This window comes from Streptacidiphilus fuscans (assembly GCF_015690355.1).
Lineage (GTDB): Bacteria > Actinomycetota > Actinomycetes > Streptomycetales > Streptomycetaceae > Streptacidiphilus > Streptacidiphilus fuscans.
Genome location: NZ_JADPRT010000017.1, coordinates 1 through 57,671, shown reverse-complemented (window position 1 = coordinate 57,671; position 57,671 = coordinate 1). Strand labels below are relative to the sequence as shown.

Sequence of the window (57,671 nt, the reverse complement as noted above, 5' to 3'; positions counted from 1 at the left end):
AGTTGGCCGCGTTCGTGCATGGCGCGCAGGCCGCCCCGGATGCCGCTCTCCCAGCGCAGGAACGCGCCCGAGACCGCCACACGGGCCTTCGCGTCGGTCTCGGCAAGCTCGCCGCCCAGTGAGCCGATCGGGCAGCCGCCACGGCACTCCAGATCGCGCTGGTGCTGGACGAGGAAGGCGCACCAGGTGCGCAGGCCCTCGATGCTGTCCAGCCGGGCGAGCATGGGTTCCTGGCCCCCGACGACCGTCTCGTTCTGGTACTCGATCACGGCCAGGATCAGCGCCTGCTTGTCGGCGAAGTAGTGGTACAGCTGCGAACTGCTGGCCTGGGCCGCGGACTTGACGTCCTCCATGGTCGTGCCGGCGACACCGTTGTCGAACATCAGCTTGGCGGCGGCGGAGACGATGCGCAGGCGGGTCTGCTCGCCCTTGCGGGTCAGCTTCGCCGGTCGTTGTTCGGTGTGCGTGCGCATGCGCGTGGTCATGGGGCCAGCGTACCTCTTTTTGGATTGGACATTCCATTTTTTGCGGCGAATAGTGGATTGGGCAAGCCAGTCCGGGGCCGAGCGGGGTCCTGGAGACGCACATCCTGTGGAGGTTTGTCATGGAACTCACCGACAGGGTCGCCCTGGTGACCGGATCGACAAGCGGCATCGGCCGCGCAGTCGCGCAGGCCCTGGCGGCCCGCGGTGCCCACGTCCTGGTGTCGGGCCGCGACGAGGAACGCGGCGCCAAGACCGTGGCCGCGATCCGCGCCGACGGCGGCCGGGCGGACTTCCTGCCTGCCGATCTGCGCGACGCCGACTCGGCGCGCGACCTGGCCCGCCGCGCCGTCGAGACCGGCGGTCGGGTCGACATCCTGGTCAACAACGCCGGGATCGGCGTGTTCGGCCCCACCGAGGCCGTCAGCGAGGCGGAGTTCGACGCCGCCTATGCGGTGAACGTCAAGGCCCCCTTCTTCCTGGTGGCCGGGCTGGCTCCGGGGATGGCCGAGCGGGGCGGGGGCGCGATCGTCAGCGTGACCACGATGGTGGCCGGCTTCGGCCAGGCGGGCATGGCGCTCTACGGCTCCAGCAAGGCCGCCGTGGCACTGCTGACCAAGGCGTGGGCGGCGGAGTTCGGCCCGCACGGCGTGCGCGTGAACGCCGTCTCCCCGGGCCCGACGCGCACCGAGGGCACCGCGCCCATGGGCGACGCGCTGGACCAGCTCGCGTCCCAGGCTCCGGCCGGTCGGGTCGCGGACCCCCGCGAGATCGCCGAGGCCGTCGCCTACCTGGTCGGCGACGGGGCTGGCTTCGTCCAGGGCGTCGTGCTGCCCGTCGACGGCGGACGCACGGCCGTCTGACGCCGGCACGGCATGCCGCCCCGGCGGGGCCACCGCCCCGTCACCATCCGCCGCACCCACCGTTCGAAGCCCTACCCACATCACCCCTGACCCGAAGGACGTCCCGGAACATGACCACGACCGACTCCACCGTCGCCGCGCAGATCGACGCCATGCACCAGCAGTCCACCGGCCAGTTGCCCGCCGAGGTCCAGGCCGCCTTCCAGGACGAGCAGCAGCAGTTGGGCACCGCCGGACTGCCCACGGGCCTGGCCCCGGTCGGGTCGGCGATGCCGGACGGCGAACTGCTGGACGTCCACGGCGAGCCGACCACCCTCACCCGGGCCCGGGCCGGCCGACCGGCCGTGATCGTCTTCTACCGCGGGGCCTGGTGCCCGTACTGCAACATCGCCCTGCGCGCCTACCAGGAGCAACTCCTGCCGACCCTCGCCGCCCGTGGCGTCGAGCTGGTCGCGATCAGCCCGCAGACCCCCGACGGCTCGCTGACCATGCAGCAGACCAAGGAGCTGACCTTCACCGTGCTGTCCGACCCCGGCAACCAGATCGCCGACCGGCTCGGCATCCTGACCGCCCCCACCGAGCGCGCACGCGAGGCCCAGGTATCGCTGGGCCTCGACCTCGCCACCGTCAACGCCGACCACACTGCGGCACTCCCGATGCCGACCGTCGCCGTCATCGACGCCGCGGGCACCATCCGCTGGATCGACGTCCACCCCAACTACGCCACCCGCACCGAGCCTTCCGACATCCTGGCCGCGCTCACCACCCTCGACTGACAACATGGCGCTGGCGCTCCGTCAAAGACGGTGCGACGGACGCGGATTCCCGAGGTGATTCCGGGCATCTGAGCCATCTCGGGAGGAAACAAGGGCGCCGCAACCTCGCTCGGGGGCGGAGCGACGCCGGGCGTCGGGACCGCAACCGGACTGGGATCCCCCCAGGTGCCAACGGGGCTGACGGGACCGGTACCTTTGGCGCACTCAGGTCGCCGCCATGGACGCGACCGGCGCGCAAGGGGGTCCGCCCATGTCTGCTTCACGAATAGTCCGCAACCGTCTGCTGGTTCGGGCGGCCGGCACCCTCGGGGCCGTCGCCATCGGCCTGGGCGTGACGGTCGCGCCCGCCGCCGCGAGCACTCCGCACCACGGCGGCGGGCCCGGCAACGCCGCCCCCGACGCGCCGGTCGACCACTCGGTCGACAACCCGGCCGACGACACGGCGGTGGCGAAGGCCCAGGCCGCCGCCAACGCCGCCGCCGACGGCGGCCGGCACGTCCAGCCGCGGGCCCTGCCCAAGTCCGGTGCGGCGCCCGCCGGTCAGAGTGACTGGGGGACCACGCCGACCATCCCGGCCCCGACCGGTCCCTACCAGGTCGGCACGGTCAACCTGCACCTCGTCGACCAGACCCGCTACGACCCCTGGGTGCCGACGTACCCCCGACGTGAGCTGATGGTGCAGCTCTGGTACCCGGCCACCCAGACCTCCGGGCACGCGCTCGCGCCGTGGCTCCAGTCCGAGGCCGCCGACAGCTTCCTGAACAGCTGGAACGTCTGGCCCGGCTCGATGAACGTCCCCACCACCGCCGGACACATGGGCGCGCCGGTGGACCCCAAGGCCGGCAAGCTGCCGGTGCTGCTCTACTCGACCGGCCTCCACTCCGACCGCTCGCAGGGCACCGCCCTCGCCGAGGACATGGCCAGCCGCGGCTACCTGGTCGTCATGATCGACAGCACCCATGAGGCCGACGAGGTGCAGTTCCCCGGCCCCCGACTGGAGACGGCCACCGCCGCCAGCTCCAACTACACGCTCACCGTCCGCTCCGCCGACGCCAAGTTCGTCGTCAACGAGCTCGCCCTGATCGCCGGCGGCAAGGACCCCGACGTCGACGGCGCGGCACTCCCGGCGGGGCTGGCCGGCAATGTGGACATGTCGCGCATCGGCATGTTCGGCTGGTCGTACGGCGGCCCGACGGTCCTGGACTCGATGACGCTCGACCCGCGCATCGCCGCCGGGGCGGACCTCGACGGCGAGCTCTACGGTCCGCAGGACGCACAGAACCTGAACCGCCCGTTCCTCCTCTTCGGCGCGTCGTACCACGACCGCAACGAGGACAGCAGCTGGGCCAGCATCTGGTCACACCTGACCGGTCCTCGCTACGAGCTGAAGCTGGCCGGCACCGAGCACCTGTCGTTCAGCGACTACGAGACCCTGTTCTCGCAGGCGGGCGAGCAGATGGGCCTGACGTCCGACCAGGTCCAGCAGGACATCGGCACGCTGGCCCCGAACCGGGCCATCTACATCATGCGCACCTACCTGGCCGCCTACTTCGACACGGTGCTGCACATCAAGAGCAACCCGCTGATGAGCGGTCCGTCGAAGAGCTTCCCCGAGGTCTCGTTCATCCGCTGAGCCATGCCGGTTGCCCCCGGCACGACCGAACCCGACCCGGCGCAATGCGCCGGGTCGTCGCGGTTCTCCGAGTCCTTCGCGACCGGCCGGGTGACGAGCGGGGGCGCGGCGCTCGCCCCTCGTATCGAGCTGCCTACTCGGCGAGGCGGTGAAGCCAGTCGCGCAGTAGCGCCGTCTCGGTGTCGCGCAAGGGGATTGCCGCGCCGTCTTCGAGGGTCAGCGCGGCATCGAGGGCGAGCGCTCGGGACGGCAGATCCGTGGCGGTTGCGGCGGGCGGGTCGGTGGTGACGGACCCGATGACGATCTCCCGCAGCCGGGTCGAGGTCGACAGATCGCGGTGCGGTGATTGCTCGCCGATCAGCGCCAAGGTGGCGCCGGTTGTCGCGGCGTGGACCAGGTGGGTCGCCTCCTCGACCGGCACCCGAAGGCGCGCGTCGGCGGCGGCCCGGTCCAGCAGGCTCACCAGCAGGGCGTGCGCCTCGTCGGCGGCCGGGGGCTTGTGGCCGGGGCGGGCCGTTCCGTACATGAGCAGGTAGAACGCGGGGTGCCGCAGGCCGAAGTCGACGTGCAGGTCCCAGCCCCGGTGGAGATCGGCCACCGGGTCCTGGGACCCGGACAGTGCCTCGCGCTTCTCGGCCAGGTACATCTCGAACCCGTAGGCGGCCAGCTCGGCGAGCAGTCCGTCCTTGTCCCCGAACATCCGGTACAGCGCAGGCGCTGTGATTCCCGCCGCGGCGGCGACGGCCCGCGTGGACACCGCCTCGCTGCCGCCCTCCTCCAGCAGCTCGGCCGCGACCTGCAGAACCCGGTGCCTGGCGGCGCGCCTGTCCTCATCCATGGAACAACGATACGCCCTCTTGCGTATCGCTGCGGTATCAGTGTTACGCTCAATCCCGGATCACCGATCAAGGCAGCCTTTGCCGCCCGAGCGGACCGTCAGTCCGTCGCACGTACTGGCATAAGACGACGCCGCGTCAGCATTCGTCGGCGTCATGAGAGGAAGCACCATGTCCGACATCTCGATCGCCATCGCCTCGTACTCCGGCTACGGCCACACGGCGCAGATCGCCGCGGCCGTGGCCGACGGCGCGCACTCCCTATCCGGGACGGAGGTCCACCGCGTGGACGTCGCCTCCCTCAGTGATGCGGACTGGGAGGTGCTGGACGGTGCCGACGCAATCGTCTTCGGTTCGCCCACCTACATGGGCACCGCCTCCGGTGCCTTCCACGCCTTCGCCGAGGCGACCAGCAAGCGATGGATGACCCGTGCGTGGAGCGACAAGCTCGCCGCGGGATTCACCAACTCCGGTTCCATGAGCGGCGACAAGATGCACACCTTGCAGTACTTCGCGCTGCTGGCCGCCCAGCACGGGATGCTCTGGGTGAGCCTCGGCCTGCTGCCGGGCTGGAACACCACGACCTCCGGCCCCGAGGACGACAACCGGCTCGGCTTCTACCTCGGCGCCGGTGCGCAGAGCTTCAACGACACCGCCGCCGTCCACGACGCCGACCTGAGCACCGCGCGCCACCTCGGCCGCCGCGTCGCCGAGCAGACCCGCATCCACCGGGACGGCCTGGCCGCCCGGCGGTGACGCATCACCTGTGTCCCTCATCCGGGTCGGCTGGTCCCGATGCTCGGAAGCTCTCCGCGAGTTGGTCCGGTGCTGCCTGCCTCCACGAGTCCACAAGGACGTCGTACAGCTCGGCCACGTCCTCCAGAGCGCCGAGCCGCACGCGCACCCAGGCGGACGACGCCTCATGCGGTGGCACCCAGAACTTCTCCGGCTCCGCGGCGATCAACTCCGCCCGGTCATGCTTCGGGCACCGCACGGCGAATGACGTCTGATCGTCCGGGACCGTGACGAACATCCTCCCGGCGACGCGGAACGTCGGCATGCTCCACGCCTCCTTCTCCACGGTCTCGGGGAGGGACAGCGCGATACGACGGACGTCATCGGCATCTACCACGGTCAACACCCTAGCCGGGACACCGGCCGAGTGGCGGGCCTGGTTCAGCGGGCTGGGCACGGCCCTGGTGGACGTCGGCAACGCGGTCGTTTCCTCGCGCCCCGGTGAAGAGCGCTCAACGCCGTGTGTAGGGGGCCACGAAGGAAGCGGTGGCGTGCGCTGCGTTCCGCAGACTCTGAAGCGTCTGGCTCGGAGTCGTGTGCTGGCCGAAGGAGGCCGGCAATGCGTCGGCGAGCGCGTACAGCGTCAGTTCGTACCGGTGGGTCTGCCCGGCGGGCGGGCACGGTCCGTCGTAGGTCGCTTCGCCGAGGTCGTTCATGAGTTCCCGAGCGCCGAGTGTCAGGGTGTGCGCCGGTGATCCGGAGGTGGTCGCCGGGAGGCCGACCTGGAGCCAGTGGACCTTGTGGTTGTTCAGGTCGACCATGGACAGGGCGAGTTGGGCTGTTCCGGCAGGGACACCGTGGAAGGTCAGTCCGGGCGAGTAGTCGTGGGGGCTGTCGCAGGTCATGAGGGGAACGAAGGCGCCCGCCGGGTCAAAACCCTGGCCCCTGCCCAGAGCGAAAGGGCCCGTCGGAGTGGCGGTCGTGCGCGAGTACACCACGGCAGGGGCTGATGGCGAGGAGGTCTGCCCGGCCGACGACGAACACGCGGTAATCGCCAGGAGCGCGGTTGCGGAAACCACGCCCAGGGAAAGGAGTCGACTGTTCATTATGGAACCGTATTCCGTGCGGCAGACCGTCAATGTCCGTATCGGCTTACGGAATTCTGACGTGGGGGATTTGCCGATCCGGCACCTGGTCGAGCGGAACCCGGCCACTCGAACATTCCTGCTGCAGTACAGGGCGCATGACGGCATGACGGGATCGACAAAATCGGGAGAAGCAGCCTTTCCGGCGAGAGTATTTTCGCCAGTTCGCGGCGCTGGCGGCACGCGCGGTGGTTAGTGGGACGGTGCCACCTGCGGCGGCTGGTGGGACGGCTGGTGGGACGGCGGAGGCGGGGGCGCGACCTCGGGTGGACGCGGGGGCCTGGGGCTGACGACGAGCGCGTAGGGGTGGTCGGTCAGGTTCTCAGGATCGCGGCTGACCTGAGGGTCGAGCGTGATGTCGAGTGTGGTTCCCCGCTCGGCCAGCGCGCTGTTCAGCGCGTCAGCGATCGCTCGGGCACGCTGCGTGGCCAGGGAGAGGGAGCGGCCGTAGTGGGGCACGCCGTTGTGGTGGACGGCGGCGGAGGCGGTCACGGTGACCGAGGGCGGGGGCTCTCCGTGCTGGGACCGCTGTGCGGTGAGGTTGGCCAGTTGGGCCGCGGTGTCGTGGAGAGCGGTCAGCTGGTCCGGCGGGAGTTCGCGGCCGTCGCCCGAGGAGAAGCGGATGACGACGGGTTCGTCGTCGCCGGAACGGACCTCCGGCTGCCGAGCCGGCTGCTGTGCCGGCTCCGTCGGTGCCGACTGCGGCGTCTGCGGCGTCTGTGTCGGCTCGGTCGGTGCTGGCTGCGGTGTCCGCGGCGTCGGTGCCGGTTCCGTCAGCGTCGGTTCCGTCCGGGCCGGCGTCGGCGTCGGCTGCGGGTCGGTCGGCGCGGTCGGGCGGGGCTCTGTGGGCACCGGCGCTGACGTCCGGGGGTCGGCCAGTGGTGGCGGTGGGGCCGGGGTGTGGTCCGGCGACTCCGGGCGGGGGAGGGCCGTGGGCGTGGGCGTGGGGGTGTCGGCCGCGTGTTCGGCGGGCGGGGTGAGGTCGACGGCGGTGTCGGTGGGCTTGGCGGCCCAGTAGTAGAGGTGGCCGTCGGTCGGGACGGGGGCCCCGTACGGGCCGTTGGCGTCGGTCTTCTGCACCGAGACGCGGACCGGCTGACGCATCAGTGCCTGCGGGCCCTTGAGTTCGGCCTTGCCCGGGTCGTCGCCAGGGGTGAGGCCGTGCGGCAGGGCGGCCGGCGGCTGCGGGACGGACGGCTGGCCGGGCGCGCGGGTGACCGGGGCGCTGCGGTCGGAGGCGCCCTCCCCGGTCAGCTTGGGCCCGTTGAACGGGAGGGTGACCACCGGCTTGTTGGTGGTCAGCGAGAAGTTCGCCAGTCCGGCACTGAACGAGTGGGTGCTGGTGGCGCTGGTGCCGGAGGCGTCCTCCGTGGTCACCGTGATCTCGTCCTCGCCGTTCGGCCGGGCGCCCACCTCGGTCGCCGGACCGGTCGGGGTGACCGAGACCTGCAGCTTGGTGGTGCCGTCCGCGCCGAGAGTGACTGTCTCGTAGTGGCCGCCGCCCGCCTTCGCCTGCTGGAGCACGCTCGGCAGCGACTGCGCGGAGAAGACCTGCCGCACCCCGAGCCGTTGGGGCAGTGGGTGCAACTGCTCGTCCTGGACGTCGCCGCCCAGGGTGTCCCCGTTCAGGCGCGGGTCGGAGACGAAGGAGTTGACGACGCGGTGACCCAGGTCGGTCAGCGACTTCGGCAGCACCGCGTGCGCGCCGGTGCTCACCGCGCCGCCGATCCAGCTCGCGCCCGTGCCGAGCACCGAGCTGGTGGTCTCGCCCGCCTTGCCGAGCAGGCTGTCGCTCCAGGGGCGGGTGGCGTTGAGGGTCGCACCGGCGTTGTCGAGCAGCGTGCCCGCGTGGTCGAAGCCCACCACGTCGTGGCCGGAGTCGAGTTGCTGCTGCCAGTGCTCGGCGCCCGTCGGGGCGACCGGGCCGAGCGGAATGCCGCCCGGCAGGCCCGGACCGGGCTCCGCCACGGGCGGTGTCGGGTCGGGGTGGAGCCTGTCGAGGGGAGCGGCGTCGACGGGGCGCGTCATCGACTCCGGCACCCAGGCCGTCACCCGGCCCGGGTGCGGGACGGTCCCCGGGCCCTTGGGCAGGTTGACGAAGCGCCCGTACTCGGTGCGTTGGGTGACCACGACCCGGAAGTCCATGCCGTTGCTGAAGCCGAGGCCGGGCCCGTACTTGCCGGTCTTCTGCTCGGTCTTGGCGGTGACGCCGGACTCGGCGCCGCTGGTGCGGCCTGCCTCACCGCCCGCGCTGGGACCGTAGTTGGCGTTGCTGAGGTGGTCCACCGCGCGCGGCGTGCGCAGCGAGGCGCTGGCGTTGACGTCCGCCCCGGCCGACCAGCTCGCACCGGAGTTGCCCTTGGCGGTCCGAGAGGAGGTGACCGTGCGGGTGGTGTCGGACTCCGAGCGCTGCCCGTCGTCCTGCCAGTGCGCCTCGCGCGGAACGCCCTGCACCAGCACCTCGGTGACGGTCCGTCCGGCGCGGGTCTCCTCCACGTGGTAGTCGTGGATGCCCTTGCCGACCAGGTCGGCGTAGTGGGCCGAGAGGTTGTCCGGGGAGAAGGTGTTGGCGAACGGCAGTGCCCGGACCGGCACTTCGCCCTCGGGCTGCGGGCCGCGCAGCTGGGCGTCGATCTCGTGGAGGATGCCGTCGGTGTGCTGGAAGTGCACGGTCGCGCCGGTCGGCAGCCCGGCGTCGAGCAGCGTGGCATGCCGCTGCGGGGGAGGCGTCGGGCCCTGGGTGACCAGGCGCTGCACGTCCTCGTCGGAGAGCAGCACGAGCACCCGGTGATCGCTCTGCTGCGGTTGCCCGTGATGGGTCCGGCCCGCCGCGTCCACCACCCGGCCGGTCGTGGTGACGCGGGCGTCGGCCTCGTAGACGTGCCAGGTGCCCTTGGGGGTCGTGGTCTTGTGGGAGGTGGTGACCTGCGACTTCACGGAGTCGTTGCCGTCGCGGCCGACCGAGGCCTTTCCCTTGAAGCCGCCGCGCACCTGGTACGTGGACTCGTGCAGGCCCTGCGGGTTCTCCGGGTAGCGGACGAAGTCCGGTCCGAGGCCGCCCTTGACGCCGCCGCTCCACTTGTCGGTGACCGTGGTGGCGGAGCCGGACTTGGTCTCCACGCTCAGCTTGCCCTCGCCCGGCAACGTCTCGCGGTAGGTGAGGTTCGAGAGCACGGTCCGGGTCGAGAGCCCCACGGCGTCCCGGTTGCGGCCCGAACCGACGTGCTCGACCCCGCTGTTGGACCAGGAGTTGTGCGAGGACGAGACCTGGCCGCGCAGTTGGTCCGGCCCGGTCAGCGAGTCGAGCGCCTTGGCCAGATCCGGCGGGCGGCTGTCCCCCTTGGCCTCGAAGGCGCTGCCGAGTGCGGCCTGGGCCTGCTGCCGGAAGGTGTCCGGGTCGCCGACGTCGGTCACCAGGTGCGCGGGCGGCAGTTCGGTGATCGGCAGATGCGCGGGCGGCGGGGTTTCCGGGGTCGCGGGCGGGCGCACCTCGGCGACGAGCGGACGCCCGTCGGGGACCGGGAGGCGGCTGGTCTGGGCGGTGCCGCCCTCGGGGCCGATCCGCACGTCGTAGCGGACGGGGTAGCTGAAGGAGTCGGCCGGGGATTCCAGGGTGAACTCGCGCTTGACCTCGGACTCGGCGCCGGTGGCGAGCTGGTGCGTGCGGGAGTAGGAGCCGTCGGCGCTCGCGTTGAGGAAGGCCCGGCCGGTGTCCGGCGGATTCATCGAGCTGCGCAGGTTCCCGGCGACGGAGACGGTGTGCTTGCCGCCGTGTCCGATCTGCTTGTCCGCGCCGGTCTTGAGACCGAGGCTGCTCTTGGACGTCGAGGTGGCGGAGCCGAGGTGCGTCGCCCCGGTCTGGTCCAGATGCGCCTGGAGCGTGACCTCGTAGCTGCGGCTTGGGAAGCCGGGCAGGTGGGAGGTGTCCAGGCTGATCTTGTACGTGCCGTCGAGCAGTTTGCCCCCGCCGCCGCGCAGGGCGGAGGGGGAGAGCTGCTGGTGCAGGGTCCGCAGGTTCGCAACGGCCTGCGGCGTGACGCGGTGGGATCCGCCGCCGACGGGAGCGGCGGCGTCGTGGGGCGGCGGGAGCAGCCCCGGGGCCTGCTGGTGCGCCTGGGTCAGGATGTGCTGCTCCAACTCGGCGGAGCCGGGCACGTCCAGGAACGAGGTCCGCTGGGCCGTCTGCGGCGTGCGCAGGTCCGTGGCGGAGGGGGGCGGCGGAGCCTGCTCGTGCGCCGGGTCCGGCGCGGGGACGGCCGCCGGGTCGGGAGCCTGGTCGAGCGCCTGGCCGTGGGCGGGACCGTGAGCGGGACCGTGGGCCGGGTTCGCTGCCGGGTCGGCGAGTGTGTGGGCGGCAGGGTCGGTAGGCGTGTGCGCGGCGGGGTGGGCCGTCGGCGGGGTCGGGACCAGGCGCAGGGCCTCCCCGGCGATCGGGTGCTCCATGGTGATGGCGACGTGTTCGGGGTGAGGTTCGGGCTGCGGCAGCGGGTCGCGCAGGCCGACGGTCTCGCTGCGGGTGGCGCGCAGGCCGTCCGTGCCCGGCGCGAGGTGGTTCTTGATCACCTCGACCTGGAAGTGCACACGCGTGGCCACCAGGTCCGACGTCCCGGCTCGCTCGTGGCTGCTCTGCGTGGTCAGGCTGCTGCTCAGCTTGGACTGGTGGGCCGTCGTGGCGGAGTAGTTGTAACCGGCCGTGCCGGTCAGCCACTTGGTCTCGTGGTCCTGGTCCGACGCCCAGACCTCGCCGCTCGCGCCGCCGCTCGCGCCCAGTGCCCGGGAGCTGTTGTTGCCCCTGCTCCCTGAGTGCTCCGTGGTGGACTTCGCCCCGAGGCTGGTCTTGTGCTCCACCGTGTCGACGACCGAGGAGTCCTGCGGATGCAGGGTGAGCCGGAGGTAGCCAGTGCGGCCGTCGGAGAAGGTCATCGGCGGTGAGTCCAGCCCCCAACTCGACGCGTGCTCGAAGCCGTTGACGACGTTCTTGGAGTCCAGGAAGTCGAGGATCGGCCGGTGCGCGAGTCCGTCGGGGCGCTGCTCCTCCGGCAGGTGCTGGAAGACCGCGTCCCGGATGCCGCCCAGGCCGGTGACGGTGAGCGGTCGGCCGCTCGGGTGGGCGCCTGGGGTCGGATCCCAGCCGTTCCAGGTGCGCGGAGCGGCAGCAGGGTTGGGAGTGGCAGCGGGGTTGGCGCGCGGGATGTCGGCCTTGACCTCGCCCGTGATCGGCGGCGCGTCGCCGGGGTGGGGGAGGGGAGTCCCGTGGTCGTCCACCACCCGGACGTGGTAGGTGAAGGTGGAGCTGTGGTTGTCGGTCGCGCCCGTGAGCGTGACCTTGTTCGGGGCCTCGGTGGCGGACTTGACGGTGGTGTTCGCGGCGTGGCTGACACCGCCGACGCTCACCGAGCCGGTGACCAGCGCGTTGAGATGCGGGTTGACCGGGATGCTGCCGGAGGGACCGAGGTCGAGTCCGGTCTCGGTCGAGGTGGTGTCGACCTTGCGCGGCTCGGGCGCGTAGGAGTCGGCGGAAGACGCCTCGATGTCCGCGCCCCCGTCCTTGGCCGTGCCGGGCGTGCCCTGCCAGGGGGTGGGTGTGGCCTCGATCTGCACCTCGTACGGCTTGCCGTCGACGGTGACCGGGAAGTGCCAGCCGCCGTCGACCATCTGCGCGTGCTGCGTACGGAAGTTGGCCGGGTCGAGCTGGACGTTGAGGCGCTGCTGCACCTGCTGCTCGTCGCGGTGGCCGCCGAGGATGTCCCCGATCCGGTCGCGGACCGCCCCCGGGCCGGGATCGGCGGTGATCTTCAACCCGGCGAGGGACCGCTGGTAGCGCGGAGCGGCGACGGGAGGCGTGGGGTCCTCCGGCGGGGCGGGGGCCTCCGGCGCGGCCGGAGTCTCAGGCGGCGCGGGGTGCTCGGGGGTCGCGGGGCGCGACTCCACGGGGGGAGGGGGCTCGACGGGCGCCGGGTGAGTCTCGGCAGGCGGGATCTCGACGGGGTGGGTGGGCTCGACGGTTTGAGCCTCCGCCGGGTGGGTTTCGACGGGTTGAGGCTCCGTCAGGTGAGTCTGGGCAGGCTGGGGGTGGGGCTGCTGCTCGCCGTGCGCGGTCGGTTGCGGCTGCGACTCCGGCTCGGGCTGCGGCTCGGGCTGGGGCGTTTCGGTGCGGTTCGGGTCGGAGACCGGGTCCACCCAGGCGTGCTGGCGCAGCACCGGCGGGGTCTGGTTCCGGACTTCTTGCCAACTCGGCTGCGGCAGCTGCTGCGGCGTGTTCGGGCCCGCAACCTCGTGCGCCCCCTCAGGTGCCGCCTCTGGCGCAACCTCGGGCGACGGCTGGTTCGTCGGCTGGTTCGTCGGCGCCTTGGGGGCGACGTCGCCGGTTGCGGCGGGGGGCCGGGACCAGGCGAGTTGGGTGCCGTTCACGTCCCCGGGCTGGAAGCGGACAAGCGGTTCGCCGTCCGGTTCGGCGTGGGAGGTGACGATCTTCTCGTAGATGCCCTGGCTGAACGGCGAGCGTGGTTCCGGCCAGTACATGTGGGCGCCGTGGGCGACCGCCATGTTGTTGGCGATCATGTCGTCGACGGTGTGCTGGTAGGTGTTGGGAGTGAGCGGGTGCCCGCCAGGGGTGCTGATGTCGAAGATGTCGTGGTCGCCGGTGATGGCGGTGAGGTTGCCCTCGGCGTTGTAACCCTTGACCAGTCCGTCCTGGACGTGGAACTTGTTCTGGTCGGCGAGTTTCTGCATCTTCGGGGCGAGTTGCTCGAACTCGTTGGTGCGCTGGTGGTAGCGCTGGTTGAGCTGGTTCCAGGAGGTGTCGTCCATCCCCGGCGGGCGCTCGGTGGGCAGAGTGGGCTTGAAGTAGCCGACGAGTCCCTGGTGGTCCGGGTTGGCGCCGAGGTGGGTGTCCAGGGCGTTGATGGTCTTGGCCTTGATGTCCATGGGCTTGGGCAGCATGCCTTGTTCGAGCCACTTCACGGACTCGGGGTTGGTCGGCCGGACGTCGATGACCAGGTTCTTCTGCTGCGCGATCTGCTGGAACTTGGTGTAGTTGCCCTTCGGCATCCCGTAGAGCTTGCTCGCGTCGTCCGCCGTGACCAGGTCCGGCGGCAGCACCGGCGCCTTGGGGGCCACCGCGTCGGGCCTGGTGGCGGGTGTGGGCGTGGCGTGCGGAAGGCCGTCCGTCGCGCCGTTCCTGACCAGGGACTCCACCATCTGGTCGACCGAGTGGCCGCCCTGGAAGATGGTGTACATGTCGTCCGGGACGATCGGCCGGAAGCCCTGCTCCAGCAGCAGCTTGGGCAGCACGATCTGCACGTTGGTCCGCAGGTTGCCGTCCTCGAACGGGTGGATCACGTGCAGCGCCCGGATCGTGCTCGCGATCGAGCCGAGCTTCCCGTGGCTGTCGATGCCGGGTTGGCCGACCGTGTCGTAGTGGTGCTGGAAGACGCTGTCGACCAGGCCGGGGGCCTCGCCCCGGCCGTAGTTGGTGGACAGGGCGTGGTTCTTGAACATGACGTTGGTCAGGATCGTGACCGGTTTCGGGCCGGTCAGCTTCTTCGACCAGTCGTGCGTGGTGAGGTCGTAGACCAGCGGCCGGCCGTCCACGGTCTCGTGGAACATGTCGGCGGAGAGCGCCATGCCGCGCAGCGGGAAGTGCGTCGGCCGACCGCCGGACCAGTCGATCTTCCTGCCCAGGTTGCTGACGGCAAGGTCGTGGATGGTCTGGTAGGAGTCCGCGGTGAGGGGCGTGTGCGCGGCCTTCGGGTCGCCGAGGAACTGCTGGTAGGCGGAGACCATGCCCTGCTGGTAGCCCGGTGACCGGTCGTTGTCGTAGAAGGAGCCGGGGTCGTCAGGGAAGCGTTCGAGCGCGGTCTCGTGGTTCTTGGGGTCGATGTAGAGCTTCCACCACTGGTCCTGCGGAACGTGGTCGTGGAGCGAGGCGGATGCGGTGGGGTCCGGCATGCGCGGCGTGACCTCGTCACTGCCGGGAACGTGGCCGGGAACGTGCCCGCCGGTCGTTTCGCCGGAGTGCGCGGGAGCGTGAGTGCCGCCTCCGGTGAGGGCGTTGAGCAGCTGGAGATGGCGGTCGCCGAGACCGCCCAGCGGCAGGCCGTGCTCGGAGGGGCTGTGGTAGTCGCCGAGCAGGCTGCCGGGGACGTGCGCGCGGTTCGGGTTCGAGGCGTCGCGGTACTCGTCACGCAGGCCGATCTGGTGCCCGATCTCGTGGGCGTAGGAGATGGGGGACGCGTGCGGCGGCCAGTTGCGCTGATCCATCCCGTGGTCCTGGCCGACCACGTTGACGGTGAGATGCGGCTGCTCGTGCGGGGCGGCCGGCTCCACCGTGACGTGGAGTTGGCTGCCGTTCGGCAGGCGGTAGCCGGGCCGGTTGAAGTACTGCTCGACGCCCTGCTGGGCCCGCGCGAAGGTGTCCGCGTAGTCGGCCGGATCGCCGCCCTCGAAGGCGACGCGGACCGTCAGGTCGGTGTAGTGCGTGCCGTCGTGGGAGAAGTCGCGCTGGTCGAATCCGGAGCGGACGACGAAGCGCGGGGTGCGGTCCAGCTTCATCCGCGGCGGCGGGGTGCGTGGCGGCGGGGCAGTCGGCGGCTCGGCGGGCGGGGGCGTCTCTCCATGGGAGTCCTGGGAGGCCGCCGTCGGCCGTTCGGCCGGTGGGGGTACCGGGGCCGGGAGCTCCTGCGGGACCGGCACGGTGTGCTGCTCGGCGGCGACGACGTCGGGGTGCTCGCTGGCGGGGGTGCTGGACGGCTCGGTAGTAGTGGGCAGTTCGGTGGTGTGCGGTTCGGAGGTGGCGGCGTGCGGGACAGGGGTGCTGCCGCCGCCGTTGCTGCCGGCCTCGGTGGCGGGTGGCGGAGTCGCCCGCTCGGTGCTGATGGCCGGAGGCGCGGAGGCAGGCCGCACGATGGGGTCGCTCGGGGCGCTGACCTCGGTGGGCCGCGCGATGGGGTCGCTCGGGGTGCTGACCTCGGTGGGGCGATTCACCGGCTCGGCCGGGGCCGGGTTGCTGGGAGCGGTGGCCACCGGCTCCGTCGGGGTGGGCGTCGTCGGGGCGGCCTCGTGCGGGGGCGCGGACACCTCGGCGGCGGGCGGGGGAGCCTGTCCGACGTGCAGGTCCGAGGTGGAGGTGACGGGCGGCACCTGCTCCGTGTGCGGCGCGTCGGTGGTCGTCGCGACCGGCGGCGCGGCGGTGTGCGGCGTGGGCGCCTCGGTCGGCGGGGTGACGACCGGCTGCGGGGCGCGCGGGGACACCTCGACGGGGGCGGGCACGGACGTCGTGGTGGGCGTCGTCGTGGTCCGCGTTTCGGGAGCGGGCTGTCCGACGGTGGCGGCCGCAGGCGTCACGCCCTCGGGCGGTGCGGGGGTGCTGAGGGTGGTCTCGAAGCCCGGCAGGCCGCCGCCGGACTCGTGCACGGCAGGCGCGTTGTCGACAGCGGGGGACTCGACGACGTGCGGGGACGTCTGAGGGGGACTCACCTCGACATGGCCGGCCGTCCCCACGGTGGTCGTGACGGCGTTCGGGATGCTCGTGTTGCTGTGTGTGTCCGCGCCCGCCCCGGTCTCGTGCGGCACCTCGGACTCCTCCGGGGAGCCCGATCCCGAACCCGATCCGGCTCCCGAGTCGGTCGTCACCGTCGACGGACGGGCGATGGGCTCCTCGGGCGGCGCGACGGCCGTGTCGTCGCTCGGCAGGTGCAGGTCGATCGCGGTGGGGACATGGATCTCCGGGGTGTGCTCCTCCGGCACGTGCGGCTCCCCGCCGCCCTTGTGGCCGCCGCCGCCCAGCATGGCGCCGATCGCGCCGCCGCCGAAGATCTCCCCGTAGTCGTTGCTGCCGCCGAAGATACCGCTGAGCGCGGCGGCGCTGGCCACGCCGGTGACGCCGCCGATGACGCCCTTGCCGATGATGTTCGAGGCGAACTTGGGCGCGAAGTGGCCCGCACCCTCCCCGATGATCCCGCCGATCGCGCCGGAGATGGCACCGCTCTCCACCGCGGAGAGGGTGCTCTGCCAGTCCCAGTGCGTCCGGTCGCCCTTGAGCAGCTGGATGGCCTGGATCAGCGCGTCCATGCCGACCATGAAGCCGATGCCGCTGGCGATCGAGGTGAGCAGCCGCCGCAGGATCATCAGCACCGCGACGCGCGCGGCCGTGATCGCGGCCGGGATCGCCTCCGGGGCCCACCACGACAGGTCGACGATCTCCACGGCGAGCCAAGCCAGTTGGGCCAGGATCATGTACTTCGCGTACTCGACCTGGACCCCGGTCTCCTTGCCGAGCGTGCCCATCTGCCCGGCGGCCGTGGCCATGTCGGGCAGGTTGGTCTGCAACTGCTGCACGAACGAACCGAACTCGGTGGCCACCGAGCCGCCGACGTTCGAGAGGACGCCCTGTGTCGCCGGGCCGATCTCCTCGCCGATGTCGACCAGCTTCTGTGCTGCCTCGTCCCAGGCCTCGCCGAGCGCCCGCAGGCCGTCCTCGTCGCCCTTGGGCCAGTGCTGTCCGACGGCCAGCGAGGCCACCCAGGAGAGCCAGGACGGGAGTTCGATGCTCATGGCTGCTGGGGCTTCCTAGGGCTTCTCGGTCGTGGGGTGCGTGGGGGTGTGGTCGGAGCTGCCGTTGCCACTGCCGGTGTCCAGCGTCCGGGCGGCGGCGATGTTCTCCTCTTCCAGGATCCGGTAGTTCTTCGCCATCGTGTCGATGCCGTCGCCGGTGCTGTCCAGGACCTCGCCGGTCTGACTGATGCCGTCCAGGATCTGCTGGTGCGGGTTCTCGTACGACTCCAGGAACTGCTGGCCGGTCTCGTCGTCGCCCCACGGCTGCCCGAGCGAGCCGAGCTTCGCCTCCAGCTCGGTCCCGATGCCCTTGAACCGCGCCGCCAGCTCCCGCAGGTACGGCAGTTGGTTCTGCAGGCCCTCGGTGTTGACCTCGAACGATTCGTTACCCACGGAGTCCTCCGGTGGGTCGGCCGTTGGCGAGGTAGTCGCTCACGGAGTCGGGCATGCCGGGGGTGTCAGGGAGCAGCGTGCCGGGGTCGACCTTGCCCTCGACGAGATCGGCGACGCGGACGCCCGGCGGGAGCGACAGGTCGGTCAACTCGGCGACCTTCGTCATGGCGTCCGCGCGCGCCTCGGCGAAGGCCGCCATCAGCGCCTCCGCGAGCTCCTTGGGCGCCATCCGGTGGTAGGCGCCGGTGGGGAACTCCACGGCCGTGAGCTCGCCCTGGGCCGTCACCGTCACCTTGACGGCTTGCCGGGGAGCGCTGCCGGTCCCGGTGACCTCGTTGATCCTGCGCCGGGTCTCCGAGGCTTCGGCGCGCTGCTTCTGATACAGGGTCAGCATGTCCTCGATGCCCTGGTCGTACGGGGTGGTCATGGTGGCTCCTCGTCAGATGATCGCGTCGAAGTCGTCGTCAGCGGCGACGCCCCAGGTGTCGCTCGCCTGGACCAGCAGGTCGGCGGCGCCCCGGCCGGACTTCTCCTCGGCCGGCTCCTCGGCGTCCGCCTCGGGCGCGGGCTCCTCTTCGAAGTCGCCGACGGCGCAAGCGGGTTCGGCGCTGCTGCGGTAGACCACCGGGCTCGCCTCCGTACTGGTCGTCACGATGCTCCGGTTGGGCCGCCAGGTGGCGAACCGCGGTTCCTCCTCGGCGGGTTGGGCCGAGCTGGCCGCCGGGGACGAGGTGCCCCACGCACCCTCCGCCTCCGCGCTGTATCCGGTGGCGCGCACGTCCCGATCCTCCTGGACGGGCACGGACCCCAGAAGCGGCACGAACGCCGCCCCGGCGGTGTCCCACCCGGTGGCGTTCCCGCCACGGAGGACGGTCGGCACCGGGCCGGGCGACGCGGCGGGCTCGGCCAACTCGACCTCGGCGAAGTCGGCCTCCTCACCCTCACCCGCGTCCGCCGCCCATGCCTCTTCACGCGAGGGCACGCCCGCCGCCGGGTGGTGGCTTCCGGGTTCGGCGGCGGGCCGGCCCCCGGCCGGGGAGGTGGGCGGTGTGGCGCTCGTGCCGGCGGGGTGAAGGCCGGGAGGCGTGGCCGGTGTGGGCGCTTGGCCCGCGGTCTGCGGTGCCCCTGCGATCGGCTGATCCACGGCATGGATCGCGGGCAGCACGGCCGCCTCGCCCACGGCGGGTGAGGCGGGGTTCGCGCCGTGGGTGGTGGTCTGCTCGCCCGCCTGAGCGGCCTGAGCAGCCTGAGCGGCCTGAGTGGCCGGGGCCTGTCGGCTGCCGGGGCCCGCTGTCACGGAACTCGCGACCGCTTCGCCCACCACCGCGACCAGTTCTGCGGCTGCCGTGGCGGCCGACCACTCGGTGGCACCGGCCGCCGCTGTGGCCTCGCCCGAGGCCGATACCGCGGCACCGCGTTCCTGCGGCTGTAGCTGCGGGGTCGGGGTCTGCCCCGCCGTCGCGGGCGGCTCGGCTGACGTCTCGGCGGCGACGGCACTCGCGACGGCCACGGCCGCTGCGGCTGCGCCGACAGCGAGGGCGAGGCCCTCGCCGCCCGCGGCCGTTGCCTGGACCTCCGGCTCGGTCGCGGCGGGGTCGCCGCTCCACGGGTCGGCGCTCGGGTCGAGCAGGCCGGAGGCGTCGCTGCGCTCGCCGTTCCGCTCGCCTGCCGCCGCGCCCGCCGCGCCGCCCATGCCCGGCAGGAAGGGCATCCCCTCGCCCTCCGCAGCCGTCTCGCCCGAGGCCACCTCCTCCGCAGCCGCGCCCGGCTCGCCCGTCGTGACGGCCCGCTCGGTCGGCAGGCCGAGGCCCTCGCCGCCTGCGGCGGTGCCGAGATGGCCGCCGACCTCGCTGCCGAGGCCGGTCTCGCCGGCCCAGGGTTCGGCGCTGGAGGCGAGCAGGCCCGAGGCGTCGCTGCGTTCGCCGTTGTGACCGCTCGCGGCCTGACCTGCGCCGCCGCCCATGCCAGGCATGTAGGGCATGCCCTCGCCTGGCGTGGCGTCAGTTCCGGTCCCTGCGCCCTGGCCGGAGAGGGCCGTCGCGCCGGGGAGCGTGTCCGCGCCGAGTCCGGGCGCGTGCTCCGTGGGGAGGGAGAGACCCTCGCCGCCCGCAGCGGTGCCGAGGTGACCGCCGATGTCCCCGCCGACGTTCGTGGCGCCCGCCCAGGGCTTGCCGCTCGCGTCCAACAGGCCCGAGGCGTCGCTGCGTTCGCCGTTGTGGCCCGCGGCCTGGCCTGCGCCGCCGCCCATGCCGGGCATGTAGGGCATGCCCTCGCCGAGGCCGCCCGCAGCGCCCACACCGGGCTCGGCCGTTCCGGTGCCGCTGCCGGGCAGACCGGACTCCAACGAGGTGCTGCCCGGGAACCGTTCGTCGGCCCCGAGCCCCCCGGTCCCGATGCCGTCGCCGGTGGAGAGCTTGCCCGGCTTGGCGGCGCCCAGGCTGCCGACGCCACCGACCCCCGTCTCGCCGGGGAACGCCGAGCTCTTGAACGCCGACTTCTCGGCCGGGAGGCTCCCCGCGCCGCCCGTACCGAGATTTCCGGCCCGGGGCAGCAGGGACGCGGCGCTCAGCCCGAGCGGGTCGAGGCCGTTGCCGAGGCCGCCGGTACCGCCGGTGCCCAGGCCCCCGCTGTACGCGCTCGGGTTGAGCGCGCGGTCGAGTGCGCTCGGATTGAGGGCGCTGATCCCGGGACCGGTGCCCAGACCGGTGCCGAGTCCGGACGGGTCGAGACCGCTGCCGAGCCCGCTGCCGAGGCCGGACGGGTTGAGGCCGGACGGGTCGAGGGACTTGAGGTTCGCACCGGGGCCCAGTGGGTTCGCGCCGGGGCCTAGTGGGTTGGCGCTGAGGTCCATCGGGGTGAGCGGCGCCGCCGTGTCGGCGGTGCGCAGACCGCTGAGGTCGGGGTTGACCGGGGCGGGCATGGTGTCGGTGAAGGCGGGCTGGTCGGGCCCGTTGCCCGTGGTCGGGGGAGGAGTGTTGCCCAGCGGCGAGTTGATCGGCCCCGGGGAGCGGACCGAGTCGATGGTGACCTGGTACTCGCCCGCCAGGCTCTTGAGCACGGCGCGCATGTCCTCGTTCATCCACTCGACCAGCTGCGGGCGCTGGCTGATCGGGATGAGGCCGTTGGACATGGGCGTGACGCCGCTCTTGATGGCCTCGTTGGCGTAGTAGGTGTCGATCTCGGAGATCAGGTTCTGCGCGTTGACCAGGTTGACGGCGTTGTTGGCCAGTTGCTGGGGGACGGAGTCCACGCCGGAGGTGCCACCGGACAGGGCGGCCGCCGTCGAGGTGACCTGCTTGGAGAAGGTCTCCATCATGGTGAGGAACGAGTCGGCGGCGTCACCCTTCCACGGGCCGTTGTCCCCGGCCAGCGCCTTGGCCTGGTCGGTGAACGCCTGGGCGACGCCGCTCAGCACCTGCTGCACCTGGAAGAAGATGTCCGCGGCGTCCTGCAACGACTGCGGATCGGAGACGGACTTCGCGTGCGAGGAGTTGGCGGAGCTGTCCACCCCGGCCGACATCCCGTTGATGGCGGCCTCGATCTGCTTCCAGTCCCAGTTGTCGTAGTCCTGGACGGAGCCCGGGTCCGAACTGGGGTCGCCGAAGACCGTGCCGTCGCCGCCCTGGGTGAACCCGCCGCTGTTGTAGTCGCCCGACCCCATCGTCCCCACCCGCTCATCCGATTCGAAACGCCGCGCGCCCGCGCCGCGCTGTCACCCCGCGCCGTCACCCGCCGCCCGTGCCCTCGCCGCCGCGGTCAGCGGCGAGGGCACGGGCGGGAGCTCAACTGCTGTTGCCTCCGCTGGGCGGAGCACCGGGGGTGCCCCCGGCGTCCGTGATCAGCGAGGTGAAGTCGCCGTCCGTCGACTGGAACGCGTTCTGCAGGTCGGTCGCGCTCGCCGAGTTGGCGTCCTCGATGGTCTTGTACTTCGCGCTGAGCTGCCGCACTCCGGCGCTCAGGTCGCTCAGCCCCTGGCTGAGGTCACCGAGCACCTTGACGAACTGCTCCTTCAGACCGGCGTCGGCGTTGGGTCCGGTGACGTCGATCCGCATCTTGTTGGCGTGGTAGAAGTCCCCGGGTTCCACCGAGACCCCCTCCAGCGCCGTCTGGGCCTTGCGGACCGGGTCGACCAACTGGTCGATGTTGTCCGCGAAGAGGTCCAGGGACGGCGTGTCCACCGTCGTTCCCTTGCCGCCGTCGCCCCCCGAGGGGACCGGCGGCGGCGTGAACGGCTGCGGGTTCGAGTAGGAGCCGTGCCCGTTGGGCACGGAGGTGCCGTTGCCGTACTGCTTCGGCTGGTACGGCGGCGGCTTCGGGTGAGACCGCGGGTTGTTGATCGGGGCGCCGGGCATGCGTCACGCCCAGAGCTGAACGCCTTGGCGCTCACCGTTGGCGTAGTACTCGTTGATCTGGCCCAGCATCTGGATCGCGGCGGCGACCTTGCTGGTCATGTCGGCGGCGGCGGTGTCCCACTGCGCCTTGACCTGCGTGTAGGTGGCCTGCGCGTCGCTGGTCCACTCGGCCAGGTTGATCTTCGACTGGCTGTCGAGGTCGGCGAGCGTCTGGTTCAGCTGCTGGGTGATGGAGTTCATCTCGCCGACGATGTAGTCGACCTGCTCCATCTGCACGGTGTACGTGGTCATGCTGGGGCTCTCCTTCGAGTGGTCGGCACAACGGTCCCGGGGACCGGCGCACGTGAGTGGTCGTCAGTCGGGCCTACAGGCCCGGCAGCCCGCCGTAGTTGCCCGCGCCGATGGTCTGCGCCACCTGCTGTGCCACCTGCTCGGTGTCGGCGTGGGTGTTGGCGTAGACGTTGGTGTTCTGCGCCAGCTTCTCCAGCATGGTGCTCAGGGCGTTGTTGACCGAGCGGAAGTCCTCCAGCCACTGCGTCATGGCCTGGTTGAAGATGGTGGCGGCCTCGCCGGTCCAGCTGGCCTGCAGGGCCTCGATCTGGCCCTCGACCTGTGAGTAGGAGCGCGTGGCGTCGTCCAGGGCGGTCTGGAAGGTGCCCTGGGCGGTGGTCATTCCCTGGAGTTCGACAGCGGTCAGCTTGCTCACTGCGGTTCCTTTCGTCGCGGTTTCTTGCCCGGGAGACGGGAGTTGGGACGTCGATCAGGAAGTGGAAGGCTCGTGTGTCATGAGTGCACCAAGGACGCGGACGGTTGCGCTTCGGCCACGGCTGTGCGCTCAGGGTCAAGTCGGGGAAGGTCGTCGGGCGTCAGCGTGCGGGTGCGGGCGGTCGCGGACAGGCGCTCGGCGAGGCGGTTGACCTCGAAGGCGCAGTGCTCCGGCGGTCGGGAGGTGAACAGCGCCGTCGCGGCCGCCGTCGCCTCCTCGCCCAGGCGGAAGCCGAACAGCCGAAGTCGGCGCTCCAGCAGTGCGGTGAGCTCCTCCGCCGTGTACGGCGCCAACTCGACGTACTCGGCGAACGCTTCAGCCGTCTCGGGGTGTCCGGCCAGCGCCTGCATCAGGTGGGGCTCGCTGCCGCTGAGCGCCAGCACCGCCCCGTGCGGCTTGGGGGCGAGCTTCGCCAGCGCGGTGAGGACCGGCTCGCGCTGCTGCTCCGGGCGCTGGGTGAACTCCGCGTCCAACTCCAGGAGCAGCAGGCCGCCTTCGGACTCCCGCAGCGCGGCGGCGAGCCGGAACACCGGCTGCTCCGCCCAGCGCACCGGGACGTGCGAGAGCGGCAGCCGCTGCACCGTCCCGGAGCTCAGCAGCCCGAACTCCGCCAGGCAGCGGGCGTAGAGGGACGCCAGTGCCTGTCGCCCGCTGCCGGGTCGGCCCTGCAGCACCACGTGCGCCAGGCCTTCCACCAGACTGCCTGACTGATGCAGCGTCACCAGTTGCCGCAGGCGGGTGCGCAACGCGGCGCGGGCCGCGTCCAGGCCCACCACGGAGTCGAGCCGACGCAGCCCCGGCGAGTCGAACTCGGCCGCAGGCGTGGCCTGCGGCGCGGCCGGTCCGCCCTGCTGGGACGACTGCGGCTGCTGCGGCTGCTGCTGCGGTTGCTGCGGTGCCTGCTGTGGCGTCTGCGGCATCGGAGCGGACTGGTCCGCGGCCGGGACGGTGAGCACGTCGGCGCCGACGAGCACCGACAGTGCGGCGTCGTCCGAGGACGCCTCCGTCGCCAGGCGCGACGCCTGACGGCTGATCATCTCCTCGAAGATCTGCCTGGCGACACGGCCGTTGCCGAAGGTCGCGCCCTTCGGCACGTCCTCGAAGTAGCGGACCAGCGCCTGCAGCGCGTCGTCGGTGAGCTCGTAGTAGTGCTTGGCGCACAGCCCCTCGACAATGGTCACCAACTCGTCGGGGCTGTAGTTGGGGAACTCCACCGAGCGGGCGAAGCGCGACGCCATGCCGGGGTTGGAGGCCAGGAACTGGTCCATCTGCGCCGAGTATCCGGCGACGATCACCACGATCTCGTCGCGGTGGTCCTCCATCAGCTTCATCAGCGTCTCGACGGCTTCCTGGCCGAAGTCCGGGCCGCTGCCCTTGGACTGGTTGGTCAGGGTGTACGCCTCGTCGATGAAGAGGACGCCGCCGAGCGCCCTGTTGAAGACCTCGGTGGTCTTGATCGCCGTGCCGCCGATGATCTGGGCGACCAGGTCGGCGCGGGCCACCTCGACGATGTGGCCCTGGCTCAGGATGCCGAGCTCGGCCAGGACCGCGCCGTAGAGGCGGGCGACCGTGGTCTTGCCGGTGCCGGGCGGTCCGGCGAAGACCAGGTGGCGGCTCATCGGCGGCATCGGCAGGCCCATCTCCTGGCGCCGCTGGGCCATCTTGTTCACGTTGATGAGCCCGGTGACCTCGCGCTTGACGCTCTCCAGGCCCACCAGGGCCTCCAGATCCGCCAGCGGCCCGGTGCCCAGGTGGTGTGCGCCCGGGTGTTGTTCCGTGCGCTGAGCGGACGGCTTCTGCTGCGCCGACGGCGACGCGGGGCGCTCTCCGCCCTGCCGACCGGACGAGGAGAACTCGCGCACCCCGCTGCCGCCGTTGTCGTGCACCTCGCAGTGATGCATCTGCACCGGCTCGTCCGAGCTGGAGCGCATGCCGTCGCCGGAGTTGCCGACCAGGGCGCAGTTGGTCAGCTCGGCCCGCGCCCCTGCCTGGACGTGCACGCCGTGGCCGTGCGCGCCGGTCACCCGGCAGCCGACCGCAGCGAGCGTCCCACCCTCGGCGACCCGGACGCCGTCCGCGTCGGAGTCGGCGAACTCGCTGTCGTGCGCGGTGAGCTGGGAGTCCGCGCCGACCACCGTCGTCCAGCCGCGGATCTGGGCGCCGGTCAGCTGCGCCCGGGCGCCCCCGGCCAGACCTATCCCGGTCCCGGCCCCGACCCCGACCGCGGTTCCGGCCGAGGGCCCTGTGCCACCCGGGGCGTGCAGGCGCACCTCCGTGAGGCGTGCCTCGGCGCGCTCGTCCAGTTCGATGCCGCCGCCACTGCCCGCGCCGGTGATCTCGCCACCCTGCACGGTCAGCACGGCCTCGCCCACGGCGCGCACGGCCGCCGTCCGCGCGCCGCGGACCGTCAGGTCCGTACACTCCGCCGCGCTGCTCGTGTCCACCAGCAGACCGACGGGGGAGTCGGCGAGGACGCAGCCCTCCAGGCGTGGCCGAGCCCCGCCGGTCACCTGGACGGCGACGGTGGCGGCCGCGGTCACCGTGCAGCCGCGCAGCAGCGCCGTGGACGGACCGGCGATATGCAGGGCCTGGCCGCGCGAGCGCTCGAAGCGGCACTCGGTGAGCACCGTCTCGCCGCTGCTGGTGAGGTAGGCGTCCACGGCGGCGCTGCCGCCGACGACCACATGGTCCAGCCGGGCGACGCCCTCCTGCTCGACCGCGAGCGCGGGCTTGCGGCAGCTCTGGACCTGCGTCGCCTCCACGGTCACCGAGCCCTGGCCGTTGACGCAGACGCCGTTGCCCTGCACCCGCTCCACGGTGCAGTCGCGCACGGTGAGCCTGCCCCGGTCCGCGACCACGACGGCCGAGGAGGCGACGTCGGTGATCCGGGACCGCTCGATCAGGCTCGCGCCGGGTGAGGTGACCACGACGCCCGCGCCCTGGCTGTTCGTCAGCGAGCAGGAGCGCAGTGCCACCGTGCCGTTGTGCCAGGCCAGTACGGCAGCCCAGGCGGAACCCTCGATCCGGCAGCCGTCCAGTGCGGCCTGACCGCGCCGGACGTCCAGCACCGGCGCCTCCGAGTCGGCGCCGGAGAGCACCAGACCCGACAGCTGGACCGCCTCGGCGTCCAGCACCAGGGCGCTGCCCTTCTCGGCGTGGATGCGGACCTCGGCACCCTCGGCTCCCGCGTTCTCGGCAGCGAGGGAGACCGGGCGAGTGATCGTCAGCGCCTCGTCGTACCGCCCGGCGGAGACCGTGATCAGCGCGCCGTCGGTCGCGTCACGCAGGGCCTCGCCGATGGTCCGGTAGGCGCCCGCCTGGGAGCGGGAGACGAGCAGGACAGGTCGGTTCACGTGGTCGCTCCCCTGCGTGCGGCGCTGGCTCGGCTGGGCCCGGCACGTCCGAGCAGGCCGGGGGCCGTGCCGAGGACGGGTCCGGAAGGGTCACTGCTGTCGCCGCCACCGGCGGACTTCAGGGCTTCGGCCGCGCGCTCCAGGACACCGAGCGCGAGGCCGTCGAGTGGCGCGTCGGCCCCCTCCGCCTCCGTCGGCGTGGCTGCCTCCGCGGCCGCCTCCGCTGCGGTCAGTTCGCGGAGCAGCAGCAGCGGGCGCGGGCCGCTGTCGTCGCTGCGCAGCACCTTGAAGGCGGTCCCCGGCAGGAAGACGACCCGGTCCGGAGCGGCCGGGTCCAGCAGGCTGGTGCGACGGCCCGTCAGCGACCAGACCAGCAGGTCCGCGGTCCGCTCCGGGGCCGGACGCCACTCGGTCCACGCCGTCCAGAACGCCCACTCGGTGACCTGGCGGCCCTCGTGGTACCACTCCAGCTCGGCGGGGGTGAGCCGGGCCCGGACCAGGGCCGCGCCCCGGTACGACGGCAGCCGCCGCAGACCGGACGCGATGCAGCGGGCCAGCGGCACGTGCGGCCCGACGGTGGCGCCGCGCACGGGGTGGTCCACCTCGGCGCCGTCGCCGGAGAGGTAGAGCCGTACGGCGACCAGGTCGGTCAGCGCCTCCGCGGCCGTCCGCGACCCGTCGCGCAGACCCGGCGACTCCGACATCACGCGGGAGACGCTCCCGGCGATCGCGTGGTACTGCGCGCTGAAGGTGCGGCGCACCCAGTCCCGCTCCTGCTCGATGCCCTGCTGCGGCGGCAGGGCGAGGGCACTCTCCTTGGGCACGGGCTGCACCCTGACGCCCTCCGCCGTGAGCACGGACGCCGACGCGGCCGCAGGTGCGGCCTCGGGTGCGGCCTCGGCGGGCCGGCCAGGCTCCTCGGCGCGCTGCGGCGTGCCGTGCGGCCCCTCCGCCTGCCCTCCGGGCGCACCGGACTCCAGCCGGATCCCGGCGATGGCGGGCAGCGCGGGCCTGGCGGCGGCCTCGGGGGTGGCCTCGGCCGGGGGCGTCGGCGCCGACGGCGCGGCCGACGACACGTCAGCGCCCGCTTGCGGCCCGGCTTGCGGGTCGAGAGCCCCGATGGGTCCGACGACCGGCGCGATGGTCGGGAGGGAAGCGGGCCGCACCCCGCGAACTGTCGCCCCGTCGAACGCGTCGGGCTCCCCTGGCGCGTGCGTGGCGGCCGGGACAGGCCCGGCTGAGCCGGAACCGCCGGGTCCGGCCGCCGGTTCGTTCCGGCGCGGCTCACCGTCCGGGTTCGTCGCCTCGGTTGCTGACGGCCCGGCGTCGGGCTCGGGAGTCGCCCAGGGGGCGGCCGGTGCGGGGTCGGTGCGGAGAGCGGGGTGACCGGTGACCGGCCCGTGCGGGCTCGGCCCGGCGGCCGGTGGCGGCGGGGCCACATCCGGGCGAGCACCTGCCGGTTGGGCCGCGACGGGCTCGGCCCCGGAAGGGCCGGGAGCGGCGTTCCCCGCCGGAGCGGGGATCGGAGCGGCGATCGGCGCGGGGATCAGTCCGTGCGGCTCTACGTCCGCGCCGGGACCCGTGAGCGGCTGAGTCGCCGTCACCGGGCCCGGCCCCGCCGAGGCCGTGGCCGTCAGCGCGGGCGAGCCGGTCTGAACGGGTGCGGGTGACGCAGGCGCCGCGGGCGTCAGCGCGTTCGCCGGGCCGGACGTCTGGGTCTGGGGCTGGGGGAGGGCCGGTGCGGCGACGGGGGGAAGCGTGGCGAGCGGCGGCGCAGCCGGGACGGCCGTGGCTCCCGACGTCGGCGACGAGGTGCTCTCGTCAGGGGCGAGGTTGCCGAGGGCCCGGCCCTGCTGACCGGAGGCGGAGGTGGAGGGGGCATGTCCGCGGGTGCCCTGCTCGGCCGCCTCGGCGGCGGACACGGACGCCTCCAACTCAGCCGCCCAGAGGGCGACATGCGCGGGGCGGGGCCGGGTCGTGCCCGGAGCGGTGAGGAAGGGCTCGGTGGAGTGCTCCGGCACGGACCAGGCGTCCTGGTGCCCGGGCGGCGCGGCCAGCGCCGCGTCGTCGGCCGGGGCGATCCGGAACAGCGACCGCGCGGCCGGCTCCAGCCGCCAGAGCATGTCCTCCGCGAGGGACTTCATCCGCTCGCCCCCGTCGGGCGCGCTGCGGTCGTACAGCAGGGCCGAGTAGCCGGGGGCGGCCGGGATCCTGCGCACCTCCTCGCTGTTGGCGGGCTCGATCGCGGGCCGCATCCACAGGCCCGCCTGCACCACCTCCAGCACATCGGTCGCGGTGTACTCGTAGAACGTGGGGCCGATCTGACGCACCCCTGGCAGCGGCGACCGCAGGCCGAGCAGGACGGGCGGCCCGGCGCTGCCGGGCGTGTACTCCAAGCCCTGCACGAAGGGTTCCCAGTTGGGCAGTTCGGCGTCGAGGGGGCCCGCGCCCAGGGGCAGTTCGGTCCAGAGCGTGACGGGCTGTTCGAACGCGTCGGCCAGGGCCTGCCCGAGCGCACCGCCGTCCGGGACCGCCACGGGACCGAAGTGGACGAACTTCACCCGCGTGCGCACCGAGGGCAGCACGGAGCCCCACACGCCGACGACGTCGGCGAGCGGCACGGCGGGGCCGCCAGGGCAGCCCAGGATGATCGTCAGTACTGAGCGGTCGCTGGGGAGCAGGTCCACCAGGCGACGCCAGGCGGCGAGCAGCCCGTGCGGCCGGGCGCTGCGCACCCACACCCCGCTGGGCACCGACTCGGCCACCCCGAACGGGCTGGTCTGCCACGGCCGGTCCAGGGTGGAGAACTCCCACATCGGCTTGGGGAAACGCTGCGAGTCGCGATCCGGCTCACGGCCGGGCCGAAACCGCAGCCATCCCGCGCCGTGGTCGGCGGGGATGAACAGGCCGCCGCCCGCGGTGGGCAGCAGCTCGCCGTCGGGGGCGAGCACCAGCCGGTCCAGCTGGTCCGCGATGGCCTGTCCGGCCCGGCGCGACTCCTGGGGCGTGGCCCGGCCGAAGATCAGCCGCAGACTGCCCCGACGGGGGGCCAGCAGCCGCGCCACCGCAGGCCAGGCCTCGTCCAGGGCGCCGAAGGGCAGGTCCACCACCACCAGCAGGTGCTGGTCGTCCTGGGCGAGCCCGGTGGCGAACGCCACGGCCTGCGGGTCCGGTTCGCCCTTGGGGTGGATCAGCAGGGCGTGCCCGGCCACCCGGGCCTGCAGCGCCGTGCCGGTCGAGCGTCCGGCCCGCAGCACGGACGCCATCAGGAGCCACCGCCGACCGTCGCCTCGGCGGCGCTCTGGCTCAGCACCGGCCCGCGCGGCAGCACGTCGAGCAGGCTCTGCGGCAGCTCGACGGGGCTGGTGCTCCCCAGACCGAGCAGCGCCGCGGCGGTGCTGTCGATCGGATAGGCCGTGCCCTGATCGGTGATCAGGTACTCCTGGGGGTTGGACACCTGGGCCACGACGTCCTCCTGCGCGACGGCGAACACACCACCGCCCACCGGGACGTCGACGGCGGGGCCTCCGGTTCCGCTCCCGCCGTGTTCGAGCACCAACGTGCCCGCCACGGTGCGACCGTTGGCGGCGATGTGCTGCAGCTCGCACACCGCCGAGCGGCTGCCGACCGCCAGCTGCCGGGCACCCAGGACATCGGGCAGGTCCGTCCCCGGCGAGTTGCCCGGCGCGGCGACCGGCGCGGCTGCCATCACCGTCGAGCTGACCTGCCGCACCGGCGCGGCGCCGGGCTCGGCGGCCAGCAGCGCGGCCGTGGTGGCGCTGACGGGGGCCAGACCTCCCGCGGTCATGACGTAGGTACGGCTGTCACCGTCCGTGGTGGTGAACAGCTGACCGATTTTGACGGCCTGGCCACCCACGGATCCGGCCGGTCGCCCGCTCCCGGCCAGCGCCGGCGCGACGAGGGGCGCGCCCGCCGGGAGCGTGCGCAGCCAGCTGTCCGGAGCGGGGACGGCCTGGTCGGTGTCCAGCCGCAGGGCGATCAGGGTGGCGGTCGAAGGCACCAGGTAGCTGACGCCCTGCCACAGCAGGTGGAGCTTGCCGTCCGGCCCGGTGAGCAGCACCTGCTGGTCGGCGGGGACGACGCTGGTGCGGCCCGCCGGGGTGAAGTCCACCGACTCGCCCGCCGGGAGGTCGGGCCGGAGGCACCGGGTCCACGGCCCGTTCAGCAGCGCCGACGCGTCAGGCAGCGCGTCCGGTGCGTCCGGGATGCCGATCGGAGCGCCGTCCGGAGTGTTCGCGAGCGACTTGGCGGACACGGACCGCATGGTTGCGCCCTTGCCCGCGATCAGCAGCGCCGAGGCGTAGTTGCGCACCGGACGCAGCACCCCGTCGAGATAGAGGTAACGGCTGCCGGTGCTCTGGTCCAGCACGATGGAGCCCGGCGTGCGCCAATCGTCGGTAGGGGCCGGGGAGATGAGCCCGTAGACGCCGAACCCGGCGCACAGCAGGACGACGATGCCCGCGCCCAGGACACTGCCGAGGGCGGCGCGCTTGGTCGGGCTCTCGCCGCGGCCCGGGTCTCCGCTCACCAGCGCGGTGGCCAGGCGGCCCATGGCGAACTGATAGGCCTGCAAGTGGTCGCGTCGTGTCTGCACGGTCTCTCCTCTCAGCTCGCCAGCGAACGGAACCAGGCATACGCGTGCACCGCCTGGAGCAGCAGCGGCAGCAGCGCGATGGCCGAGATCGTCTCCAGCAGGTCGCCGGAGTGCGCCCAGACCGGCAGCAGTCGGCTGCTGGGCAGCCGCCAGGCGGCCACCAGCAGCAACCCGGCGGCGACCAGGAGCACCACCACGGCCACGGCCCGTCCGGTCGGGGAGTGCGACGCGCCGCGCACCACGAGCAGCAGCGCGAGACCGAGCGCTCCCGCGAGCACCATCGGGACCCGCTGGAGCGTGCTGGTCAGTCCACGCGAGCGCAGCAGCACCGCGCCGCAGAAGGCGAGCGGCAGCACCCAGCCGATCCACCCGGATTCCCGCACCATGCACCACAGGCCCACCGCGTAGACCAGCGCCGAGGCCAGGCTGAGGGTGTTGAGGTAGGCGTGGGCGGCGGTGACCCGGCGCTCCACGCGCTCCTGCGGCTCGGGGTCGATGTCCTGCTGCAACTCCTCGGCGTTGTGCGGCAGTTGCGGGACGCGCAGCCGCGCCAACCGCAGCGCCAGCCGGGGCCCGAAGTGCCCGAGGACGAACAGCGCCACCGCGACGACGGCCGCCGCCTGACCGGCCGGCAGGTCGCTGGAGCGCGCCAGCAGCGCACCGATCCCGGCGGCCAGCGCCACGGTCAGCGCCGTCGCAGGGATGACCACGGGCAGCACCCGCAGCCCGAGCAGCACCGTGGCCAGGACCGCCACCGCGCCGGCGGCGACCAGGACGCTGGGCTCACCGGGCGCGTAGCCGCCGAAACCCCCGAAGCCCGCGAAACCCCCGTACGCTCCGTGGCCGCCGTGCGGTGCGGCCCGGAACGTGAGACCGGCCGTGGCGGCGAACAGCAGGGCGGCGGTCCCGGCCAGCACGACGGTCCCGTCTCCGCTGCGCAGCCGGTCGCCGGTCACCGCGACGGCCGCCAGCAGGACCGCGAGGCCACCGGCCGTGCCCGCGGCGGCGGCCCCGGGTCCGAAGCCGAGCAGCGCCCACAGCAGGGCGGCGAGCGTGAGCGCGGCGACGGTCACGGCCAGGCGACGCGTGTGCTGCGGCTGCCAACGGTCGGCGCGTCCGGCCAGGACGTGGGCGACGCCGTCCGCGAGGTCGTCGAAGTGCAGCGAGGGCAGTGCCGACTCGGCGGGGCGCAGATACAGCACCTCGCCGTCGCGCAGGCCGAGCGAGTCCGGGGTCGCGTCGGGGTCGAGCGGATCCTCGCCCAGGCGTTGCAGCACCCAGGGCCCGTTGCCGGGGTCCGTCGGCTCCTCGATCCTGGCCAGCAGCGCGGGCAACAGCGCGGAGACGGAGAGCGAGACCGGGACCGCGAGGTCGGCCTGGGCCTTCGGCCCGACCACGGTGACGCGGCAGACCTCGGCGGAGAGCACGGGTTCGATGGTCATGGTGCGGTCACCAATCCGGTGTGTATGAGGCGGACGGACCGGCGGGTGACGAGCTGGGCGCGCCCGGCGGGCAGGGTGCGGGGCTTGGCCTCGCCGAGGAACTTGCCCTCCTCCTTGGGGTAGGAGAAGAGGAGGGCGGGGTTGCCCAGCTCCCAGAGCCGGCGCAGCAGAGGGTCCATCATCGCCCGCGTGGCGCCGGAGGTGGAACGGGCCACGACCAGGTGCAGGCCCACGTGGGCGCCATGGGAGAGCAGCGGCAGCAGCGGGGCCAGCGGCGAGTTGGCGCCGACACCGCCGCTCGGGGCGAGCAGGTCGTAGTCGTCGACCAGGGCGAACAGCAGCGGACCCGACCACCAGTCACGTCGCGAAAGCTGCTCCGGGCTGATCTCCGGCCCGGGAACGCGCTTGCCGACGGAGACGGCCGCGTTCTCGGCCAGGGTGGCCAGGCCGTCGCGGTCCACCACGTAGCCGATCCGGTACTCCTCCGGGATCATCGCCAGCAGGCCGCGACCTGGGTCGGCGGCGATGATGCGGGCCTGCTCGGGGGTGTAGCGGTCGGTGATCGCCTTGACCACCAGCCGCAGCGCGTTGGTCTTCCCGGTCTCGCCGTCGCCGAACACCATCAGGTGCGGCTGGGCTTCGAAGTCGTGCCAGACCGGCGCGAGACGTTGCTCGTCCCAGCCGAGCGCCACCCGCAGGTCGCCCTCGGCGCGCGGCAGGTCCTCGACCGGGAGTTGCGTCGGCAGCAGTCGGACACCGGGCGCGGTCCCCGCGGGCCAGAAGGCCCGGATCTCGGTGACGGCGGCCTTGGTGGCCTCGGTCAGGTCCGCCGTCTCGGCGGAGCTGTCCAGGCGCGGCAGCGCCGCCAGGAAGTGGTGCCCGGAGGCCGTCAGCCCGCGGCCGGGCTGGTGCGGGATGGTGGCCGCGACCCGCGGCCCGACCTCCGACTCCAGCGAGTCGCCGAGGCGCAGCTCCAACTTGGTGCCGAGCATGTCGCGCAGTCGGGGCCGCAGCTCCGACCAGCGCACCGCGGAGGCGACCAGGTGGATGCCGAAGGAGAGGCCGCGCACGGCCAGTTCCATGACCTTCGGCTCCAGGTCGTCGAAGTCCTGACGGAGCGTGAACCAGCCGTCCACCACCAGGAAGACGTCGCCGTACGGGTCGTCGACCGCGCCCTGGGCGCGCAGCGCGCGGTAGGCGGCCATCGACTCCAGGCCCCGCGCGGTGAACTCCTGCTCGCGGCGCTCCATGAGCTGGGTCAGCTCGGCCACGGTGCGCAGCACCCGGTCCCGCTCCAGGCGGGTCGCCACCGAGCCGACGTGGGGCAGGCCGGAGACCGACACCAGACCGCCGCCGCCGAAGTCCAGGCAGTAGAACTGCACTTCCTCGGGGGTGTGGGTGAGCGCGAGGGAGAGGATCAACGTGCGCAGCGCGGTGGACTTGCCCGTCTGCGGTGCGCCGACCAGGCCCACGTGCCCGTCAGCGGCGGACAGGTCGGCGACCAGCAACTCGCGCAGCTGCTCGTAGGGGCGGTCCACCATGCCGAGCGGGACGCGCAGTTTGCCGAGCCAGGGGTAGTCGGCGGCGGTCATGCCGCGCGCCGGGTCGGGAACAATGCCGGGCAGCAGCTGGTCCAGGCTGGCGGGAGCCGTCAGCGGCGGCAGCCACACCTGGCGGGCCGGCGGGCCGCTCTCCTCCAGGCGACCGATCAGCACCTCCAGCAGCGACTCGTCGCTCTGGGCGCGGTCCGGCTCCTCTGCGGCCGGTCGCGGCGCGGGGACCGCCGCGACCGCGGCGGCCTCGGAGAGCAACTGGCCCTGCTGGTCCAGCGTGAAGGGCCGGACCTCGTGATGCGCCCTGGCCTGTTGGAGTGACTCCTCGGCCGCGCTGACCGGATCCGGCGCCGGGCCGGAGACGTAGGCGGCCTTGAAACGCACCAGGTTGGTGGTGTCGATCTTGAGGTAGCCGTTGCCGGGCGCCGACGGCAGCTCGTAGGCGGAGGCGACACCGATGACGCTGCGGGACTCCATCGAGGAGAAGGTGCGCAGTGCGATCCGGTAGGAGAGGTGCCCCTCCACCTTGTGGATCCGGCTCTCGTCCAGGCGCTGCGAGGCCAGCAGCAGGTGCACCCCGAGGCTGCGCCCGAGACGGCCTATGGACACGAACAGGTCGACGAACTCGGGCTTGCTGGCGAGCAGTTCGGAGAACTCGTCGACGATGACGAGCAGCGAGGGCAGCGGCGCGAGCTCGGCCCCGGCGTTGCGCGCCTTCTCGTAGTCGAACAGCGAGGAGTACCCGGACTCGCGCAGGAGCTCCTGACGACGGATCATCTCGCCGTTGATGGAGTCCCTCATCCGGTCGACCAGGTGGATCTCGTCGGCCAGGTTGGTGATCACCGCCGAAGTGTGCGGCAGCCGGTCCATGTTGAGGAAGGTCGCGCCGCCCTTGAAGTCCACCAGGACCAGGTTCAGCACCTCGGAGGAGTGCGTGGCGGCCAGGCCGATCACCAGGGTGCGCAGCAGTTCGCTCTTGCCGGAGCCGGTCGCACCGATGAGCAGGCCGTGCGGGCCCATGCCGCCCTGTGCCGACTCCTTCAGGTCCAGCTCGATGACCTCGCCGTCCTCGGTGACGCCCAGCGGCACCAGCAGCCGGGCCGCCTGCACCTGCCGGGGCCGCCACTTGGCGTCCACGTCGAAGCCGCGGGCGTCGCGGATGCCGAGAAGCGTGGTCAGTTCGAGGTCCGACTCCAGGGGCCGGTCAGGGAGTTCGAGGCCGCCGCTGGTGCGCAGCGGGGCGAGGACCCGGGCCAGTGTCACCGCCTCGACGGCGCTGAGCGCGTCCGCCTGGGCCGAGACCGTGTCACCGCCGGAGGGGAACTCCACCCGGTCGCCGTGCACGGTCAGCCGCAGCACCTTGGGGCCGCCCGTCATGGCGCCGGTCGCGTCCAGCAGCACGACGTTGCGCAGGCCGCCGTGGAGGAGCCGCGAGGAGTCGGGCAGCGGCGCGCCCTGGGCGATCACGACGACGAACGGCTCCGCGATGCTGGGCGAGGCACTCGGGTCGTGGTCGGGCCGGTCGCGCACCTCCGTGCCCAGCAGCTGCATCAGCGTGTCGTGGTCGGCCGCCGCGAGGCGCACCGGCCCGGCCGCGTCCTGCTCGGAGCGGTGCGCGTTGTGCGGCAGCCACTTGACCCAGTCCCACTCGGCACGCCCGGTGTCGCTGCCCAGTACGGCGACGCGGAGCTCGTCGGGGGAGTGGAAGACCGCGAGCTGGCCCACCATGGCGCGGATCAGCGCGAGAGCGGAGGCGCCGTCACCGGCGAACTCCACGCTGGTGAAGCGGGAGAGCGTGACCGGGATCGGCAGGCCGGGGACCGTCTGGTGCGCCATGGTGAACCGGCGCAGCGAGACCGCGCAGAGCGGTTCCAGATCCTCGACCGGCTTGGTCTGCGGCGGCACGAACTCCAGCGCGGCCCGCCGCACCCCGAGGCCGATCCGCACCCGCCCGAAGTCCTCGTGCCCGGGACGCCGTTCCCACAGCCGCGTGCCGCGCGCCAGGGCCCACAGGTCGCGCGGCGCGGGGTTGTCCCACAGCAGCGCGGCGCGCTGCTCGTCCGCCGCCTGCCGGGCCTGCTTGCGCTTCTGCGCCAGATAACGCAGGTAGTCCCGTCGCTCCGCGCGCATTCGGCGTCGCCGATCGCCACTTGCGCGCCCGAGTTGAGTGAGCGTCATGCTCACCATGGCGACACCCATCATCCCCGACATCATGTACGAGGTAGGACCGGCGCTGCGCATGGAGAACATCAGCACCATGGCGCCTGCGCCCAGCCCCATGGGCAGATACATCAGCGTGGACCCGAAGTCGGCGCTCGCGGGCTCCCCGAGCACGGGGGGCTCAGCCAACTCGACTTGGCCATCAGGCATTTCCGGGCCTTCTGCGCGCGGCGCACGCTTCACGAGGACCGTGCTCAAGCGGGTACTCCTCCGAGCGTGAACATGTCCAACACGAGCCCACTATAAGCAGGTCACCGAGCTGCGCGCACCCCTGAGTCGAAGGTTCGGTTCCACTCACGTCTATGCGCGTCAACTTCCCAGCGGCCGCCGGGAAGCGGACGCCACACTGCCGGGCGGGCGTTACCGCGAGGTGAATTCGGTATTGCCCTGAGGGGCTGCTTCGCGGCCTTTCCGTGGTCGCCCGGTCGCCCGGTCGTCAGCCCTGAGCCTGCGACAGGTGTCCTACGGCCGGCGCCCGTCGTGGGGCCGTCGCGGCCGTCTGCGAGGACTGGAGATCCTGTGGGTGTCAATCATCATCTCGCGGTCTCCCAGGAGATCCTGACCCTACGTCACCAACCCACGGTCCTGCGTCGGCATTGCGAAAGCTGATCAGGCGTCGCCACGTCCGGACGAGTGCCCACCGCAGGCCGAGGCGTCCGCGGACCGTCGCTTCGATTCGGCGTCCGTCACCTCCCTCAACAGCTCGTACGAGCCGATGTAGTACAGCAAAGACGGACCGTGCCCATTCGCAACCCTGCGCTTCTCCACGACACGAGGACGCCGGAGGCTCGCCGTATCTGATGGTTCGTCAACTCGGCGAACCAGCACTCGAACAGGGTTCAGTCAGCGGCGCTACGGCATGTGTGGCGTCGGACCGCGCACACTCAGACCGCAAAACCACCGTCCACCGCCAGCTCCGCGCCCGTGACGTATCGGGCACCCTCGCCGACCAGGTACGCAACAGCGTCAGCGACCTCCGCCGCCGTGCCGAAGCGGCCGAGCGCGGTGAAGCCGCGCTGGAGATCGGCGGCATCGCCGTCGCCCGGGTTCATGTCGGTGTCGATCGGGCCTGGGTGGACCAGGTTGACGGTGACCCCGCGCGGGCCGAGCTCCCGGGCCAGGCCCTTGGTGAAGCCGATCAGCGCGGCCTTGCTGGTCGCATAGAGCGCGCTTCCGCCGAAGGCCACGCGCTGGGCGATGCAGCTGCCGATGCTGACGATCCGTCCGCCCTCGGCCAGGTGCTCCACCGCCGCCTGGGCGTAGAGGTAGGGCGCGCGAACGTTCACCGCGAGCACCTGGTCGATCTCGTCGAATGCCACCGCCTCGATCGGCCCGACGGCGCCGACACCCGCGTTGTTCACCACGATGTCCAGCCGCCCGAACCGCTCGGCGACCGCTGCCACCGCGCTGCGCACGGCCGCCGGGTCGGCGCTGTCCGCGCGGACGGCCCAACCGGTCCGCCCCATCGCGGTGATCTCGGCGACCACCCCTTCCGCCAACCCGGCCGAGCCCTGGTAGGTCAGCGCCACGTCTGCGCCGTCCTCGGCCAGCCGCAGCGCGACCGCTGCCCCGATCCCCCGGCTGCCGCCGGTCACCAACGCCACCTTGCCGCTGAGCGCCGTCGTACCGTTCATCGTCATCTTCGTAGAACTCCTTGAACCGATCTTGGACACGACTCAATCGTCGACCGGAACGCCCTGCGGTTCTGGCGGAATTCAGACGTAGCACTCAAGCTTCGACGCCAACTCCGCACTGTGGCTGCCGAAAACCCTGCCCGTACAGGTCGGGCGGCGGCAGGCCGGGGCGAGGTGTGTCCGCGGGTCCCGGCGAAGGCTCGTGCGGTCCCGCAGTATCCGGACGTGGCCTGACGGTTACTTGATGGACACCCAGTTTTTCTGGTGTGCCCGTCTGGGCGGTGAAGCATACGCGCGCACAGCAATGTGCGACTTCATTGGCTCGACTTGTAGGGAGAGCACGATGCCCAGGTACACCCGTCCGGCCTTGGTCGGACTGGCCACGGCGACCGCAGCCGCGCTGTGCGGGCTTCCGGTCGTGAACGCCAGCGCCGAGGCACACGCGTCCACCAGCAAGCACGTCCTGCTGATCTCGATCGACGGCATGCACCAGAGTGATCTCGACTGGTACATCGCCAACCATCCGGGCTCAACGCTCGCCAGACTGACGCACACCGGCAGCGAGTACACCAATGCCGAGACGTCCAACCCGTCGGACTCCGACCCGGGCGGCACCGCGCTGATGACCGGCGGTAACCCCAGGACCACCGGCGTCTACTACGACGTCGAGTACAGCCACAAGACGGACGAGCCCGGGGCCACCTGCACGCCCGGCCGGCCGGCTACCGGTGGTGACGTCATCTACGACTCGCCGGACGACGCACTGGCGAGTGTCCCCGACTTCGTCAACCCGACGAACGGCACCTTCCCGTCCTTCGACGAGAACGGCTCGGTCTTCCCCCAGGGCGTCGACAAGAACCCTGCCGCGATCATGAGCCTGAAGTTCAACCCGAAGACGTCGCTCAACCCGAAGACGTTCCCGGTCGATCCCAAGACCTGCAAGCCGATCACCCCGTGGGACTACCTCGGCGACAACACGATCTTCCAGGTCATCCACAACGCCGGCCTGCGCACCGCGTGGTCCGACAAGCACGAGGTCTACGCGTCCTTCAACGGTCCCGGCTCGAACGGTCAGAGCATCGACGACCTCTTCTCGCCGGAGATCGACTCACAGGCCGTCATGCCGAACGGCGTCCCGTACCCGCAGGATGACGACTGGGCGCACATCGACGCCGCCACCAAGCAGTACGACGGTTACAAGGTCCAAGCCGTCCTCAATGAAATCGGCGGCCGCGACCACTCGGGCAAGACCCGGGTCGGCACCCCGGCGATCTTCGGCATGAACTTCCAGACCGTCTCGGTCGCGCAGAAGATCCGCTCGACCCCGACGACGCTGATCGGTCCGGACGCCCACGGCAACTACACCACCAGCGCTCCGGAAGCGGGCGGCTACCAGTGGGTGCACGGCAAGCTGGTCCCCGGGCCGGTGCTGTCCAGCGCGCTGGACTATGTCAATGCCCAGCTCGGCCGCATGGTCCGCGCCATTCACAAGGACGGCCTCGCGGGCTCGACGACGATCATTGTGACGGCCAAGCACGGTCAGTCCCCGCAGGACCCCAACAAGCTCGTCACCGTCCAGGACGGTCCGATCATCAGCGCGATCAACGCCGCCTGGGCGAAGACGCACCCGAGCAACAAGAGCCTCATCGTCGCCGGGACCGACGACGACCTGTGGCAGTCCTACCTGTCGGACAACTCGCAGGCCGCCTGCGACTTCGTCAAGCGCTACCTGTGGGACCACACCGCGCAGGGCTACGACGTCAACAAGAAGCCGGTCACCGTTGCGCACTCGGGCCTGGCGCAGATCTGGGCCGGCGCAGCCGCCGCGCACTTCTTCGGCGTCTCGGTGAACAACGGCCACAACCCGGACGTCTTCGGCGAGGTCCAGGAGGGCATCGTCTACTCGAAGCCGACCAAGCTGGCCGAGCACGGTGGCATGAACACCGGCGACCGGAACGTCCTGATGATTGTCGACGGCCCGGGCATCCCGGCTCAGGTCGAGTCCGCCTCGGTCGAGACCACCCAGGTCGCCCCCACGATCCTGTCCGTCCTGGGGCTCAACCCGCGCGCGCTGACAGCCGTCAAGGTTGAGCACACGCAGGTCCTTCCCGGCCTCGCTGCACGCCGCGGGGACCAGTGACCCGGTGCCTCTCCTCGCCATCTGATTGACCGGCAGCACCCAAGCGGGAGGCCGGGGCCGATCCGCCCCGGCTTCCTCGCGTCCGTCCCGGGCGGCTGATCGGCGCGAAGGCGCAGGCCAACGCGTGGCCGGAGAGACGTTCGGGACCGCCGAGTCGTCGAGGGCCCCAGGCATCTGCCTGCCCGGATTCAAAGGGGGAGCATGCAGCCGGATCTGCGCCTCATCCGCTGATCGGGCTCGGGCAACGACAAAGGCCCGCCGACCTGGAAGTTTCCTTCCAAGCCGACGGGCCTTTAAGCCTGTCGGGACGACAGGATTTGAACCTGCGACCCCTTGACCCCCAGTTCGGCGAGTCAAGGGCTTTCGCAGGTCAGCGGGCACAGCGCGCTTGCCATGAGGTCCCGGCGAGCTTGTGTTGTTCGGTCGCGTGCAGGACGTGTGGTCCCCAAATGGTCCCCAGGCCGCGGCCCGCTTCGGGCGAGTCCTGCTGGGCGCGAATCGACCTCAAGGCGGGCCGGGGCTGTCAGCGGCGGGGCTTATCGTCAGCCCCATGGGTGATCACTTCCAAACCATCGTCGACCTCGATGCCACGCCTGCCGAAGCGTCTGCGCTCGCCGACCGTGCGCTTGAGTGGCTCGTCCGACAGGAAATCGTCGTCGCTGAGCAGACCGATTGCGTTCTCGGGTCGCCCTTGGGTAACCCTCCTGGCGCTCACTGGGCCAAGGCTGTCGCTGAGCCCGACTGGAAGCCGACGGACGGCCTCAATGTCGAGACAGGCCGAACGGTCTTCCACGGTGGACAAGGTGACGCGCAGTATGCGACGTGCCCGCACTGCGCCAGCCGGACCGAGTTCTACACCGACTCCTGGGACGACATCGAAGGCGCATGGGAGCCGTTCGGCGAGGCCATCGACACCTGGCACAAAACAGGACGCGCCACGGTAACCTGCCAGAACTGTGGCCTCGATCCCGACCTGTGCAGCTGGACCTGGGCCGATGACTACTTCGCGTTCGCCTATGTTGGTTTCGAGTTTTGGAACTGGCCCGAGTTCAGCCCCCAGTTCCTGGCTGAGCTTGCCCAGGTGCTTGATGGGCACCGCGTCGTCCGCGTTTGGGGGAAGCTCTGAGCACCTCCGCGCTGTCAACCGCGTTACTGCGGTCGGGCCCGGTCAGCTGCGGTCGGCACGGTTGCTGTACTTCCGTGCTGTACAGCAGGACGGAGCTCTCTGGCCCTTGGAGCTGCCGTCATACTGTCGTCACTGCAGGCGGATAGCGGCTGCGAGCGCGGACAAGGGGACATCCATGGCTCGACGTCGGATTGGTCCGAAGGTGGCGTTCCTATACGTCTTTCTGGTTCTGCCCGTGCTTGGCGTCGCCACGGTGATCATTGCCATTGCCGATCGGCAACGCTTCTGGTGGAGCCAAGTGATCACCGGTACTGGGTTCATCGCTGCTCCCCTCGCCATCGTCATTGCTGGGCGCATCCGAGCCCGTCGGCTGCGGCGTACACCCCCAGAGGTCTGACGGCTCCAGCGATGCCATGGCTGTCCTGTCTGGCGCGACTGCCGCAGGGCCGATCAGGCTCGGTTCCGGCGGAATCGGATCCTCGGGCCGCTGCTCAGGCAGAGCCCTGCTGTGATCAAAACCAAGGCCATGAAGGCGTAGCTCAGGTCCCCAAGGGCGGCCCATGAATGCGTGATCGACACGACCCCGCCTGCGGTCCAGGTGAAGCCACCGATCATCCTGGCCCAGCCACCAAGCCGAGGACGTCGAAAGGCCGAGTTTGCCCCACCGCGGAGGGTCTTAATGCCCTGCACGAACAGCCAAAAACCAGCGGCCACGTCAATCCACCAGCCAACCATGGCTCCCTCCCGTCGGGAGGGTACCGCCCGCTGCTGGACGGCGGATGCCCGTCATGGGTCGCTGCTGAGTGGGGCGGTTTTTCCTCGATCGAGCAGCTCTGCCGGCACGCCTCCGGTGCGCGATCGGGGAGGAGCCACCCCACGCCGCCGCCCCCTCCCCCTTCCTCCCGCACCCTCTCCACCTCGCCAGGCTCCTCCTTGAGAAGGGCCGGGGTTTGGGGCGGAGCCCCATAGCGTCCGCCCTGCTAGCGGTGATGACGACGGCTCAGGGCGTCTTGCTCGCGGCGACAGGGCCCGCCTCTTGCGGCCATCCTCAGCACTGCTTGGCAAGCATGCGCTGGCAAGTCGAGGCGTTGGCCGCCATCGCGCGGCCTCGACACAGCCCACGATCGCGAGTGAAGAGGCCCCTCGTACGTACTGCGCTCCCTCGCTGGATCGCGAGGGCAGCCGATTCCGGAAGCAGCTCCTTTCGTGGTGGTTGGTTCCATCGCCGTTGTCGTGGCGCTCGGAGGCAATACCGTTCTAGGCATGGACTTCCGCTCACGTCGCATCGAGGGCCTCCTCGGCAAGAGCCTCGACATCGTCACCTACCACGAGATCGCATCGCTGGAGGGCAACCCGGATGCTGCCGAGGCGGAAGACCTCGACTGGAAGCGCCAACTACTTGCTCAAGGGCCGGAGGGCAAAGAGGAGTTCGCAAAGGACATCGTCAGCTTCGCAAACCACCTGGGTGGGGTCATCCTTGTTGGGATGGCTGATGCGAAGGGCATTCCATCCGCAGTCATGGACAGTGATGTCAGCGATGCCCACAAGCGACACCTCGAAGGGGTAGCGGCCACGAGCACGGCGCCGCCCGTCCGCATCCAGCTTCGCTCAGTTCACAACCCTGCATCCCCTGGCCAAGGGTTCCTGATCATCGCAGTCCCGAAGAGCCCACAGGCACCGCATGCTGTGACCGCCCCACCAGTCAAGGAGACGGGACAAGCACTGCGCTACCCACGCCGGTCCGGCAGCCGCACTCGATGGTTGAGCGAGAGCGAGGTCGCAACGGCCTACTACGGCCGGCTCGCTGCAGTGGCGGACCGCGAGCGGCGCCTGGAAGAGATCGAGCGCGAGTTGCTGTCCTCACTGCCCGCCAGCAACATCCCTCACCTGATCGTCGCCCTCACTCCGGAAGTGCCTGGCGACATGCTGCTCTCACAGGAGTCGTTCGCTAGGTACCGCGACCATCTGCGGGCCTGGCCGACATCTCTGGGAGCCGATTCTGAGCAGCACTACAGGGACGTGAGGATCGGTTCCCGTCGTCTCGTGGTTGTGGACGGCCAAGAGGGCGGCTACGTCTTCCAGCGGGGCGAGCTGCACCGCGACGGTAGTGGTGCGTTCGCCGCTCGCATCCGCTTTCATGAGCGCACCCAAGGAATCAGCAAATACAACTCAGTTGGACCCGGCGCGCTGGTCTACTGGTTGTTGACAGGCCTGCACCTGCTGGGTGTCCACAGCCGCGACCGAGCTGCTGCTATCGGGACAGCGGTCATCCGGGCCTCGGTGGTCGATGCTCCTCATTCACACCCACGAGGACCTGCGCAGCCGGCAATGAGTCCAATGCTCCCCTTGCGCATGGAAATCATGGACCCAGACGGTTTCTCACTTGGGGAGAGCGAGCGACCCTGTGCATACGCCGTCAGCCAGGCCGTGACGTTTCTGGACAACCTCGCTGAGGGCGGAGTCGGCCTGGTACAGGCCGCGGCGCTGCTCGCCGACGAGTTGGTGCAGGCCCACGGCATCCCCGAAGTGCCATCGATTACGGGGGCTGGCGAGATCCGTGTCAGCGGATGGGGCGGCGGCCTGCCCCCAGAGATTTCGCGATGGGCCGAGCAGCACAACGTTCCGAACTCCGGGTGACTCGTCGGCGAGACCCCCGTGCCGCTGGTGGACTTGACCCCCAGATCATGGGGTGTGGCGTTTGCCCAGCTCAGCAGGGGAGAAGCACTCATGATGCTGTGACAGTGAGCTGGGCTTGTGTGCTTGCGTGCACTGCGTGTGGTCCCAATGTGGTCCCAGGCTCGTGGCCTCCAGGGTGCGGCTCCTGATCCGCGCCGGCCGAAGGTCAGTTGACCGGCAAGGTCGTCTGCCCCGGTCGGTAGCGCCACCAGGTGCGCACCTCGATCACCGCGCCCGCTTCGCGCAGAGGACCAACCCACTTGGAGAGCACTTCATCGCCGACGTTCTCCGCCAGGCGCACCGGCGGTGTCTGTGTAACCGTCTGCTTGGCCCGCCAGAGACCTCCGCCCACGAGCCCTCGGAGTGCCTTCGCCACTTCGAGGGGCCTGGGACCTGGGTCGAGCAGCACGACATCTAGTGGAATCTCGTCGCAGATCAGTAGAGACGACGTCCTGGCCACGGGGCTCCTCAATGCCGGGGTAGCCGTTGACTTTAGCTTTGCCGTCTCGCCGCGTGCCAGAAATATCGAGCCGACACCTGCTTTGTAAGGGTTCCCGGGGCGGATCCGGGCCGACCTGCGAAGCTCTGAACTGCCCGGAAGCGGCCCTTGTCCCCGCGACTGCCCGGCGGTCCCTGCTGGAAGCCCGCCGTCCTGGCACGCTAGTGCCGCAACAAGCAACGTTCGCCACGTTGTGACGCGCCGTCTGAGTACGGCTGCGGGTGCGGGAGATCGACGACGAAGAGGGCCAGGGGCTGCGGCGGATCATCTGTCGGGGCAGTGGGTCAGCGGTGACCTGGCGGCGCGCCCAGATGGTGCTGCTGTCCGCGCGGGGCATTGCGCCTGCCGAGAATGTCATCCGCCCAGGTCGGAGGCTGGTTGGCGTGTGCGGCAAGATGATCACCTGTGTTGCTGCGCTTCGCCTGCCTAGCCGTTTCCCACGCTTTCGCAGCCCTGCGACTGCTACCTATGAGCGACCGCGAGAAGGACGCGGAGATCCTCGTTCTGCGCCATCAAATCGCTGTCCTTGAACGGCAGCTCGGAGGGGACAAGGTGACGTTCGCTCCGGAGGATCGTGTGTTTCTAGCTGCTCTGCTGGTGCCGCTGCCGCGGGAGTTCCTTCGTCGGCTGCGGTTGCTCGTCCGCCCGGACACGGTGCTGCGCTGGCATCGTGATGTCATGCGGCGGCGCCACGCGCGAGCCTGCCGGCCGAAGCGCCCCGGGCGTCCGCCGACGGTCCGTTCGATCCGGTTCGTGATCCTGCGCCTGGTCCGCGAGAACCCGTCTTGGGGCTACCGCAGGGTCCACGGCGAGCTCGCTGTGCTAGGCATCAAGGTCGCCGCCTCGACGGTCTGGGAGGTACTCAAGGCCGAGGGCATCGACCCAGCGCCGGACCGCGGCGCCACCACCTGGGCGGACTTCCTCCGTGCTCAGGCCGATGCGCTGATTGCCTGCGACTTCATTGAAACCGTCACACTGACCGGCCAGCGCCAGTACGGCCTGGCCGTCATCGAGCACGCTACCCGTCGCGTCCGGATCCTCGGGACCACCGCGCACCCCGCTGCGAGCTGGGTTGCCCAGGCCGCCCGAAATCTGGTCATGGACCTGGAGGACGCCCGAGTCACCGTCAGTTACCTGATCCGGGACCGGGACGCCAAGTTCCCAGTCTTGTTCGACCAGATCCTGGCTGACGCCGGCATCCAGGTCGTCCTCACCGGCGTTCGAGTGCCGCGCATGAACTCTCTGATGGAGCGATGGGTACAGACCTGCCCGCCACGAACTCCTGGACCGGACCCTGATCTGGAACGAACGCCACCTACGCCGCGCACCGCACGAGTTCGAGCAGCATCGCAACGCCCATCGGCCCCACCAAGCAATGAACCAAGCGGCACCACTGCGCGCTGTACCTGAACCACTCGAACCAGGGTAGATCGCCGACCTGGACATACGCCGTAGAGACCTCCTCGGCGGCGTCATCCACGAGTACCGACATGCTGCTTGAGCTGCATGGATGAGGTTATCGGCAGGCGCAGACCCAGCAGGCCCGCAACTTCACCGCCGACCTCGGCACACGTGTCGAGTCGCTCCGCTTCGTGCTGCGCGACCGCGACAGCAAGTACACCGACGCCTTCGACGCCGTCTTCGAGGCCGAGGGCACGGACGTGCTGCTCAGCGCACCCCGCGCGCCGCGGATGAACGCCCACTGTTAGCGCGTCATCGGCACGATCCGACGGGAGGCGCTCGACCACGTTCTGGTCATGAACGAGGCCCACGCCCGACGCGTCCTTGCCGAATACCAGGAGCACTACAACTCCCACCGGCCGCACAGGTCGCGAGATCAGCGGCCACCTGAAGCCCCGCGCAGCCGCCGGACCGGTCCGTGGGTGCGCCGCGCAGACTCCTGCGCACCCGTGTCCTCGGCGGAGTCATCAACCAGTACCAGTAAGTGGCTTGAGCTGCGGCGATGACTTTCCGAGCCCCACAGGTTCAGGCGGGTCGGGCGGGCGCTGGCTTGTCTGTGACGACCCGGACCGTGGTGCCGTCGCAGAAGGCCACCAAGCCGAAGCGCCAGGGCCCGAAGCTGGCAGGCGGCGCTCGCTCGGGCGGGACAGAGGGCGGTGGGATGTCGTTCGCGCAGAACAAGCGCGCCATCGAGTCCGGGGAGACGTTCCGGTCGCGGAAGCCGTCGGACTGGCGGCTCGGCTCGTCGCCATCGAGCGCGGGTCGAGGGCAGCGCTGAGCAACGAAAGCCCCCGCCACCGGGATGCTGACGGGGCCTCGAGTCCTGGGTCAGCCGTTCGTGAAGTCCTGGTAGTTCGCGGGTATACGAACACCTCGCTGCGCCTGATCCATCCGCACGAGGATGTTCTGCGCTTCCTCCCACTCCAGGTCGCCCATGATGTGGATCTCGGCGAGTAGGCGGGTGGTGTCCCAGACCAGGATGTTCTTCTGTCCAGCGAGGCGTCGCGCGTCCCGGTCGTCGGTGAGTAGAACCCCGCCCGAGAGCTCTGTGCGCGTCTGGATGGCGTGGATCGACTCTGCTTCTCCAAGGTGGAGCAGCTGATCGGCGCGCGTACCACCGAGGGCGGTCCGAAGGCGGCCGATGCTGTCCCGGTCACCGGCGTGGTTGAGCTCGATCGGTTCGCCCAGCCACTCCTCGTCGATGAGGGGCTTGAGCTTGGGGAAGTTGTGGCGATGCTTCAACAGCTCAGCATGGACGGCCTGAGTGCAGCGTGGTGTTCGGTACTCCAGCCCCACCTTGAGCACGGCCATATCGTCGGATGCAGCGAAGTTGATCAGTGAGCAGGCGTCGGTAACCACGATCGTCACGGAACGAACACCGGCTCCCTGTCGTCCGCAGGCTCACCCGCTGCCCCGTCCAACGCTTCGTGAAGGAGATCAGAGCTGCAGTCGAGCACCCTCGCCGGCCACTGGGCACTGATCTCTCCGGCAACGAAAGCTCGCAGGGACCGCATGGCGAGCGCCTCCGGGAGGCGTTCCCTGCTTTGGTGCTTGACGAGCTGGAGGTAGAGATCGGTCCAGTCGCCCTCAAGCGCTGCCTCGGCGGCAGTCATCCGCGAAAGCTTGCACCGGTCGGCCTCGCTGATCAGCTTGAGGCTCTTGAGGCGCCAGGCCAGGGCGTCGGAGGAGACCAAGCAGGAGCCGACGAGCTTGGAGAACACCCAGGGCGTGACTCCTTCCTTGGTCTTGTCCTTGATCTCCTGCTCAGGCATCAGGAGCGCCGCGGCGAAGGCGTTGGCGCGCATCTCTGGGATGCGATGGTTGGTGGACATGACGTTCTTGTCGGTGACAAGGCCGACCGTGTCGACGTCCCCCGCAAGGTGGTGTCCCAGCTCATGTGCCAGGGTGAAGCGCTGGCGGCTCCACGCCACGTCGGTGTTGATGAGGATCATGCGGCAGTCGTCGGTCCGCCAAGACAGTCCGTCGAAGCCGACGCCGAACGATTCGGCTGCGACGTGGATACCGAAGGCGCTCTCGATTGCGTCGGGCATGTCGTCGCGGAAGCCGTCGGGCATGAGTTCCCTGGCGGCGTTGGCCAGCTTGGGGCCGTCGGCGATGGCGAGCCCACTGAGGGCTGGGCGCGTCCAGTGCGCGAGAGCCTTGAGGTCCGGCTCGATGCCGAGATCGTTCAGTGCGGCTTCGGTCTCATCCAGGGCCTGGGCGCGTTGGACAGCGACCTCCCAGGCCTCGGACGCGCCGGAGTCGTCGCGGGCCGCTAGGGCCGCGGCTGGCGCCTGCTTGCCGCTGACAAGGTAGTCGACGGTCGTCAGGAAGTGTTCAGCGATCGCGGCCAGCTCGTAGGTGGAGAAGCGACGATCTCCACTCAGTGACTTGGACAGCTTGGATGTGGTGATTCCGATGGTCTCGGCGAGCTGCGTCTGGGTCATTCCTGCGTCGCTCATGAGCGTCCGGACGCGGTCTCGGAGGGCTTCGTCCTCATGCAGCATGCCCCCAGAATACCCCAGTTTTTCGAAATTCGAAACAGGCGGTGTTGCTCTCACCTGCGCAAATGATCTGCATATGGGTGAATCATGCTGCTCATGAGCCCCGTGGGGCTGGCGCGAGGGAAGCGCACTTTGCACCTTCTTTCCCCACGCTGGTTGATCCGGCGCGGGGCCTCGTCGTCTGACCACGGCACGCTTCGGGCACGACTGCGTGCTAGTGATGGTGGTGGGGCGTCGGTGTCGTTGGCCACGGTCAGCGTCGTTTCGCCGGGTTCGTCGGGGATAGCGATGGGCGCTTTGGTCCAGGACAATGAAGGACTGCCTGGCGATCCTGCGGCCGGTGGCGTTCCGCTCGGTGGTGGTGCACCACTGTGGGCATCCATCAGGATGACGAGTGCCTTCGGTCTCTTACAGGCCGATGCCGCGCATGGGGTTGTCCTCCCACTTGTCGACCTGTGGGTGCCGATTATTGCGTCAGTGCAGGTCAGGACCATCCTGCGCTCGGAGTGTTCCGATCCGGCATGATCGCGTCTCGTGCTCGTGCGTTTCGCGTATCTCGCGGTCTCCCAGGCCTTCGCTGTCCTGCGCCTGCTCCCGTTGAGCGGCCACGACACCGTGACCTGATCAGGCATCGTCACGCTTGGGGAGGCACCCGCCGTCGGCCGGGGCGCCCGCGCACGGTCGCTTCGATTCGCCGTCTGGTCCTGCGGCTGGCGCGGGAGAACCCGTCCTGGGGCTATCGACGCATCCATGGCGAGCTTGCCGTCCTCGGGATCCGGGTGGCGCCGTCCACGGTCTGGGAGTTGCTCAAGGACGAGGGCGTCGACCCTGCGCCGAACCGTTCAAGCGTCACGTGGCCGGGCTTCTTGCGCTCGCAGGCCGAGGCGATCGTGGCGATGGACTTCATCGAGACGGTCACTCTCGCCGGGCAGCGTCAGTACATCCTTGCCGTCATCCACCACGCGAGCCGGAGTATCCGGATCGTCGGCGCTACCGCCCATCCGACCCATGCCTGGGTCACTCAGGCGGTGCGGAACCTCCTGATGGATTTGGAGGACGTCGGCCAGCTCGCCACGGTGCGGTTCCTGATCCGGGACGCCAAGTACCCCGCCTTGATGGACCAGATTCTGCAGAGTGTGGGCATCGCAGCTGTTCTGACGGGAGTGCAGGTGCCGCGGATGAACGCGGTTATGGAGCGCTGGGTCAGGACGCTCAGGACCGAACTCCTCGACTGCACTCTCATTTGGAGCGAGGCCCACCTGCGTCGGGTTCTGCGGGTCTACCAGCGGCACTACAACCAGCACCGACCCCACCGGGCCTTGGCTGGCGCCGCACCCCTGCGAGCCCTCCCCGCACGGCTCGAACCGCACCAGATCGAACGCCTGGACATACGACGGCGCGACCGACTCGGCGGAGTCCTGCACGAGTACCGGCATGCCGCTTGACCTGCACGGACAGGGATTTCGGCACCCACAACTCCCCGCACGGCTCGAACCGCACCAGATCGAACGCCTGGACATACGCCGGCACGATCGACTCGGCGGAGTCCTCCATGAGTACCGGCACGCCACTTGAGCTGCACGGACGGGAATTTCGGCACCCACACCCGCCGCATGCCGCCGACTCCGAGCCGTCCCAGTGGCGCGAAGTGTCAGATCTGCCGCGGCACTGTCCCCATGCCACTCACGGCTGCTTCCAGGAGCCCTCACCAACAGCCTTGGATTTGAGGCCAATTGGGAACCACCAGTAGCAAGGTTGTCGCGATACGGTGGACCTGCTCGCCCATTCTGGCCACAGAAAGGTGTATGCGATGAAGGTGTACAAGATCATAGTGATCCACAACGGTGAGGCACCCCGGCCCGATGAGGTTCAGGCGATTGCCGACTACGTACAGAACAACTTGGGGCACGACACCGCAGGTGCCGGGCTCACCGTGTCCCGGACTCTTGCCTCGGTCCCGGACAACGACCTGATGATGGCGATCTTGGTCAGGATGGACGCGGAGGGACAGCTGCCCGGTGGGGACATCTCCAAGGCTTTCTTGCAGGAGCTGAACACCACGAAAGGAAAGGTCGTCCTGGGGATCGTGCCTCGAGTGTAGGCCCCTCCGCTGCAGCGGAGTTGGGTTCGCGACCGCTGCAAGACGCCGTGAGCTGCAAAGGCACGAATCGCCTCGTTCGTCGATCGAGACTGAGCGAGCGGGCCAGCACGGCCGAGTCCGGGGCGACGGATTCCCACCTCACGGTTGATCACGACATGCTGACCGCCGATCGATCTGCACAGGAACGCCGCGACAGCGTCGCAAAGATCGTCTTCCCAGGCCGGCCAGCACTTGGTGCCCTCCCGAATTGCGGTTTGTCCCGGTTCCAGAGATTCGCGACAGTTCGCGGCATGACGGTTGAGGTTAGCCACCAAGAGCCCACAGGTCGAACAAGGTTGCGCTGGCCGGTGGCTTCTGACGCCATGAGGGTTTTGTCTTCACGTACCAACGTGAATCTGAGCCGCCCAAAGCATCGGCGACCTCGGATATTGATCACGTAGGCTCCGAACGGCGTTGTGGAGCGCGTAGGGCGCGCGGGCGGTCTCGGGAGCCGTCGTGCCGCCGTTGGTGATCCGATGGTAGAAGTCGATGGCGAGATCCGCCTCGACTTGGTCGTCTACCGCCCACAAGGTGCCTATGACTTGACGAAATCCAGCCAGTTGGAAGGCCCCGGTGAGGTGCACAGCCTCGTCGGCCAGCCTGGAAGGCGCGACCGTCGTATCACACGCCGACAAAAACGCCAGCTCGGCGGAGAGTTGCAGGCCACTGATGTCTGCAACTGTCAGGGGCGCGGTCGCGTGATCGGTCAGGATGAGCTGACTCCTGCTGGGGCGTGCCATGTTTGCGTAGCCGTGGCAGGCGAAGTGGGCGATTTGATGGTTCGGCAACGCATCGAGGACATCGTCCCGAGATGGGGATGCGAGCACACGTGCGGTCGGAAGTACTGCGGACAACGACTGTGCCTCGCGGGAAACGCCGCGGAGCGGGGAGCCGGGCACGTCGGCAACCGGAACGATCACCGTCGCCGGATCACGGTGCGCGGCTGGGATCCCAGCGGGGTGTCCAAGAGCGCGCAGGGTGGTGGTGTACGAAGAGACAACACGGTCGAGCACGGAGATTCCGGCGGGGGCGGCCGTGGCTCCCGAGTAGTCGCCCGCGGCGTGGAACGGAAGCCGAGCCATGCCCCCGACCGGGCACCACCAGATGCGTGGCCAGTGTTGGTCATCTTGGGGCGTGGCGGTGTGGCCGAGCCGGGTGAGCACGGGTTCGCCGACGGCGTGCCACAGCCAGGTCAGGATTGTGAGGATCTCCTGCTGCGCGGCGATACGGTCAAGCGGATCGCGCCGGTTGTCAGCAGCGAGCAGACGTGCGTCGATCAGCGAGTTGGCCTTCTCGTAGGCGCACTCCTGGGTGAGACCGTCCAGGGGCACCACAATCGCCGGTTGCTCAGGATCGCCCGTGGCGATCAGTGCGTCGCATCGCATGCTGCTGGTCGTGATGAAGACCACCGCGCCGCCATCGGGGATGCTCTGCGACAGTTCCCTGATCCCCGGCCTGAGATAGTTCTGGAAACCAGGTAGGGCTCGTGCCTGCGCCACAAGACACAGCCATTGCTCGTGGGCCTGCTGCCGCTCAGTTGCGACCTGCTGAGCGATGCCGTAATCACGTTGCCGGCCAGGACAAACCTCGCCCATGCGCTGGGCCGTCTGCGCGCCGTCCAAGTCATCCAGGACAGAGCGCATGTGGTCTAGGCGTCTTGCGAGTTCGGGGGAGTGTTCGCGCAGCCTCAAGTGGTCCGGCCCGCGTGCGCCGACGGTGTCTGCGGTGAGGATCCCGCGACTGCGCTCAAGAATCTCAATCGCCCTGACAGGGTCACCACTGAGGAGGGCCGCCGCGGCGGCGTCGCCGGAAATAGTGCCGGCCAACCGAGCCAGTTGGAACTCGCGATCCTCGCGTTGCAATGTGCCCGGTGCCAGCGTTTCGAGCAGGTCGACGGCACCTTCGATGCCTTGAAGTGCTTCTGCCGGACGGCAAGTGTCCACGGCCAACAAAGACAGTTCCCGGTACGCCATGATGCGATTGAGTGTCGAGGTTGCGGCCTGCTCCGCCACCTCCCGGTAGCAGGCGTCGGCCTGCTCGAACAGATCCCTGGAGCTGCCGTGCTCGGCTTGGAGCCTGAGCGCTCCGGCCAGGTCGTACAGATTCGATGCCCGCCGCGGATGGTCGTCGGGCGTGCCCCGCACTGCCGCTTGGAGTGCGGTCGCCGCCTCCTCCAGGGATCCTAGGTCCCCTGTGGCTTTGAAGAGTTGGAGCAGCAGTCGGCCCAGCATTCCGAGACGTCGCGCCTGATCAACATGGTCAGGCGGTGTGGCCTGCGACGCCGCGCGGGCGAAGCTGACAGCCTCCTGCAGTGTGCCGAGGTCCCCATCCTCGCTGTGTACTTCGCCAAGGAGGCCGCTCAGATTGAACAGGTGAAGACCGTGGCCTGCTTGTCCCGCCGTGCCCGTGACGACCTCGCGTGCCAGCCTGGTGGCTTCCGCGAGCGCGGTGCGCTGACCGGTGCGCTCGTAGACCGCCCTCAGGCTGAGAGCGAGATTATTCTTCGACCTGTTGAGGTCGGCGTGCCGGGGCGGTGTCGCCGCGACCGCCTCCCGGCCGGCTGCCACCGCTTCCTCCAGGGAGGCGAGGTCACCGGTGCGCCGATAGCGCGAGAGAAGCGCGTTGTGCAGGTTGTGGAGGAACACCGCATGGTCCGTCTGGACCGGGGAACCATGAGTTACGGACTTTCTGGCGGTGTCGACTGCTTCTTCGAGCGTCTCCAAGGACCCAGTGCGTTCGGCCAGAGCATTCAACGCGGTGCTCAGGTTGGTCAGAAGAGTGGGGTAGCGGCGGCGACCGACGCTCGCGGCCACTGCTTGACGGCCGCACTCAACAGCCCCCTCGATCTCATCGAGATCACCGGAGCGTTCGAAAGACATCCGCAACGCGATTCCCAGGTCGCCGAGGGCGTCAGCCCGACGCGAGTCGCTGTAGGCTGCAGCCACGGCCTCGCGTCCGCAAGTTATCGCTTCCCGCAGAACGCGCTCGTCACCGGTCTTCTCGGCAAGGATCTGCAGCACGGTGCCCAACGACTGAAGCGCTTCCGCCCACTCCGGCTCGTCTGCCGGTGCCACGGCCACTGCGGTACGTGCGTGGTCGACGGACCGACGCAACACGCCGATATCCCCAGACCGCTCGAAGTCACACCGCAGCGCGAGCGCCAGGTTGTTCAGCAGGCCTGCGAAAGCGGGGTCCTGGTGAGCCGGAAGCTGCCGTGCCGCCTGCTCGCCGATCGCCAGTGCCTCGTCGAGGGCGGCGTCGCGATCTGTCTGCTCGTAGAACTTGCGCAGGACATTGACATAGCCGCCGACGAAGGTGATTCGAGCCGGGTGGGTCACAGGGATCTCGGCGACGGCGGTGCCGGCGGCGGCGACCGCCTGCTCAAGGTCATGGAGGTCTCCGGTCTCCTCGTACAGGTTCTGCAGAGCCACGGCGTAGTTCCCCGACAGCAGTCCCCGGGCAGGATCACCTGGGGCCAAGGTCTCCATCGCTGTACCCAGGAGACCGATCCCGGCCCTGAGGTCCTGGAGCCGACCTGACTCCTCGTAGGCCATAAGCCGGCCCATCCCGGCGGAATAGAGCTCGCGAACGCTGCTTCGATGATGATTTGTCATGGCGACGGCTCACGACCCCCGAGATCCACATGTCCGCGGTGCGCTGATGTGCCTGCCCCCACCGATGGTAGGGGACTTCGGAGTTGACGTTGTAGCTTTGGTGAGTAATCGGGCATCCGTCTGTACGATCCGCCCTGAGTGACCAACCGACGTATCGGGGCAGCCGGGAGGGAAACGGCATGGGGCATCCCGTGTGGGAGCGCATAGCAGTCCTGTGTGAGCAACTGAGCGGAACGCCGCATCTGAAGCGGATCATCGAGTCTGGGGGCGGAGGCGCTGACCTGGCCGCATTGTTCGAAGCTCTAGGCGGTGTGACTGACCCTCAGCCCGAAGCGATCACCGAACTCATCGATGAGATCGAGCGGGTGCTGCGGAGCGTGGGTCTTAGCGGTCTGAGCACCCGCACCTTCCTCAACCCTGCCTCGGAGTTCGTATTGCCGCCGGGCATGACAGCGAAACCCACCACAGTTGGATGGACTTGCCCCTTGGGGCGCTGCTCTCGCGTCGTCCTGTCCGAGGAGACCTCCAAGCCCCCCGTCTGCGCCGCCAGCGATGGCCGCATGAAGCCGTTCGAGGTCTTTCCGCGATGACGGCCTTTCTCGCGGTGCTGAGCTCGAAAGTCGCCGATCGGTGGGTGCAGGTTCTGCTTCTCCCTGGCCTCTTCTTCACCAGCATCGCGGCGATCGGCTTGCTGACCGGGCAGCATGAAGCGCTCAGCCTCTCGTACCTCACGACCCGAGTGAACGCTCTTGCCGCTCAGCCGACGGCCCACTCGACTCTTGCCGGAGTACTGATTGGCGTCGGCGTGTCGCTGGTCGCCGCTGGCGCCGGGATGCTGGCTGACACCCTCGGAGCGCTTGTCCAGATCTGTTGGACGCTGCCGGCCGATCGGTCGCCTGCAAGCTGGCTGCTGCGGTGGCGCCGAAAGCGGTGGCAAGGAGCAGCTGAACGTCTGAAGGCAGCAGTCCGGGCTGGCACGGCTTCCGCGGGCGAGGCCTATGGGACGTCCTGTAGCGAGGACAAGATCAGGCTCCTCAGGAGGCGCCTTCATCGAGTCGGACCAGCGATGCCAACCTGCCCGACCAGAGTCGCGGAGCGCTTCCGTGCAACGGCCCGGCGTACGGAGAATCTGTATGGCATCAGTGACCTGCCACTGGTCTGGCCACGCCTTCATGCCGTCGTTCCGGATCAGCTCAAGACCAGTATCACGTCGGCCCAAGCTGACTACGCCGCAAGTGCGCGGCTCGCTGGGTGGGGGTTGATGTATGTCGCCGTTGCGTCGGTATGGTGGCCTGCGGCAATCGTTGCCTCGGCCGCATTCGTTGCGTGCCGTATTCGGGCGAAACCAACGGCAGACCGTCTAGCCGACCTTCTGGATACCACCATCGACCTCCATCTAGCAGATCTTGCAGAGAAGCTCGGGACGGAACGCCCGGACGAGGTCAAGCTGTTGGGGGCTCACATCATGGAGCGGATCAAGCCCACGCTCTGAGCCCCGCGTTTGAGCACTCCGAGTCCAGCACCGAACGCCTACGACTGTGGGGGCTAACTGATCGCGCGGCTCAGCCGGCAGCCCCACTTCCTCAATGGCCAGCGGCGATGCCGCGCACGGTCGCGTGTCCGAGCAGGCTCCCCTGGTTTGAAGCGGGCGTTCCCGTGCCTCGCGGCTGACGCACCGGAACCGCAGCACGGCCATGCGGATTGGGCGAGCCGGAGGTGCGGCGCATCCCCTCCAAGGGGAACTTGGGCGAATATCCCGGCATGCCCCAGTCAAGTTAAGTACGCTGCTTTCAAGGACGTCCCGTTGGACGGTGGTCAGCATGCTGAGGGGGTAAGGCATTGCGCTTCGGTGGCCGAAAGGACAGCAAGCCCAGCGTGGAACCCACCCGTACTCCTGGCGATCGAAGTGCCACGGAGCGCCGGGCTTCGGTCGCTCATGAGATACCCGATGTCTCTCCGCAGGCGCTTGGGGGATTTGCCGCCACATGCACGTACGCGCTTCAGGTGTGCGTCAAAGGTGATAGCGGCAGATCGGTCTGGGAGATGTGCATGACGACTGCCGGTGAAATGGTGACCGGCGTTCTTCCTGTCACGCCCGGCCGCCCCAGGATCAATCTGGTAGAGGTGGGGCCGGCGCTGCTGAAGCGAATGCTCCAAGAGCTGGGCGCGAACCCGAAATCCTTCTATCGGCTGGCAATCTGGGTGGGCGACGTGCCGGACGACGACCTTGCGGATGCTCCTTTCCGTGCCGTGGTCTACGACACGGGGGATATACTCCTTCAGGGCGATTCGTAGGCACGACGCGACCGCGGACGGCCAGATTCTCCGTGAGGCGTGGATCGCCGGCGTGCGGGCGCACTACCCCGGCGAGCCGAAGCCCGGCTATATCGCGCCGTGGGAGGACACCCCCGCGTGGGAGCGCGCGTGAGCCGTCGCTGTGTTCGGGCGCGTGCGCGACTTCATCGCCATCAGCGACGGCAACACCTCGAAGCTGTCCCGCGAGCAGCGCGGCCGGTTCGTCGCGCTGTGCTGGATTGCGCAGATCCACAAGCACATCGAGAATCCGAAGCCCGGCTATCTCGCCGACCGGCCTGCCCTGCCGAAGTGGCAGCAGGAGACGGACGCCGACATCTTCGACACGATCGAGCGGGCCGTGTCGACAACTGCGTGACGGAGGTGACCACGCTGATGGCGTCGGGTCTCGGACTGCCTAGAACCGGCACCGGTTGGTCTCCGGCCGTCCGACACTCACGACCTGCTGGACCTGGTAGGCGGACTCCTCGCGTCGGATGTCGTCGACGACCTGGTCCTTGCGCCCGCAGGCGAGAGCCGTCCGCCGTCCGCACGTCGATCACGGCCTCGGCGCGCTTCACTCAGGCGGCCCCGGTGCGCAGCCGAGCACCGATATGTCGGCTGAACTGCACGGATGAGTTGTTTGGAAGGGCAGTCCAGGAACCCGGCGAAGGACTTCGCGGCGAGGGCGCCTTCGCTATGTCGACCGAATCCCAGCATGAGTGATCTGGGCGTCGTCGTGGTCCATCGCTGGAGGGAGGGTGCATGATGGGCGACGGCCGACAGTCCCGCATCGATGCCGTGGACGCGGAGATGCGCAGGCGTCTGCTTCCTGATGCGGCAGTTGAGGCCATTGATGAGTGGTGGCATCGCAGGAAGCACGCCGACGGCAATTCCGTGGCCGGCCACACGAACATCTACCGGCCGGACCGCTGGGTTGGCGTCGCCCCGTGGCCCGCTTCGCTTGCGGACCGCGGTAGCCCTGGCGAAGCGTCAGTCACTCGCGAGCAGGTCGTCGAATCCGCCCGTACCGCCGCCGGGTCCGGCCGTTGGCAGGAGCTGGTCGTGGCTTGCTACGTTTGGGGCTGGGGAAAGCGGGGCACCCGCGCGGGCTCCGGCCCGACACTGCTGAGGGAGCATGTCCTCCCAAGTGCCGCCCGACTCGACAAAGCCTTGGCTGACGCGGTGCGGGCGCTGCGCGAGTCCCGCCCGGAGCAGGCCTACCAGGTGCTCGATCAAGCGCGGATCACGCAGTTCGGACCGTCGTTCTTCACCAAGTTCCTCTACTTTGCCGACTGTGCGCTTCCAGGGACACCGGGCCCGGATGCTCTGATCCTCGACACGACACTGGCCCGGACCCTGGGCCGACAGGCCCGGGCGGTGGGTGCAGAGTTGGGCGTGGACCCCAACGGCGGCCTCGCTGACCATGCGTGGGGAAAGGATGGCCGCCGCCGACGGTGGTCGTCGCATCGATACTGCGTCTACCTCACATGGATGGCGGCCGCGTCACGCCAGTTGGCAGACGCGGTCGCCGGGTGGCCCGAGGACGGGCGCCCCGATCTGCTGGAACTGGCCCTGTTCCAGGGAGCCTGGCAGGGTTGAAATGCAGCGAAGCCGCAGGGAGCACGAAGCTGCACCCAGATGGGCACCGTCAAGCGTGCAACTCCGCCCCGCGTAGTCGACAACACTTGGCGCTTCGTCAAAGATGCGGCGCAGGGACTAGATCTTGCGACTCAGGGATGAACCGCTCCGGGTTCGGTATCGAACGCTGAAGCTTGGAAGGATGCGCTCATGCCAGCGCAGAGGAAGTACCCGGAGGAGCTGATCGAGCGGGCCGTGCGGATGGTCGCCGAGAAGCGCAGGCTGA

General features: G+C 70.2%; 38 protein-coding genes and 3 pseudogenes (1 of these 41 running past the window's edge). 19 read left to right on the top strand and 22 right to left on the bottom strand.

Annotated elements, in window-relative coordinates; translation table 11 throughout:
• Positions 1-485: the 5' portion of a TetR/AcrR family transcriptional regulator gene (locus tag I2501_RS31455; protein WP_236047626.1), read on the bottom strand. It extends 145 nt beyond the left edge of the window; only the first 485 of its 630 coding nucleotides appear in the window; the start codon lies at positions 483-485; its stop codon lies off the left edge, out of view.
• Between the two features lie 119 nt (positions 486-604).
• On the opposite strand from I2501_RS31455, the gene I2501_RS31450 reads away from it, so the two are divergent.
• The 3 genes from I2501_RS31450 (at position 605) to I2501_RS31440 (ending at position 3,754) form a co-directional block, all read left to right on the top strand.
• Positions 605-1,345, top strand: a complete 741-nt coding sequence (locus tag I2501_RS31450; protein WP_196197721.1) for an SDR family NAD(P)-dependent oxidoreductase — start codon at positions 605-607, stop codon at positions 1,343-1,345.
• Positions 1,346-1,455: 110 nt separating this feature from the next.
• Positions 1,456-2,121 carry a peroxiredoxin-like family protein gene (locus I2501_RS31445; protein WP_196197720.1) on the top strand — a complete coding sequence of 222 codons (666 nt, stop codon included), beginning with the start codon at positions 1,456-1,458 and terminating at the stop codon, positions 2,119-2,121.
• A gap of 250 nt (positions 2,122-2,371) precedes the next feature.
• A complete protein-coding gene (locus I2501_RS31440) occupies positions 2,372-3,754 on the top strand; it encodes an alpha/beta hydrolase family protein (protein ID WP_196197719.1) in 1,383 nt (460 codons plus the stop codon).
• Between the two features lie 133 nt (positions 3,755-3,887).
• Here I2501_RS31440 and I2501_RS31435 read toward each other — a convergent pair whose 3' ends face one another.
• A complete protein-coding gene (locus tag I2501_RS31435; RefSeq protein ID WP_196197718.1) occupies positions 3,888-4,592 on the bottom strand; it encodes a TetR/AcrR family transcriptional regulator in 705 nt (234 codons plus the stop codon).
• Between the two features lie 169 nt (positions 4,593-4,761).
• On the opposite strand from I2501_RS31435, the gene I2501_RS31430 reads away from it, so the two are divergent.
• Positions 4,762-5,346 (top strand): flavodoxin family protein, encoded by a 585-nt coding sequence (locus I2501_RS31430; RefSeq protein ID WP_196197717.1) that lies wholly within the window; start codon positions 4,762-4,764, stop codon positions 5,344-5,346.
• A 4-nt stretch (positions 5,347-5,350) separates the two neighbouring features.
• On the opposite strand, the gene I2501_RS31425 is transcribed toward I2501_RS31430, so the two are convergent.
• Both I2501_RS31425 and I2501_RS31420 read right to left on the bottom strand, forming a co-directional pair.
• Positions 5,351-5,722 (bottom strand): MmcQ/YjbR family DNA-binding protein, encoded by a 372-nt coding sequence (locus I2501_RS31425; protein WP_196197836.1) that lies wholly within the window; start codon positions 5,720-5,722, stop codon positions 5,351-5,353.
• Positions 5,723-5,837: 115 nt separating this feature from the next.
• Positions 5,838-6,230 carry a YbhB/YbcL family Raf kinase inhibitor-like protein gene (locus I2501_RS31420; protein ID WP_196197716.1) on the bottom strand — a complete coding sequence of 131 codons (393 nt, stop codon included), beginning with the start codon at positions 6,228-6,230 and terminating at the stop codon, positions 5,838-5,840.
• Between the two features lie 76 nt (positions 6,231-6,306).
• Between I2501_RS31420 and I2501_RS31415 the strand changes: the two genes are divergently transcribed.
• Positions 6,307-6,666 carry a hypothetical protein gene (locus I2501_RS31415; protein ID WP_196197715.1) on the top strand — a complete coding sequence of 120 codons (360 nt, stop codon included), beginning with the start codon at positions 6,307-6,309 and terminating at the stop codon, positions 6,664-6,666.
• On the opposite strand, the gene I2501_RS31410 is transcribed toward I2501_RS31415, so the two are convergent.
• From I2501_RS31410 to I2501_RS31350, 13 genes are all read right to left on the bottom strand, one after another.
• The gene (locus tag I2501_RS31410) at positions 6,663-17,024 is read right to left on the bottom strand and encodes a WXG100-like domain-containing protein (protein ID WP_196197714.1); all 10,362 of its coding nucleotides are present in this window, start codon (positions 17,022-17,024) and stop codon (positions 6,663-6,665) included. The genes I2501_RS31415 and I2501_RS31410 overlap by 4 nt on opposite strands.
• A 15-nt stretch (positions 17,025-17,039) precedes the next feature.
• Positions 17,040-17,417 carry a hypothetical protein gene (locus I2501_RS31405; RefSeq protein WP_196197713.1) on the bottom strand — a complete coding sequence of 126 codons (378 nt, stop codon included), beginning with the start codon at positions 17,415-17,417 and terminating at the stop codon, positions 17,040-17,042.
• Positions 17,410-17,844, bottom strand: a complete 435-nt coding sequence (locus I2501_RS31400) for a YbaB/EbfC family nucleoid-associated protein (RefSeq protein ID WP_196197712.1) — start codon at positions 17,842-17,844, stop codon at positions 17,410-17,412. The genes I2501_RS31405 and I2501_RS31400 overlap by 8 nt, the downstream gene beginning before the upstream one ends.
• Positions 17,845-17,856: 12 nt before the next feature.
• Positions 17,857-21,087, bottom strand: coding sequence for a hypothetical protein (locus I2501_RS31395; protein WP_196197711.1), 3,231 nt, complete (start codon positions 21,085-21,087; stop codon positions 17,857-17,859).
• A gap of 112 nt (positions 21,088-21,199) precedes the next feature.
• The gene (locus I2501_RS31390) at positions 21,200-21,769 is read right to left on the bottom strand and encodes a hypothetical protein (RefSeq protein ID WP_196197710.1); all 570 of its coding nucleotides are present in this window, start codon (positions 21,767-21,769) and stop codon (positions 21,200-21,202) included.
• A 3-nt stretch (positions 21,770-21,772) separates the two neighbouring features.
• Entirely contained in the window at positions 21,773-22,060 is a 288-nt protein-coding gene (locus I2501_RS31385) for a WXG100 family type VII secretion target (RefSeq protein WP_042442803.1), read from the bottom strand.
• Between the two features lie 73 nt (positions 22,061-22,133).
• Complete coding sequence (locus I2501_RS31380) at positions 22,134-22,475, bottom strand: WXG100 family type VII secretion target (protein ID WP_196197709.1); 342 nt, start codon at positions 22,473-22,475, stop codon at positions 22,134-22,136.
• 77 nt (positions 22,476-22,552) lie between these two features.
• Positions 22,553-25,888, bottom strand: coding sequence for a right-handed parallel beta-helix repeat-containing protein (locus I2501_RS31375; protein ID WP_196197708.1), 3,336 nt, complete (start codon positions 25,886-25,888; stop codon positions 22,553-22,555).
• Complete coding sequence (locus I2501_RS31370; protein WP_196197707.1) at positions 25,885-29,154, bottom strand: hypothetical protein; 3,270 nt, start codon at positions 29,152-29,154, stop codon at positions 25,885-25,887. The genes I2501_RS31375 and I2501_RS31370 overlap by 4 nt, the downstream gene beginning before the upstream one ends.
• Positions 29,154-30,503, bottom strand: coding sequence for a type VII secretion protein EccB (gene eccB / locus I2501_RS31365; RefSeq protein WP_196197706.1), 1,350 nt, complete (start codon positions 30,501-30,503; stop codon positions 29,154-29,156). Before eccB ends, I2501_RS31370 begins: the two co-directional genes overlap by 1 nt.
• A gap of 11 nt (positions 30,504-30,514) precedes the next feature.
• A complete protein-coding gene (gene eccD, locus I2501_RS31360; RefSeq protein WP_196197705.1) occupies positions 30,515-31,945 on the bottom strand; it encodes a type VII secretion integral membrane protein EccD in 1,431 nt (476 codons plus the stop codon).
• Positions 31,942-35,868 carry a type VII secretion protein EccCa gene (gene eccCa / locus I2501_RS31355; protein ID WP_196197704.1) on the bottom strand — a complete coding sequence of 1,309 codons (3,927 nt, stop codon included), beginning with the start codon at positions 35,866-35,868 and terminating at the stop codon, positions 31,942-31,944. Before eccCa ends, eccD begins: the two co-directional genes overlap by 4 nt.
• A 734-nt stretch (positions 35,869-36,602) precedes the next feature.
• On the bottom strand, positions 36,603-37,358 hold the full coding sequence (locus I2501_RS31350) for an SDR family NAD(P)-dependent oxidoreductase (RefSeq protein ID WP_196197703.1): 756 nt from the start codon (positions 37,356-37,358) through the stop codon (positions 36,603-36,605).
• A 337-nt stretch (positions 37,359-37,695) separates the two neighbouring features.
• On the opposite strand from I2501_RS31350, the gene I2501_RS31345 reads away from it, so the two are divergent.
• The 4 genes from I2501_RS31345 to I2501_RS31330 all read left to right on the top strand — a co-directional run bounded on the left by I2501_RS31345 (position 37,696) and on the right by I2501_RS31330 (position 43,255).
• Positions 37,696-39,492: an alkaline phosphatase family protein gene (locus I2501_RS31345; RefSeq protein ID WP_196197702.1), complete on the top strand. Its 1,797-nt coding sequence runs from the start codon at positions 37,696-37,698 to the stop codon at positions 39,490-39,492.
• 550 nt (positions 39,493-40,042) lie between these two features.
• Complete coding sequence (locus I2501_RS31340) at positions 40,043-40,618, top strand: hypothetical protein (RefSeq protein ID WP_196197701.1); 576 nt, start codon at positions 40,043-40,045, stop codon at positions 40,616-40,618.
• 175 nt (positions 40,619-40,793) lie between these two features.
• Positions 40,794-41,015 carry a hypothetical protein gene (locus tag I2501_RS31335; protein ID WP_196197700.1) on the top strand — a complete coding sequence of 74 codons (222 nt, stop codon included), beginning with the start codon at positions 40,794-40,796 and terminating at the stop codon, positions 41,013-41,015.
• A gap of 866 nt (positions 41,016-41,881) precedes the next feature.
• Entirely contained in the window at positions 41,882-43,255 is a 1,374-nt protein-coding gene (locus I2501_RS31330; protein ID WP_196197699.1) for an AlbA family DNA-binding domain-containing protein, read from the top strand.
• A gap of 205 nt (positions 43,256-43,460) precedes the next feature.
• Here I2501_RS31330 and I2501_RS31325 read toward each other — a convergent pair whose 3' ends face one another.
• Positions 43,461-43,754, bottom strand: a complete 294-nt coding sequence (locus tag I2501_RS31325) for a ribosomal protein L7/L12 (protein WP_196197698.1) — start codon at positions 43,752-43,754, stop codon at positions 43,461-43,463.
• Positions 43,755-44,008: 254 nt separating this feature from the next.
• On the opposite strand from I2501_RS31325, the pseudogene I2501_RS40805 reads away from it, so the two are divergent.
• A pseudogene (locus I2501_RS40805) lies at positions 44,009-44,131 on the top strand (IS630 family transposase); the annotation flags it as partial.
• A 67-nt stretch (positions 44,132-44,198) separates the two neighbouring features.
• Positions 44,199-45,294 (top strand): annotated as a pseudogene (locus tag I2501_RS31320) (integrase core domain-containing protein).
• On the opposite strand, the gene I2501_RS41000 reads toward I2501_RS31320, so the two are convergent.
• The gene (locus tag I2501_RS41000) at positions 45,266-45,598 is read right to left on the bottom strand and encodes a hypothetical protein (RefSeq protein WP_408022810.1); all 333 of its coding nucleotides are present in this window, start codon (positions 45,596-45,598) and stop codon (positions 45,266-45,268) included. The pseudogene I2501_RS31320 and the gene I2501_RS41000 overlap by 29 nt on opposite strands.
• Here I2501_RS41000 and I2501_RS40995 point away from each other — a divergent pair.
• Complete coding sequence (locus I2501_RS40995; protein WP_408022806.1) at positions 45,551-45,760, top strand: integrase core domain-containing protein; 210 nt, start codon at positions 45,551-45,553, stop codon at positions 45,758-45,760. The two genes, I2501_RS41000 and I2501_RS40995, sit on opposite strands and share 48 nt — an antisense overlap.
• A gap of 322 nt (positions 45,761-46,082) precedes the next feature.
• Here I2501_RS40995 and I2501_RS31310 read toward each other — a convergent pair whose 3' ends face one another.
• Positions 46,083-46,622: a hypothetical protein gene (locus I2501_RS31310; protein WP_196197697.1), complete on the bottom strand. Its 540-nt coding sequence runs from the start codon at positions 46,620-46,622 to the stop codon at positions 46,083-46,085.
• Positions 46,619-47,761, bottom strand: coding sequence for a helix-turn-helix domain-containing protein (locus I2501_RS31305; RefSeq protein WP_196197696.1), 1,143 nt, complete (start codon positions 47,759-47,761; stop codon positions 46,619-46,621). The genes I2501_RS31310 and I2501_RS31305 overlap by 4 nt, the downstream gene beginning before the upstream one ends.
• 800 nt (positions 47,762-48,561) lie before the next feature.
• Between I2501_RS31305 and I2501_RS31300 the strand changes: the two genes are divergently transcribed.
• Entirely contained in the window at positions 48,562-49,203 is a 642-nt protein-coding gene (locus tag I2501_RS31300; RefSeq protein WP_328806777.1) for an integrase core domain-containing protein, read from the top strand.
• A 365-nt stretch (positions 49,204-49,568) separates the two neighbouring features.
• The gene (locus tag I2501_RS31295) at positions 49,569-49,859 is read left to right on the top strand and encodes a hypothetical protein (RefSeq protein WP_196197695.1); all 291 of its coding nucleotides are present in this window, start codon (positions 49,569-49,571) and stop codon (positions 49,857-49,859) included.
• A 377-nt stretch (positions 49,860-50,236) separates the two neighbouring features.
• On the opposite strand, the gene I2501_RS31290 is transcribed toward I2501_RS31295, so the two are convergent.
• Positions 50,237-53,329 carry a CHAT domain-containing protein gene (locus tag I2501_RS31290; RefSeq protein WP_196197694.1) on the bottom strand — a complete coding sequence of 1,031 codons (3,093 nt, stop codon included), beginning with the start codon at positions 53,327-53,329 and terminating at the stop codon, positions 50,237-50,239.
• 362 nt (positions 53,330-53,691) lie between these two features.
• Here I2501_RS31290 and I2501_RS31285 point away from each other — a divergent pair, with 362 nt between their 5' ends.
• From I2501_RS31285 to I2501_RS31265, 5 genes and pseudogenes are all read left to right on the top strand, one after another.
• On the top strand, positions 53,692-54,102 hold the full coding sequence (locus I2501_RS31285) for a hypothetical protein (protein WP_196197693.1): 411 nt from the start codon (positions 53,692-53,694) through the stop codon (positions 54,100-54,102).
• Positions 54,099-55,004 (top strand): hypothetical protein, encoded by a 906-nt coding sequence (locus I2501_RS31280; RefSeq protein ID WP_196197692.1) that lies wholly within the window; start codon positions 54,099-54,101, stop codon positions 55,002-55,004. The genes I2501_RS31285 and I2501_RS31280 overlap by 4 nt, the downstream gene beginning before the upstream one ends.
• A 557-nt stretch (positions 55,005-55,561) precedes the next feature.
• Positions 55,562-55,807 (top strand): hypothetical protein, encoded by a 246-nt coding sequence (locus I2501_RS31275; RefSeq protein WP_196197691.1) that lies wholly within the window; start codon positions 55,562-55,564, stop codon positions 55,805-55,807.
• Positions 55,800-56,183 (top strand): annotated as a pseudogene (locus I2501_RS31270) (hypothetical protein). The gene I2501_RS31275 and the pseudogene I2501_RS31270 overlap by 8 nt, the downstream one beginning before the upstream one ends.
• A gap of 386 nt (positions 56,184-56,569) precedes the next feature.
• Positions 56,570-57,406 carry an 8-oxoguanine DNA glycosylase OGG fold protein gene (locus I2501_RS31265; protein ID WP_196197690.1) on the top strand — a complete coding sequence of 279 codons (837 nt, stop codon included), beginning with the start codon at positions 56,570-56,572 and terminating at the stop codon, positions 57,404-57,406.
• Positions 57,407-57,671 lie beyond the last annotated feature (265 nt).

What these genes read in the sequence shown, in the direction of transcription:
- I2501_RS31450 (WP_196197721.1), top strand. Translation starts at nt 605, where the DNA reads ATGGAACTCACCGACAGGGTCGCCCTGGTGACCGGATCGACAAGCGGC.
- I2501_RS31445 (WP_196197720.1), top strand. Translation starts at nt 1,456, where the DNA reads ATGACCACGACCGACTCCACCGTCGCCGCGCAGATCGACGCCATGCAC.
- I2501_RS31440 (WP_196197719.1), top strand. Translation starts at nt 2,372, where the DNA reads ATGTCTGCTTCACGAATAGTCCGCAACCGTCTGCTGGTTCGGGCGGCC.
- I2501_RS31435 (WP_196197718.1), bottom strand. Translation starts at nt 4,592, where the DNA reads ATGGATGAGGACAGGCGCGCCGCCAGGCACCGGGTTCTGCAGGTCGCG.
- I2501_RS31430 (WP_196197717.1), top strand. Translation starts at nt 4,762, where the DNA reads ATGTCCGACATCTCGATCGCCATCGCCTCGTACTCCGGCTACGGCCAC.
- I2501_RS31420 (WP_196197716.1), bottom strand. Translation starts at nt 6,230, where the DNA reads ATGACCTGCGACAGCCCCCACGACTACTCGCCCGGACTGACCTTCCAC.
- I2501_RS31410 (WP_196197714.1), bottom strand. Translation starts at nt 17,024, where the DNA reads ATGAGCATCGAACTCCCGTCCTGGCTCTCCTGGGTGGCCTCGCTGGCC.
- I2501_RS31400 (WP_196197712.1), bottom strand. Translation starts at nt 17,844, where the DNA reads ATGACCACCCCGTACGACCAGGGCATCGAGGACATGCTGACCCTGTAT.
- I2501_RS31390 (WP_196197710.1), bottom strand. Translation starts at nt 21,769, where the DNA reads ATGCCCGGCGCCCCGATCAACAACCCGCGGTCTCACCCGAAGCCGCCG.
- I2501_RS31385 (WP_042442803.1), bottom strand. Translation starts at nt 22,060, where the DNA reads ATGACCACGTACACCGTGCAGATGGAGCAGGTCGACTACATCGTCGGC.
- I2501_RS31370 (WP_196197707.1), bottom strand. Translation starts at nt 29,154, where the DNA reads ATGGCGTCCGTGCTGCGGGCCGGACGCTCGACCGGCACGGCGCTGCAG.
- eccD (WP_196197705.1), bottom strand. Translation starts at nt 31,945, where the DNA reads ATGACCATCGAACCCGTGCTCTCCGCCGAGGTCTGCCGCGTCACCGTG.
- eccCa (WP_196197704.1), bottom strand. Translation starts at nt 35,868, where the DNA reads ATGCCTGATGGCCAAGTCGAGTTGGCTGAGCCCCCCGTGCTCGGGGAG.
- I2501_RS31350 (WP_196197703.1), bottom strand. Translation starts at nt 37,358, where the DNA reads ATGACGATGAACGGTACGACGGCGCTCAGCGGCAAGGTGGCGTTGGTG.
- I2501_RS31345 (WP_196197702.1), top strand. Translation starts at nt 37,696, where the DNA reads ATGCCCAGGTACACCCGTCCGGCCTTGGTCGGACTGGCCACGGCGACC.
- I2501_RS31340 (WP_196197701.1), top strand. Translation starts at nt 40,043, where the DNA reads ATGGGTGATCACTTCCAAACCATCGTCGACCTCGATGCCACGCCTGCC.
- I2501_RS31335 (WP_196197700.1), top strand. Translation starts at nt 40,794, where the DNA reads ATGGCTCGACGTCGGATTGGTCCGAAGGTGGCGTTCCTATACGTCTTT.
- I2501_RS31330 (WP_196197699.1), top strand. Translation starts at nt 41,882, where the DNA reads ATGGACTTCCGCTCACGTCGCATCGAGGGCCTCCTCGGCAAGAGCCTC.
- I2501_RS40995 (WP_408022806.1), top strand. Translation starts at nt 45,551, where the DNA reads ATGAACGAGGCCCACGCCCGACGCGTCCTTGCCGAATACCAGGAGCAC.
- I2501_RS31305 (WP_196197696.1), bottom strand. Translation starts at nt 47,761, where the DNA reads ATGCTGCATGAGGACGAAGCCCTCCGAGACCGCGTCCGGACGCTCATG.
- I2501_RS31295 (WP_196197695.1), top strand. Translation starts at nt 49,569, where the DNA reads ATGAAGGTGTACAAGATCATAGTGATCCACAACGGTGAGGCACCCCGG.
- I2501_RS31285 (WP_196197693.1), top strand. Translation starts at nt 53,692, where the DNA reads ATGGGGCATCCCGTGTGGGAGCGCATAGCAGTCCTGTGTGAGCAACTG.
- I2501_RS31280 (WP_196197692.1), top strand. Translation starts at nt 54,099, where the DNA reads ATGACGGCCTTTCTCGCGGTGCTGAGCTCGAAAGTCGCCGATCGGTGG.
- I2501_RS31275 (WP_196197691.1), top strand. Translation starts at nt 55,562, where the DNA reads ATGACGACTGCCGGTGAAATGGTGACCGGCGTTCTTCCTGTCACGCCC.
- I2501_RS31265 (WP_196197690.1), top strand. Translation starts at nt 56,570, where the DNA reads ATGATGGGCGACGGCCGACAGTCCCGCATCGATGCCGTGGACGCGGAG.